This is a genomic window from Pseudothauera nasutitermitis, from assembly GCF_004801295.1.
In the GTDB taxonomy this organism is placed as follows: Bacteria; Pseudomonadota; Gammaproteobacteria; order Burkholderiales; family Rhodocyclaceae; genus Pseudothauera; species Pseudothauera nasutitermitis.
The window spans coordinates 341,079-398,749 of record NZ_SSOC01000003.1; the positions used below are offsets into that span (position 1 = coordinate 341,079).

The 57,671-nt window shown below is 64.5% G+C and carries 48 protein-coding genes (2 of these 48 cut by a window edge); 44 read left to right on the forward strand and 4 right to left on the reverse strand.

Annotation, left to right across the window (positions count from 1 at the left end; genetic code table 11):
• The 30 genes from E6C76_RS08920 to E6C76_RS09060 form a co-directional block, all read left to right on the forward strand.
• On the forward strand, positions 1 to 21 hold the 3' end of the coding sequence (locus tag E6C76_RS08920; protein ID WP_136347879.1) for a GGDEF domain-containing protein. Its footprint begins 1,458 nt before the window's first position; 21 of the gene's 1,479 nt are visible here — the last part of the coding sequence; the start codon falls outside the window, past its left edge; its stop codon occupies positions 19 to 21.
• A 14-nt stretch (positions 22 to 35) separates the two neighbouring features.
• The gene (locus E6C76_RS08925) at positions 36 to 1,838 is read left to right on the forward strand and encodes a GGDEF domain-containing protein (protein ID WP_136347880.1); all 1,803 of its coding nucleotides are present in this window, start codon (positions 36 to 38) and stop codon (positions 1,836 to 1,838) included.
• A 303-nt stretch (positions 1,839 to 2,141) separates the two neighbouring features.
• Positions 2,142 to 3,623 carry a flagellin N-terminal helical domain-containing protein gene (locus E6C76_RS08930; RefSeq protein ID WP_136347881.1) on the forward strand — a complete coding sequence of 494 codons (1,482 nt, stop codon included), beginning with the start codon at positions 2,142 to 2,144 and terminating at the stop codon, positions 3,621 to 3,623.
• Between the two features lie 156 nt (positions 3,624 to 3,779).
• A complete protein-coding gene (gene rfbF / locus E6C76_RS22250; RefSeq protein ID WP_211090169.1) occupies positions 3,780 to 4,550 on the forward strand; it encodes a glucose-1-phosphate cytidylyltransferase in 771 nt (256 codons plus the stop codon).
• The gene (gene rfbG / locus E6C76_RS22255; RefSeq protein WP_230976210.1) at positions 4,532 to 5,596 is read left to right on the forward strand and encodes a CDP-glucose 4,6-dehydratase; all 1,065 of its coding nucleotides are present in this window, start codon (positions 4,532 to 4,534) and stop codon (positions 5,594 to 5,596) included. Before rfbF ends, rfbG begins: the two co-directional genes overlap by 19 nt.
• Positions 5,593 to 6,918 carry a lipopolysaccharide biosynthesis protein RfbH gene (gene rfbH, locus E6C76_RS08940; RefSeq protein ID WP_136347882.1) on the forward strand — a complete coding sequence of 442 codons (1,326 nt, stop codon included), beginning with the start codon at positions 5,593 to 5,595 and terminating at the stop codon, positions 6,916 to 6,918. Before rfbG ends, rfbH begins: the two co-directional genes overlap by 4 nt.
• A 19-nt stretch (positions 6,919 to 6,937) precedes the next feature.
• On the forward strand, positions 6,938 to 8,443 hold the full coding sequence (locus tag E6C76_RS08945; RefSeq protein ID WP_136347883.1) for an N-acetylneuraminate synthase family protein: 1,506 nt from the start codon (positions 6,938 to 6,940) through the stop codon (positions 8,441 to 8,443).
• A 4-nt stretch (positions 8,444 to 8,447) separates the two neighbouring features.
• On the forward strand, positions 8,448 to 10,283 hold the full coding sequence (locus E6C76_RS08950) for a thiamine pyrophosphate-binding protein (RefSeq protein WP_136347884.1): 1,836 nt from the start codon (positions 8,448 to 8,450) through the stop codon (positions 10,281 to 10,283).
• A gap of 28 nt (positions 10,284 to 10,311) precedes the next feature.
• A complete protein-coding gene (locus E6C76_RS08955; protein WP_136347885.1) occupies positions 10,312 to 11,385 on the forward strand; it encodes a glycosyltransferase family 2 protein in 1,074 nt (357 codons plus the stop codon).
• Complete coding sequence (locus tag E6C76_RS08960; RefSeq protein WP_211090170.1) at positions 11,382 to 12,488, forward strand: SDR family oxidoreductase; 1,107 nt, start codon at positions 11,382 to 11,384, stop codon at positions 12,486 to 12,488. Before E6C76_RS08955 ends, E6C76_RS08960 begins: the two co-directional genes overlap by 4 nt.
• A gap of 25 nt (positions 12,489 to 12,513) precedes the next feature.
• Positions 12,514 to 14,001, forward strand: a complete 1,488-nt coding sequence (locus E6C76_RS08965) for a radical SAM protein (protein ID WP_168734295.1) — start codon at positions 12,514 to 12,516, stop codon at positions 13,999 to 14,001.
• Positions 13,998 to 15,296 (forward strand): FkbM family methyltransferase, encoded by a 1,299-nt coding sequence (locus tag E6C76_RS08970; protein ID WP_136347887.1) that lies wholly within the window; start codon positions 13,998 to 14,000, stop codon positions 15,294 to 15,296. Before E6C76_RS08965 ends, E6C76_RS08970 begins: the two co-directional genes overlap by 4 nt.
• A 10-nt stretch (positions 15,297 to 15,306) precedes the next feature.
• Positions 15,307 to 16,455: an FkbM family methyltransferase gene (locus tag E6C76_RS08975; RefSeq protein ID WP_168734296.1), complete on the forward strand. Its 1,149-nt coding sequence runs from the start codon at positions 15,307 to 15,309 to the stop codon at positions 16,453 to 16,455.
• A complete protein-coding gene (locus E6C76_RS08980; protein WP_168734297.1) occupies positions 16,445 to 17,722 on the forward strand; it encodes a class I SAM-dependent methyltransferase in 1,278 nt (425 codons plus the stop codon). The genes E6C76_RS08975 and E6C76_RS08980 overlap by 11 nt, the downstream gene beginning before the upstream one ends.
• 30 nt (positions 17,723 to 17,752) lie before the next feature.
• Entirely contained in the window at positions 17,753 to 18,733 is a 981-nt protein-coding gene (locus E6C76_RS08985) for a glycosyltransferase family 2 protein (RefSeq protein ID WP_136347890.1), read from the forward strand.
• A gap of 6 nt (positions 18,734 to 18,739) precedes the next feature.
• Positions 18,740 to 19,822, forward strand: coding sequence for a glycosyltransferase family 2 protein (locus E6C76_RS08990; RefSeq protein ID WP_136347891.1), 1,083 nt, complete (start codon positions 18,740 to 18,742; stop codon positions 19,820 to 19,822).
• A gap of 28 nt (positions 19,823 to 19,850) precedes the next feature.
• Positions 19,851 to 21,677 (forward strand): radical SAM protein, encoded by a 1,827-nt coding sequence (locus tag E6C76_RS08995; RefSeq protein ID WP_230976231.1) that lies wholly within the window; start codon positions 19,851 to 19,853, stop codon positions 21,675 to 21,677.
• A 56-nt stretch (positions 21,678 to 21,733) separates the two neighbouring features.
• Positions 21,734 to 23,176, forward strand: coding sequence for a polysaccharide pyruvyl transferase family protein (locus E6C76_RS09000; protein WP_136347893.1), 1,443 nt, complete (start codon positions 21,734 to 21,736; stop codon positions 23,174 to 23,176).
• Positions 23,177 to 23,207: 31 nt separating this feature from the next.
• The gene (locus E6C76_RS09005) at positions 23,208 to 24,290 is read left to right on the forward strand and encodes a glycosyltransferase family 2 protein (RefSeq protein WP_168734299.1); all 1,083 of its coding nucleotides are present in this window, start codon (positions 23,208 to 23,210) and stop codon (positions 24,288 to 24,290) included.
• A complete protein-coding gene (locus tag E6C76_RS09010; RefSeq protein WP_136347895.1) occupies positions 24,287 to 25,498 on the forward strand; it encodes an FkbM family methyltransferase in 1,212 nt (403 codons plus the stop codon). Before E6C76_RS09005 ends, E6C76_RS09010 begins: the two co-directional genes overlap by 4 nt.
• Before the next feature lie 48 nt (positions 25,499 to 25,546).
• A complete protein-coding gene (locus E6C76_RS09015) occupies positions 25,547 to 26,668 on the forward strand; it encodes a glycosyltransferase family 2 protein (protein WP_136347896.1) in 1,122 nt (373 codons plus the stop codon).
• On the forward strand, positions 26,665 to 27,870 hold the full coding sequence (locus E6C76_RS09020; RefSeq protein WP_136347897.1) for a radical SAM protein: 1,206 nt from the start codon (positions 26,665 to 26,667) through the stop codon (positions 27,868 to 27,870). Before E6C76_RS09015 ends, E6C76_RS09020 begins: the two co-directional genes overlap by 4 nt.
• A complete protein-coding gene (locus E6C76_RS09025) occupies positions 27,867 to 28,376 on the forward strand; it encodes an NUDIX domain-containing protein (protein ID WP_136347898.1) in 510 nt (169 codons plus the stop codon). Before E6C76_RS09020 ends, E6C76_RS09025 begins: the two co-directional genes overlap by 4 nt.
• Positions 28,373 to 29,422 carry a radical SAM protein gene (locus tag E6C76_RS09030; protein WP_211090171.1) on the forward strand — a complete coding sequence of 350 codons (1,050 nt, stop codon included), beginning with the start codon at positions 28,373 to 28,375 and terminating at the stop codon, positions 29,420 to 29,422. The genes E6C76_RS09025 and E6C76_RS09030 overlap by 4 nt, the downstream gene beginning before the upstream one ends.
• Before the next feature lie 109 nt (positions 29,423 to 29,531).
• Positions 29,532 to 30,644: a radical SAM/SPASM domain-containing protein gene (locus E6C76_RS09035; protein WP_230976211.1), complete on the forward strand. Its 1,113-nt coding sequence runs from the start codon at positions 29,532 to 29,534 to the stop codon at positions 30,642 to 30,644.
• A 25-nt stretch (positions 30,645 to 30,669) separates the two neighbouring features.
• The gene (locus E6C76_RS09040) at positions 30,670 to 31,464 is read left to right on the forward strand and encodes a hypothetical protein (RefSeq protein ID WP_136347900.1); all 795 of its coding nucleotides are present in this window, start codon (positions 30,670 to 30,672) and stop codon (positions 31,462 to 31,464) included.
• Positions 31,465 to 31,489: 25 nt separating this feature from the next.
• On the forward strand, positions 31,490 to 32,554 hold the full coding sequence (locus E6C76_RS09045) for an NAD-dependent epimerase/dehydratase family protein (RefSeq protein WP_168734301.1): 1,065 nt from the start codon (positions 31,490 to 31,492) through the stop codon (positions 32,552 to 32,554).
• A gap of 42 nt (positions 32,555 to 32,596) precedes the next feature.
• Positions 32,597 to 34,285, forward strand: a complete 1,689-nt coding sequence (locus E6C76_RS09050) for a tetratricopeptide repeat protein (protein WP_136347902.1) — start codon at positions 32,597 to 32,599, stop codon at positions 34,283 to 34,285.
• Complete coding sequence (locus E6C76_RS09055; RefSeq protein WP_136347903.1) at positions 34,282 to 36,936, forward strand: glycosyltransferase; 2,655 nt, start codon at positions 34,282 to 34,284, stop codon at positions 36,934 to 36,936. The genes E6C76_RS09050 and E6C76_RS09055 overlap by 4 nt, the downstream gene beginning before the upstream one ends.
• Positions 36,937 to 37,261: 325 nt before the next feature.
• Complete coding sequence (locus E6C76_RS09060; protein WP_136347904.1) at positions 37,262 to 38,149, forward strand: Rpn family recombination-promoting nuclease/putative transposase; 888 nt, start codon at positions 37,262 to 37,264, stop codon at positions 38,147 to 38,149.
• A gap of 21 nt (positions 38,150 to 38,170) precedes the next feature.
• Here the strand turns inward: E6C76_RS09060 and E6C76_RS09065 are convergent, their stop codons facing one another.
• Entirely contained in the window at positions 38,171 to 40,483 is a 2,313-nt protein-coding gene (locus E6C76_RS09065) for an O-linked N-acetylglucosamine transferase family protein (RefSeq protein ID WP_168734302.1), read from the reverse strand.
• Between the two features lie 282 nt (positions 40,484 to 40,765).
• Between E6C76_RS09065 and E6C76_RS09070 the strand changes: the two genes are divergently transcribed.
• From E6C76_RS09070 to E6C76_RS09105, 8 genes are all read left to right on the forward strand, one after another.
• Entirely contained in the window at positions 40,766 to 42,247 is a 1,482-nt protein-coding gene (locus tag E6C76_RS09070) for a flagellin N-terminal helical domain-containing protein (RefSeq protein ID WP_136347906.1), read from the forward strand.
• Between the two features lie 81 nt (positions 42,248 to 42,328).
• Positions 42,329 to 42,733: a flagellar protein FlaG gene (locus tag E6C76_RS09075; protein ID WP_136347907.1), complete on the forward strand. Its 405-nt coding sequence runs from the start codon at positions 42,329 to 42,331 to the stop codon at positions 42,731 to 42,733.
• A gap of 28 nt (positions 42,734 to 42,761) precedes the next feature.
• A complete protein-coding gene (gene fliD, locus E6C76_RS09080; protein WP_136347908.1) occupies positions 42,762 to 44,171 on the forward strand; it encodes a flagellar filament capping protein FliD in 1,410 nt (469 codons plus the stop codon).
• Positions 44,172 to 44,188: 17 nt separating this feature from the next.
• The gene (fliS, locus tag E6C76_RS09085) at positions 44,189 to 44,593 is read left to right on the forward strand and encodes a flagellar export chaperone FliS (RefSeq protein WP_136347909.1); all 405 of its coding nucleotides are present in this window, start codon (positions 44,189 to 44,191) and stop codon (positions 44,591 to 44,593) included.
• 18 nt (positions 44,594 to 44,611) lie between these two features.
• Positions 44,612 to 44,932: a flagellar protein FliT gene (locus E6C76_RS09090; protein ID WP_136347910.1), complete on the forward strand. Its 321-nt coding sequence runs from the start codon at positions 44,612 to 44,614 to the stop codon at positions 44,930 to 44,932.
• 298 nt (positions 44,933 to 45,230) lie between these two features.
• Positions 45,231 to 46,445 carry a flagellar hook-length control protein FliK gene (locus tag E6C76_RS09095; protein ID WP_136347911.1) on the forward strand — a complete coding sequence of 405 codons (1,215 nt, stop codon included), beginning with the start codon at positions 45,231 to 45,233 and terminating at the stop codon, positions 46,443 to 46,445.
• Entirely contained in the window at positions 46,429 to 46,788 is a 360-nt protein-coding gene (locus E6C76_RS09100) for an EscU/YscU/HrcU family type III secretion system export apparatus switch protein (RefSeq protein ID WP_230976212.1), read from the forward strand. Before E6C76_RS09095 ends, E6C76_RS09100 begins: the two co-directional genes overlap by 17 nt.
• A 108-nt stretch (positions 46,789 to 46,896) precedes the next feature.
• Positions 46,897 to 47,673: a flagellar brake protein gene (locus E6C76_RS09105; RefSeq protein ID WP_136347912.1), complete on the forward strand. Its 777-nt coding sequence runs from the start codon at positions 46,897 to 46,899 to the stop codon at positions 47,671 to 47,673.
• A gap of 78 nt (positions 47,674 to 47,751) precedes the next feature.
• Here the strand turns inward: E6C76_RS09105 and fliE are convergent, their stop codons facing one another.
• From fliE to E6C76_RS09120, 3 genes are all read right to left on the reverse strand, one after another.
• A complete protein-coding gene (gene fliE / locus E6C76_RS09110; RefSeq protein WP_136348176.1) occupies positions 47,752 to 48,075 on the reverse strand; it encodes a flagellar hook-basal body complex protein FliE in 324 nt (107 codons plus the stop codon).
• A gap of 170 nt (positions 48,076 to 48,245) precedes the next feature.
• The gene (locus E6C76_RS09115) at positions 48,246 to 49,688 is read right to left on the reverse strand and encodes a sigma-54-dependent transcriptional regulator (RefSeq protein ID WP_136347913.1); all 1,443 of its coding nucleotides are present in this window, start codon (positions 49,686 to 49,688) and stop codon (positions 48,246 to 48,248) included.
• The gene (locus E6C76_RS09120) at positions 49,685 to 50,863 is read right to left on the reverse strand and encodes a sensor histidine kinase (RefSeq protein ID WP_136347914.1); all 1,179 of its coding nucleotides are present in this window, start codon (positions 50,861 to 50,863) and stop codon (positions 49,685 to 49,687) included. The genes E6C76_RS09115 and E6C76_RS09120 overlap by 4 nt, the downstream gene beginning before the upstream one ends.
• A 160-nt stretch (positions 50,864 to 51,023) precedes the next feature.
• Between E6C76_RS09120 and fliF the strand changes: the two genes are divergently transcribed.
• From fliF to E6C76_RS09150, 6 genes are all read left to right on the forward strand, one after another.
• A complete protein-coding gene (gene fliF / locus E6C76_RS09125; RefSeq protein WP_136347915.1) occupies positions 51,024 to 52,706 on the forward strand; it encodes a flagellar basal-body MS-ring/collar protein FliF in 1,683 nt (560 codons plus the stop codon).
• A 2-nt stretch (positions 52,707 to 52,708) separates the two neighbouring features.
• Positions 52,709 to 53,707 carry a flagellar motor switch protein FliG gene (gene fliG / locus E6C76_RS09130; protein ID WP_136348177.1) on the forward strand — a complete coding sequence of 333 codons (999 nt, stop codon included), beginning with the start codon at positions 52,709 to 52,711 and terminating at the stop codon, positions 53,705 to 53,707.
• Positions 53,708 to 53,725: 18 nt separating this feature from the next.
• Positions 53,726 to 54,481, forward strand: coding sequence for a flagellar assembly protein FliH (locus E6C76_RS09135; RefSeq protein ID WP_136347916.1), 756 nt, complete (start codon positions 53,726 to 53,728; stop codon positions 54,479 to 54,481).
• Positions 54,478 to 55,884: a flagellar protein export ATPase FliI gene (gene fliI / locus E6C76_RS09140; RefSeq protein WP_136347917.1), complete on the forward strand. Its 1,407-nt coding sequence runs from the start codon at positions 54,478 to 54,480 to the stop codon at positions 55,882 to 55,884. Before E6C76_RS09135 ends, fliI begins: the two co-directional genes overlap by 4 nt.
• 90 nt (positions 55,885 to 55,974) lie before the next feature.
• Positions 55,975 to 56,418, forward strand: coding sequence for a flagellar export protein FliJ (gene fliJ, locus E6C76_RS09145; RefSeq protein ID WP_269140159.1), 444 nt, complete (start codon positions 55,975 to 55,977; stop codon positions 56,416 to 56,418).
• Between the two features lie 81 nt (positions 56,419 to 56,499).
• A protein-coding gene (locus tag E6C76_RS09150; RefSeq protein WP_136347918.1) for a flagellar hook-length control protein FliK crosses the window boundary here: on the forward strand, positions 56,500 to 57,671 show its 5' portion. The gene runs 100 nt beyond the window's last position; 1,172 of the gene's 1,272 nt are visible here — the first part of the coding sequence; it begins with the start codon at positions 56,500 to 56,502; the stop codon falls past the right edge of the window.

Here is a 57,671-nt window from a genome sequence, read left to right on the forward strand (position 1 = left end):
CGCGTGCTGGTCGCCGGCTGACCCCTCCCGACCCCATGTCCACGCTCAGCAATCCGCCCGAAATCGCCCGCGAGGCCCTGCGCCAGCTCGCCCTGCGCCGCGTGCCCCCGACGCCGGAACACTACCGCGCGCTGTACAACGAAATCGCCGGCCAGGCCGACGAGGACGAAACCGCGCCGGAGAAGTTCTATCGCGCCCTCGCCCAGCAACTGCCGCGCGACAGCGCGGAGCGACAGCGCCATGCGCGCATGCTCGACCAGGCCCTGGCCGCGCAGGATGCAGCCGGCTGCCGCGATGCGCTGTGGCAGTACCTGGGCAGCCTGGAGCCCGATGCCCCACCGGCGTGGAACGAATTGATCGGCCAGTTGCTGCGCCAGTGGGAAGCCCGCCAGGCGGGCTGGACCACCGCACGCAAGCGCGAATCGCTGGAACGCGTGCTCGGCGCCAACGACCCCAGGACGCTGTTCACCCGCCTGCAGGGACTGGTTCGTTCGTGGTCGCAGGCCCCTGCCGAACCCGGATCGGATCTGCCTGAAGCCTCGCATGGCGGAAATGCGCCGGCCGCGCCGGCCTCCGTTCCGGGCGCGCCGCCACCCGCGCCGCGTCTGGTGGCCCAGGGCGAAGCCGGGGAACTGGCGGAAACCCTGCGCGCACTGCTGCACCGCACCCTCAACGAAGTGGTGCCCGCCTCGCTTGCCGAACAGCCGGACCTGGTCCGCGAGGCCGCCGGCATCGCCGCGCGCATCCAGGGCGCTGCCAGCATCGACCAGTTGCGCCAGATGGGCGAACTGCTGCGGCGCTTCGCGCTGAAACTGGAAATGGCCGCCGGCGACGCCGCCGAAACGCGCGCCGGCCTGCTCAACCTGCTGCGCCTGCTGCTGCAGAACATCGACGAACTGGTGCTCGACGACCAATGGCTGCACGGCCAGGTGGAAGCCCTGCGCCGCGTGCTCGACAAACCCGCCGATCCGCGCAGCATCGACGACGCCGAACGCCGGCTGAAGGAAGTCATCTACAAGCAGAGCCAGCTCAAGCACAACCTCTCCGAAGCCCAGCAGACCATCAAGGCAATGATTGCCGGCTTCATCGACCAGCTTGCCGATTTTGCCGAAAGCACCGGTAGCTATCACGACACCATCGGCGCCTGTGCGCAGAAGATCGCCGCCGCGCGCGACATCACCCAGATCGGCGGCGTGCTCGACGAAGTCATGCGCGAAACGCGCGGCATCCAGCAACAGGCCGCACGCTCGCGCGCCGAACTGCTCGCTGCGCGCGAACGCGTGCAGGAAACGGAAGCGCGCATCGCCGCCCTGCAGCGGGAGCTGGACGAAGCCAGCCGCCTGGTCACCCAGGATCCGCTCACCGGCGCGCTGAACCGGCGCGGCCTGGAAGAGATGTTCACCAAGGAAGCCAGCCGTGCCGCCCGCCGGCGCAGCCCGCTGTGCGTGGCCCTGCTCGACCTCGACAACTTCAAGAAACTCAACGACACCTATGGCCACCAGAGCGGCGACGACGCCCTGACCCATCTGGTGCGCGTGGTACGCGAAAACCTGCGCCCGCAGGACAGCGTGGCGCGCTACGGCGGCGAGGAGTTCGTCCTGCTCTACCCGGACACCGAACTGAACGAGGCCGCCGCCGCCCTGACCCGCCTGCAGCGCGCGCTGACCACCGCCTTCTTCCTCGCCAACAACCAGAAGGTATTCATCACCTTCAGCGCCGGCGTGGCGGCATGGAATCCCGGCGAAGCGCTGGAAGCCGCGGCCCAGCGCGCCGACGCGGCCATGTACCGCGCCAAGCAGGGCGGCAAGAACCGGGTGGAGATCGCCCCTCCCGCATGATCGCCCCGTCGGCGAAGCATGCGGGCCACATGCTCCGCCGCAGCCCGTCTGCACACCGGCAGGGGACACCGGCAACAACCGGCAAAGCCGCGGAGAGCGGGGCGGCAAACAGGCAAGCTTTGCCGCCCACCCATCTAAGATGCGTGCAAACAAAAAACAAACTATTGTTTTCAAAGGAAATTAAAAATCTGGCACGCCTCTCGCTTAAGAGAGCGCGTACAGCTCGGCGCACAAACACAATGGGGTGTTGCCTTTCGAGACGTCCGAGCCATTGAACAAACCAGATTTCCAAGGAGATCGAAAATGGCACAGGTCATCAACACCAACATTGCGTCGCTCAACGCGCAACGCCATCTGAATACTTCTCAGGGTTCGCTGGCCACGTCTCTCCAACGTCTGTCCTCCGGCCTGCGCATCAACAGCGCCAAGGACGACGCCGCCGGTCTGGCGATCTCGGAACGCATGACGTCGCAGATCCGCGGCCAGGACCAGGCCCGCCGCAATGCCAACGACGGCATCTCGCTGGCGCAGACCGCCGAAGGCGCGCTGCAATCCGCCGGCGACGTGCTGCAGCGTATCCGCGAACTCGCGGTGCAGTCGTCCAACGCGACCAACTCGGCTTCCGACCGTCAAGCGCTCAATGCCGAAGTGAACCAGCTCACCGCCGAGCTGGACCGCATCGCCAAGACCACCGAATTCAACGGCCGCAAGCTGCTCGACGGCTCCTTCACCTCGGCCAACTTCCAGGTGGGCGCCAACGCCGGGCAGATGATCACCGCCACCACGGCCAACTTCAGCACCAGCCAATATGGCGGCTACCGCATCGGCGCGCTGGCGGCCACCACCACGGGCGGCAAGGGCGACCTGACCCCGGGCAGCACGGCTTTCGCGCAGCCCTCCTCGGCGGCCGCGACCAACCGCGTCGTCGGCGGCACCGTGACCATCAACGGCTCCACCGGCGCGGCCTCGATCACCATTCCCGCTGCTTCGTCCGCCAAGGCGGCCGCACAGCTGATCAACGGCGTGAGCGGCACCACGGGGGTGACCGCCACGGCGAAGACCGAGATCGACCTCGATTTCAGCACGCCGAACGCCAGCTACCGTTTCGACCTGTCGTCCGACAATGCCACGCCGATCACCGTGTCCTTCACCATCGGCGCGGCAGACGCGGACGGTCTGGCCGCCGCGGTCAACGCCTTCAACGACGTCTCGGCAAAGACCGGCGTCACCGCACGCATCAACGACTCCGGCGACGGCCTCACCCTGCTGAACTCTTTCGGCGAAAACATCACCCTCGCCAACGCGGCCTCCGGCTCCAACGACGCGACCATCGGCGGCACCGCCACGGCGGCCGGTGCGACGGCGATCGGCACCGGCCAACTGGTGGTCGATTCGGACCGCTCCTTCAGCATCGAGGCCGACAACGCCACCGACTTCTTCACCGCCACCTCCGCCACCTCGCAACTGCAGAAGGTCAGCGACCTGGATGTAAGCTCGGTGGATGCCGCGCAACGCACCATCGCCATGGCGGACGCCGCGCTGTCCGCGATCAACGGCCAGCGCGCCAAGTTCGGCGCCCTGCAGGCCCGCTTCGAGACCACCATCGCCAACCTGCAGATTTCCTCGGAAAACCTGTCGGCCTCGCGCTCCCGCATCCGCGACACCGACTTCGCCGCGGAAACCGCCAACATGACCCGCGCGCAGATCCTGCAGCAGGCCGGTACGGCGATGCTGGCCCAGGCCAACGCACTGCCGCAGCAGGTGCTGCAGTTGCTGCAAGGCTGAGGAAAGCCGCCACGCACCCTCCAAAGCCCGCTTCGGCGGGCTTCTTGCATTAAACTGGCGCGATTTCGTACAGACCGTCTTTCCAGACGCGGCATGACGGCCCGCTCCAGTGACTTCAAAAAATATCGTCCGGCATCCTTCCATCGGGTATCACCCATGAAATGCGTCATCCTCGCCGGCGGCTTCGGCACCCGGATCAGCGAAGAATCCCATCTCAAGCCCAAGCCCATGGTGGAGATCGGCGGGCGTCCGATCATCTGGCACATCATGAAAGTGCTATCCACCCAGGGCATCCACGAGTTCATCGTCTGCCTGGGGTACAAGGGCTATCTCCTCAAGGAATACTTCGCCAACTATTTCCTGCACATGTCGGACGTCACCTTCGACATGCGCAACAACCAGATGGTCGTGCACAACAAGCACGCCGAGCCCTGGCAGGTCACCCTGGTGGACACCGGCGAACACACCATGACCGGCGGCCGTCTGCGCCGCATCCGCGACTACGTCGGCACCGACACCTTCTGCTTCACCTACGGCGACGGGCTGGCCGACATCGATCTGGCGGCGCTGCTCGAACACCACCGCGTGCACGGCTGCCACGCCACCGTGACGGCCGTGCAGCCGCCCGGGCGCTACGGTGCCCTGACCCTGGAAGGCGAGCGGGTGAGCGGCTTCCAGGAAAAACCGCTGGGGGACGGCGGCTGGATCAATGGCGGTTTCTTCATGCTGGAACCCACGGTCTTCGATTACATCGACGGCGACCACATCATCTGGGAGCAGCAGCCCATGCAGCGCCTTGCCGTCGAACGGCAGCTCGCGGCCTACACCCACCGCGGCTTCTGGCAGGCCATGGATACGGTGCGCGACAAGGCTTACCTGGAACAACTCTGGCAGGACAAAAGGGCCCCGTGGCGCATCTGGGACTGAACGCCGGCTTCTGGCACGGCCGCCGGGTGCTGGTCACCGGCCATACCGGCTTCAAGGGCGGCTGGCTGAGCCTGTGGCTGCAAACCCTGGGCGCTGAAGTCCATGGCTTCGCGCTGCCGCCCGGCACGCAACCCTCCTTGTTCGAGGCGGCCGGCGTGGCCGGCGGCATGGCCCACCGCATCGGCGACCTGCGCGACGCCGGAGCGATACAGGCAGCCCTGTGCGACGCCCAGCCGGACATCGTGTTCCACCTCGCCGCCCAGCCGCTGGTGCGCGAGAGTTACCGCGACCCGGTCGGCACGCTGGCCACCAACGTCCTGGGCAGCGTGCACCTGTTCGAGGCCATCCGCCAGGCGCCGAGCGTGCGCGCGCTGCTCGTGGTCACCAGCGACAAGTGCTACCAGAACCAGGAATGGCCCTGGCCTTATCGTGAAAACGAGGCCCTCGGCGGCCGCGACCCCTACTCCGCCAGCAAGGCCTGCCAGGAAATCATCACCGCCGCCTGGCGTGATTCCTTCCTCGGCGAGCGCGTGGCCGTGGCCAGCGCGCGCGCCGGCAACGTCATCGGCGGCGGCGACGGGTCGGCGGACCGCCTGATCCCGGACGCCCTGCGCGCCTGGAGCGCCGGGCAGGCGCTGCAGCTGCGCTACCCGCAAGCCGTGCGCCCGTGGCAGTACCATCTGGATGCGCTGGCCGGCTACCTGATGCTGGGCGCGGAACTGCTCGCCGGCAGGGGCCACGGCGCATGGAATTTCGGCCCCGCCGACACCGACGCGCTCACCGTCGAAGCCGTGTTGCAAGCCCTCGCCCGTCACTGGGGCGACAACCCCGGATGGCGCTGCGAACCGTCCCCCCAACCCCACGAAGCCGGCATGCTGCGCCTGGACAGCAGCAAGGCCCGTCAAGAATTGGGCTGGCGCAGCCGTTATGGTGTGGACGACAGCCTGGCCGCCATCGCCGCCTGGCATCGCGCCTGGCAGGCCGGCACGGGCATGCGCGCCTTCAGCCTGCGGCAGATCGACGACTATCAGAATGCAGAGCAATGACCGCTGACAGGCACACAGACCCCGCGCGCGCGCAATTGCTGGAACAGGTCCGCCAGTACGCCGAGCACGGCGCCCGGGTGGCGCCCTTTCGCCCCGGCATCGATCCGGTCCCGGTGTCGGGCAAGGTCATCGGCGCGGACGAAATCGTCAACATGGTCGACGCCGGCCTGGAAGCCTGGCTCACCACCGGGCGCTTCAACGACCGTTTCGAGCAGGACCTGGCCCGCTACATCGGCATCGCCGGCGCACGCACGGTCAATTCCGGCTCGTCGGCCAATCTGGTGGCGCTGGCAACACTCTGTTCGCCCAGCCTCGGCGAACGCGCACTGCGCCCCGGCGACGAGATCATCACCGTCGCCGCCGGCTTCCCCACCACCGTCAATCCCGCGTTGCTGTACGGGCTGGTGCCGGTGTTCGTGGACATCAGCCTGCCCACCTACAACATCGACGTCGACCAGCTCGAAGCCGCGCTGTCGCCCCACACCCGCGCCATCATGCTGGCGCATACGCTGGGCAACCCTTTCGACCTCGACGCCGTCACCGCCTTTGCCCGCAAGCACGGCCTGTGGCTGGTCGAGGACTGCTGCGACGCGCTGGGCACCACCTGGCGCGGCCGCCATGTGGGCACCTTCGGCGACCTCGGCACGCTCAGCTTCTATCCGGCCCACCACATCACCATGGGCGAAGGCGGCGCCTTCTTCGCCAACGATGCCAGGCTGCTGCGCATCGCCGAATCCATCCGCGACTGGGGCCGCGACTGCTGGTGCCCGCCGGGGCGCGACAACACCTGCGGCCAACGCTACTGCTGGAAGCTGGGCGACCTGCCCGAGGGCTACGACCACAAGTACGTATATTCGCAGCTCGGCTACAACCTGAAGATCTCCGACATGCAGGCCGCCTGCGGCGTGGCGCAGCTCCAGCGCGTGCCCGAGTTCGTCGAGCAGCGCCGGCGCAATTTCGCCTACCTGCACGAGCGCCTGCGCGCGATCGAAGAGCACCTCATCCTGCCGGAAGCCACCCCGAACAGCGATCCCTCGTGGTTCGGCTTCCTGCTCACGCTGCGCAATCCGGGCGAGACGCGCCGCGCCGACCTGCTCGACTACCTGAACCAGCATAAAATCGGCACCCGCCTGCTGTTCGGCGGCAACCTGCTGCGCCAGCCCTATTTCCGCGACCGTCCGCACCGGGTCGCCGCGCCGCTGGACAACACCGAGCGCATCATGCACCACACCTTCTGGGTCGGCGTGTACCCCGGCCTGGACACCGATAGGCTGGATTACCTCGCCGACACGCTGTGCGGCTTCTTCGGCCACGGCTGGTAAGCACGTATCGAGGACCATCATGACCGCAGCCCCGCTTTTCATCTTCGAACTCGCCAACAACCACATGGGCAGCGTCGACCACGGCCTGCGCATCATCCGCGAGTTCGGCCAGGTCGCGCGTGAGTTCAGCCGCGACCACGCATTCCGCTTCGCCTTCAAGCTGCAGTACCGCGATCTGGACAGCTTCGTCCACCCGGACTACCGCACGCGCACCGACCTGAAGATGGTCAAGCGTTTCATGGAGACTCGCCTGAACGACGCGGACTTCCAGGCGCTGGTCGCGGAAATGCGCGCCAACGGCTTCACGCCGCTGTGCACGCCCTTCGACGAGCCTTCGGTGGCGACCATCGAGCGCCACGGCATCGACTGGATCAAGATCGCCAGTTGCTCTTTCACCGACTGGCCGCTGCTGGAGCGCATCGCCGCCTCCGGCAGACCGGTGATCGCCTCCACCGCCGGTGCCGACCTGGAAGACATCGACCGCGTGGTGAGTTTCTTCGAGCACCGCCAGTGCCCGCTCAGCCTGATGCACTGCGTGGGCGAGTATCCGACGCCCCACGCCCACTACCATCTGAACCAGATCGACGTGCTGCGCCGGCGCTACCCGCAGGTGCCCATCGGCTACTCCACCCATGAAGACCCGGACGACACCCTCGCCGTGCAACTGGCCGTCGCCAAGGGTGCGCGCCTGTTCGAGAAGCACGTCGGCGTGCCCACCGCCGAGTGGCCATTGAACGCCTACTCCGTCACCCCCGGACAGGTGCGCGCCTGGCTTGCCGCCGCGGCCAATGCCTTCGCCCTGTGCGGCCCGCAAGGCGGACGCCACACCGCCGGCACGGCCGAGCGCGACAGCCTCGACGGCCTGCGCCGCGGCGTGTTCGCCCGCCGCCCCCTGCCGGTCGGCACCACGCTGCGCGACGAGGACGTGTTTTTCGCCTTCCCGCCGCAGCCAGGGCAGTTGCTCGCCAACGACTGGTCCAAGTACGCCCGCCACGTGACCACGGCGGACGTGGCCGGGAACGGCGCGGTGCTGCGTACGCAACTCGCCACCACCCATCTGCGCGAAAAGGTGCAGGACGCGGTGCGCAAGACCAAGGCCCTGCTCGAAGCCGGCCATGTGGTGATCCCCGGCCAGTCCGACCTGGAAATCTCCCACCACTACGGCATGGACCGCTTCAACGAATTCGGTCTGGTGATGATTACGGTCATCAACCGCGAATACTGCAAGAAGCTGATCGTCATGCTGCCGGGGCAGACCCATCCCGAACAGCACCACCTCAAGAAGGAAGAAACCTTCCTGATCCTGCACGGCGAAATCCGCATCACCCTCGACGGCGAGGCGCGCACCTGCCGCGCCGGCGACGTGGTGGTGGTCGCGCGCGGCGTGCGCCACGAATTCCACACCGACACCGGCGTGGTCTTCGAGGAATTGTCGTCCACCCACTACCCGGACGACTCCTACTACACCGACCCCACGATCCAGCACAATCCGCAGCGCAAGACGCTGCTCACCTACTGGATGTAAGCCGATGAGCCAGACGATACGCGTCGCCGACTACCTGATGGCCGCCCTTGCCGAGCACGGCGCCGAACACGTCTTCCTGCTGCCGGGCGGCGGCGCCATGCACCTGAACGACGCGCTGGTCTGCGAAAAGCGGCTGGTGCCCGTACCCTGCCACCACGAGCAGGCCTGCGGCATCGCCGCCGAAGCCTGGGGCCGCGTGCGCGAAACCTTCGGCGTGTGCATGGTCACCACCGGCCCCGGCGCCACCAACGTCATCACCCCGGTCGCCGGTGCCTGGATCGAATCCGTGCCGATGATGGTGATCTCCGGCCAGGCCAAGCGCGCCGACCGCCTCGCCGGCCGACCGCTGCGCCAGGGCGGCGTGCAGGAAGTCGACATCGTGCCGATGGTGCGCTCGGTGACCAAGTACGCCGTCACCGTCGACGATCCGCAGCAGATCCGCTACCACTTCGAACGCGCGCTGCACGCGATGCGCAGCGGCCGCGCCGGCCCGGTCTGGCTCGACATCCCGCTCGATGTGCAGGCAGCGCCGATCGACCCCGACACGCTACCCGGTTTCCCCCTCCCGCCCCGGCCGGCGCCGGATCTGGCCGGGCCGTGCGCCCGCATCGCCGAACTGCTCGCCGATGCCGAACGCCCCCTGCTGCTCGCCGGGCACGGCGTCAGGCTGGCCGGCGCCGCGCGGGATTTCGCCCGGCTCGCCGAAGACCTGCAAATCCCGGTGACGACCACCTGGAACGCCCTCGACCTGCTGCCCTGGGAACACCCGCTCAACGTCGGGCGCCCCGGCGTCGTCGCCCTGCGCGCTGCCAATTTCGCCGTGCAGAACTGCGACCTGCTCATCAGCATCGGCTGCCGGCTGGACAACATCATCACCGCCTACAATCCGCGCGGCTTCGCCCGGGCCGCCAAAAAGGCCGTCATCGACATCGACCGCAACGAAATCGACAAGCTGGACATGGCCATCGACATCGGCCTGGAAGCGGACGCCCGCGACTTCATCGCGGCCCTGTCGGCGAACCGGCCGGCGGCCGGGCAGCGCGACCGCGCGGCGTGGATCGCCTGCTGTGCGGACTGGAAACGGCGCTACCCGGTCAACGACGGCGCCTCCTTCCCGAACGCCGGCCCGATCGACCACTACCACTTCGTCTCGGCGCTCTCCGACGCGGCGCCGCCCGACACCATGATCGCCACCGGCAGTTCCGGCCTGGCCGTCGAGGTGTTCTACACGGTTTTCCGCAACAAGCCGGGGCAGCGCGTCTTCCTGACTTCCGGCCTCGGCTCGATGGGCTACGGCCTGCCGGCGGCGATCGGCGCCTGCCTGGGCAACGGTGGCCGGCCGATGATCGCCGTCGAAAGCGACGGCAGCCTGCAACTGAATCTCCAGGAACTGGCCACCCTGGCCGCGCACCGGTTGCCGATCACGCTGATCGTCATGAACAACGGCGGTTACGCCTCGATCCGCAACACGCAGCGCAACTACTTCGCCGGGCGCCACGTCGGCACCGGCCCGGAAGCCGGCCTGCTGCTGCCGCCACTGGACAAGCTGGCGGCCACCTACGGGCTGCCCCACCTGCGGATCGCCGACGCCGGCGAACTGCCCCGCCTCGGCGAACGGCTCGACCGGCCCGGTCCGTGCCTGATCGAGATCGTCCTGACGCCCGAGGAAACGCTGCGCCCGAAAGTCGCGGCGCTCCCGCAGGCCGACGGCGGCATGCTGTCCATGCCGCTCGAAGATCTGTCGCCGCTGCTTCCGCTGCAAACGCTGGAAAACGAAATGCGGGTGCCGCTGCTGCCGGCATCCCGCCAGGCGCGCGCCGGCGGCGAACGCCAACCCTGATCACCCACCCACCACGACGAACACGGCAATGGCCCTCAACCCACGCTTCGGCAACCCGCGCAAGCCCCTGGTCAGCATCCTGATCTTCAACTACAACTATGGCCCCTATTTGCGCGAATGCTTCGACAGCGTGCTGGCACAGACCTACGACAACATCGAAATCTGCTTCTCGGACAACGCCTCGACCGACGAATCCTGGAACATCGCGCTCGAATACCAGGCCCGCCATCCGAACGTCATCTTCATCGCCAGAAATCGCCGGAACTTCGGCCCGGACGCCAATTTCTCGAACTGCTGGGGCAATGCCCGCGGCAAATATTTCGTCGAACTGTGCTCGGATGATGCACTGCTGCCCGATTTCGCCGAACGCTGCGTGCGGGTCATGGAAAGCGACCGGGAAATCGCTTTCACCCTCGTCCATCGCGCCATCCTGGACGAGCACGGCGAGCGGCACGAGGAACCGCCGTTCTACAACACCAGTTGCCGGATCGAAGGGCCGGAGCAGGCCGCTGTTTACATGATGGCCGCGGTCAACCCCGCCATATCGCAAATCATGTACCGGAAAGCCATAACTCACGGCAAGAGCGTGGTCGGCGGCCTGGCCGCGCGCTGGTACGGAACGCGCATCATGGATTTCAACATCTGCTGCGACTTTCCCATCGCCTACGTCAAGGAACCCTTGATGCTGCACCGCATGCACCTGGCCAACGATTCCTTCGGCGCAGCGAGCAACATGATGGAAGTCATCGGCCCCTACGTGCTCAACCACCAGTTCGCCGACACCGCCAACGCCTACGGGCACCAGAAGGTCGTCGATCGCCTGCCGGCCTCGATCGAGAAAGTCGCCGGGCTGGCGTTGCGCTACAGCGTGCGCGCCCTGCTGGCAGGCCACGAACGCAACGCGCGCCGCTACCTGGACATGGCGACCGCCTTCTGCCCGGAGATCCGGGACAACGAAACCTGCATCCGCCTGAGCCGCTACTGGACGCTCCAGAAACCGGAAGAACGTCGCGACATCCTCGACACGCTCGCCATCCAGGACAATCTCGTCACCCGCTCGGTTTCCTACGACCCGCCGCCCGGCAGCACACCCCTGCCATGAATCCCGCATCGATTTCCGGCCAGCCGGCCGGATGCCTCTGCTTCTTCGGCGTCGGCGCGCTGCTCGAAGCCTGCTTCGAGCAACTCGTCATGGCGGCGGGGCGTCCCCCGGACGTGCTTTGCGACAACTCGCCGGACAAATGGGGCCAGCGCTTCCGGGGCATCCCCTGTGTCGCGCCCGGCGACATCCCGGCCGCAGCGGAAGACACACTCGTCGTCCTGTGCCTGCGCAACTACGAGGCACCGCTCGCCCAGCTGCGCGCGCTGGGATACCGCCATGTCCGGCTGGCCTGTTTCGACCGGGGCTATCATCGCCTCTCGGCCCTGCGCGCCCTGGACGAAACACTGCCGGACACCCCGCCACCGCTCTCGCCCCGTGGCCGCCGGGCACTGGTCACGGGCGCGACGCGCGGCATCGGCCGGCAGATCGCCCAGGCCCTGGCGCAAGCCGGCACCCACCTGATCTGCCACGGCCGCACCGAAGCGGCGGCCATCCAGGCATGCCGGGCCGTGGCGTCATACGGCATCGAGGCGCTGCCCGTCGCCGCCGACCTGGCGGACGCGGCAGCGACCGACCGCCTGTGCCGATGGCTCGCCGACCTCGCCCCGCCCGTCGACATCCTCTACAACAACGCCGGCATTTCCCCCCCCTGCCCGGAAGGCTTCTGGAAACAGGACGGCAGAGAATTCGCCTCGTGTTACGCGGTCAATGCCATCGCACCGATCAGAATTTGCCAGACGCTGATTCCCGGCATGCGGGAAAGGGGCTTCGGGAGGATCGTCAATGTCTCCAGCAGCATCCAGAAACGACCGGACGAAATGGCCTACGCCTGCAGCAAGGCGGCGCTGGACAAGTTCGTCCATGATCTCGCCCCGACGCTGGCCGGCAGCGGCGTGATGATGAGCCTGCTCGACCCCGGCTGGCTGCGCACCGACATGGGTGGCGCCAACGCACCGCACGCCGTCGACAGCGTCCTGCCGGGCGCGCTGCTCGGCGCCGTCGTCGATGGCGACGTCAACGGCCGCTGGATCAGCGCCCAGGATTACCGGGGGCTGTCCCTGGAAGCGGCCATACACAAGGCATTTTTCATCAGAGCCTGCTAAGGGCCCCACAGAGAGCGACGACACCATGGCTGACAACGAAAAAAAACTGGTCAAATCCTGCCCGAAACTCGAAAGCGGCCTGCGGCTCGGGCAGGAAGGCATCCACGCCTGCCAGCTCGGCCCGTTCTCGTCGCCGATCTACTGGACGGCGGAAGAAGCCGCCAGCACGACCATCACCCGCGAAATGATCGCCGAAAAAAGGCGATGGATTTTCGACCTGCTCAACGACGATCACAGCGAAACGCCATGCAAGCACTGCCACATGGTCGTCCTGAAAGAACCCGAGGAGGTCCGTTTCGACCGGCTCGGCCACATCGACCTGGCGGCAACGACGACCTGTAACCTGCGCTGCACCTTCTGCGGCTACACCCAGCAAGACTCGTTCGCCGAGGCCCAGTACGACGCACTCACCGTACTTCGCCTGTTCGAACCCGAGGACGTCGTCTGGGACGCGGCCGTCGACTTCAACGGCGGCGAACCGACCCTGCTCAAGGATTTCGACGCCTACATCGACTACTTCGCCTCGCGCCGGATTCGGGTCTTTCTGTACACCAATGCCGTCATCTACAAGCAGTCGGTCTACGACGGTCTGGCCAAGGGCACCATCCGCTGGGTCTGCGCCTCGCTCGATGCCGGCACGCCGTCGACCTACAACGCGCTCAAGAAAAGCAAACGCTACACCGATGTCCTCGAAACAATCACCCGCTACGCCCAGGCCGGCAACCAGGGAGGCGGCCAGCTCTCCGTCAAGTACATATTCTGTCAGGATAATTGCGGCGACGACGACGTGGTCGGTTTCACCTACGCCATGCTGGCGATCCGGCCGCAGGAGGTTTGGCTGACCTTCGATTTCGACCCCCTGTGCAACCTGCCCGGCGATTGCGCCGACTTCGGCGGGCACGACTACACCCGGCATGTCGCCGCCTATGCAAAAACCTATCTCATGCTGGAAAAGCACGGGCTGAATGCCGTGCATTTCCCCGAAAAACACCTGGCCGTGGTCAGCCTGCAAGGCAAGATGCTTCTCGAATCGGCAAAGGCGGAAATCGCCCGTTCGAGGAAGGGCCCGCGTCACCCCACCATCAATCTCCGCCTGGAGAATTTCCGCGACGCCGATGGCGCGCGGGCAGCCGGCGAGGCCGCCGGATTCTCGGTGTCGCCATTGCGCATCCGTCCCCCCGGGCAGGATTGGCAAGCCATATCGCTGGCCGGGAAACGCCTGGCCCTGGCACCGGCATGCACATTGGCACGGCGGCTGCTCGCGCATCCGGAACTGGCCGGGGCCGAGATCGTCGGATTCTTCGATCGCGACACGGTGCTGCACGGCAAGCAGATCGACGGCGTGACGGTCTATCCCTACGCGCAACTCGCCGAACAGGCGCCCGACCTGGTCATCGTGGCAGTACCCGAACACCACCGCAAGGACATCGCCGCCACCGTGGCGAAACACCTGGATCGCGCCGCCGAAATCGCAGTTTTCGAAGAACATTGCGAGGAGCAGACGGGGTCATGAACGACATCCTGTCCCGGATCAGCGGAATCGTCGACGCGGCGGCGGGCACGCCGGGCTTCCTCGAAGCCGTGTTCGGTGAGCACCTCGGCGAGGCGCGGAGCGGCCGGATGCCGGTCGTCGTCTTTGGCGCCGGCGGACTGGGCCGGGAGATGAACGACACCCTGCGCAAGCACGGTATCGCCGCCGTCGCGTTCTGCGACAACGGCCCCGGCAAGGCCGGCACGCGGGTGGATGAGCTACCCGTGATTTCCTTCGCTGATCTCCGGGCCCATCACCGCGACAGCCTGGTCGTCATCGCCGCACTCCGGCATCGGGACTCGATCGCCCGGCAACTGCGCGAAGCGGGCTTTCCGGATGCCCACATCCGCTGCCAGGACGACACGGCAGACTTCATCTACATGTACGCCACGGTCGGTACTCAAGCCCTGTTCCAGATCCACGAAGCACAATGCAGGCCGCGGACCTGCCTGGAACGCTTCATCGACGACCAGGCGCTGATCGCCGATGCCCACGATCTGCTCGATGACGAAAAATCGAAGAAATTGCTGATCGCAAAACTCGCGCTCATGGCCTCGGCAGGCAACTTCTCGCTATTCAGCGATTTCATCCGCAACTTCAGCGAACCCTACCGGGATTTCGGCCTGACCGGCTACGAAGGCACACCCGAGGACCATTATTATTTCAACAGCGATGTCCTCGCACCGGAAAACGATGAAATTTACGTCGATGTCGGCGCCTACGACGGCGACACCATCGTCACCTTCGCGGAAGCCTGCCGCGCGCGCGGCATCACCTGGAGGAAGGTCATCGCCTTCGAGCCCGATACGGCCTGTCATGACCGCTTGCTGCGCACCGCGGCCGCCTATCCTGAAGTACATTGCCAGCCACTGGGCGTATGGTCGAACACTTGCAGGCTGCGTTTCCTGTCTTCCGGGACGGCGGTGCACGACCAGGCGGCAGCGATTGCCAGCAACGGCGACGTAGACATCGAAGTCACCAGCCTCGACGATTTCCTGGCCGGTGAACGGGTCACCCTCATCAAAGCGGACCCCGGTGGCAACATCATTCCCGAAGTACTTCTCGGTGCCCGGGAAACCATCCGACGGCATAAACCAAAACTGGTGATCGGCGCTTACCACGGCGTCGCCTCGATCTACGCACTACCCATCCAGATCAAGGCGCTATGGCCCGGATACCGCATTGCGCTGCGGCACAACACCTTGCACCTGTGCGACACAGACTTGTATGCCGTCCCCGAATGGGCGGGAGAAGAAGAAAGACATGAGCATACCTGACGATCCACGCTTGGCGCTCGTTGCCGCATTCGAATCGATCCCGTCGCCCGCCGGGCTCAACCTCGCCGACGGCGTCCTCGACAACCGGCCCATCGTTCTCTACGGCGCCGGCGAATGCAGCCACTGGTTCCACGAGATCGCCATGAAGCGCCACGGCTGCCGGCCAGTCGCCGTTCTCGACCGCCGTTTCGCCGGCGGCGGCGAATGGCAGGGCATTCCCGCCCATGCGCCGGAAAACTGCCCCCTAGACGCCGAAACGCGGCGGCAAGCGCGCGTCGTGATCTGCGTCGGCAATCGTGCCCTGCACGACGAAATCCGCGCGACGCTGGCGGCCATCGGACTGCACGACGCCGTATCGCTGCACGACATCTACGAGATCCACAACCCCTTCGACGAACCGCCCGAGGCCGGACTGCGCGGCCCTGCTTTCTTCCACGAGCAGCGGGCGGAGATTCTCGCGGCCTTCGACCTGCTCGGTGACGAGGAAAGCCGGCGGGTGTTCCTGAGCGTACTGCGGACCCACATGCACCGCAGGCCGGAGGCGATTCCCCTGCGTCCCAGGGAAGAGCAGTATTTTCCCCGCGACGTTCCGCTCGGCCGGGGGCACACGCGCTACGTCTGCTGCGGCGCCTACGATGGCGACACCGTCCGCCTGTTGCACGCGACGCACGGCAAGGTCGACACCATCGCCTGCTTCGAGCCGGAGCCCCATATCTACCACCGCCTGATCGACTATCTCGAAAGGGAAGGAGACGCCCTCGCCGACCAGATCCTGACCTGGCCCTGCGCGGTCTACGGCAGCGCCGGCCAGAAACCCTTCATGCCGGGCGATGGCCTGGGCTCCCGCCTTGCCGCGGCGGGCACGGCACAGGCCCAGTGCGTAACGCTAGACCAGGCCCTGCCGGGGATGAACCCGACCTTCATTTCGATGGACGTCGAAGGCGCCGAACCCGAGGTGCTCAAGGGGGCGGAAGGCTTGCTGCGGCGATGCACGCCCGACCTGGGCATCTGCGTTTACCACTCGGCGGCGCATCTCTGGGAGATTCCGCGCCAACTGCACGCCCTGGGGCTGGGCTACCGCTTCCACTTGAGGAACTATACGGGTTTCTGCATAGAAACCGTGCTGTATGCCAGCGCAGGGGAAAAGCATGAAGGATGAATCCGGGCAAAACCGTTTTGCCGGGGCGGAAGCACTGCTTCATGACGTTTCCGGGCTGCTTTGGCATGCCCCCAGAGAAGCCGTCGAGAAGCGCCTCCCGCCCACCGAGGGAGAACACGATTACACCATCGGCATGACGGTGGAAGAATCCGCCTTCATTTGCGGTCTGATTCGGGAAAGAAAACCGCAAAAGATTCTTGAGGCCGGCGTCAACAAGGGCGGTACCACCGCCGTCATTCTCCAGGCACTCGAAGAGATCGGCTCGAATTCCGCGCTGTACTGCGTGGACCTCAATCCCGAGATCGAAGTCCGGAACACGATGGCAATCTTCCCGGAATTTTCCGGACGGGCGCGCCTGATGCTGGGCAGGGATGTTTCCGCGTTCCTGGAAGAAATCGGTGGCGACATCGATTTCTGTATTCTGGACACGGCCCACTACCTCCCCGGAGAAATCCTCAATTTCCTGTGCATCCTGCCCTACCTGAAAGATGGCGCGACCGTCGTGATTCATGACCAGACGGTGTTTCTCGAGGCTGACCACCCATTTGTCCAGTACATCGGCCCGGCTTCGATCATTGCCTGCCGCGTTCTGTTCGACTGCATCATCGGGGAGAAACTGGTTCCCAATTTTGCACGGGGCGAAAACATCTCCATCCCCAACATCGCCTCGCTGATCATCACCCGCGAAACCAGGAAATACATCGGCAACCTGCTTTCATCCCTGATGCTTCCGTGGCGCTTCCTGCCCGATAGGAAGATGATCGACGATGTCTCGACATGCCTGAGAAAAAACTACCCGAAGCATTATGTCGATTATTTTTTCGAGGTCGTCCAAAGACAGCTCGACTACCACCTGAGGACCGGAAAACCCAACCAGCATTACTGGGAAACAACGCTGAAGAATCTGCAAACCCGCTTCCGCCCCGAACAGATCGCCTTCTACGGTGCCGGGGATTACTGCCGCAAACTCCTTGCATCGGTCATTCCCGCCAACCTGCATCCGGGCAGGATATTCGACAGATCCCCGGGGACCGATACCCTGGCCGGAATCCCCGTCCTGTCCGCCATGGACCTGCGTTCAGGAAACCGGCAAGGTGAAACATCAGCGATCGTCATCACCAGCAATGCGCACCACGCGGAAATTTACGCCGAACTGCTCGACGCGGAACTCGGCATTGAAATCATCGACCCATTCAACCCCTACAGGGATCCGGAGCGTCTGTCCTTGCCAAGCCATGGCGTGCAATGCACGAATCCAGAATGGTGAAACCCGGCCATCCGGAGCAGATTGAACCTCATGACGAAACATCCCTCCCCTTCCGCGACCAGCGTAGCGCACGCCTCCGCAGCGCCACGGGTCTCGATCATCCTGCACTGCAGGAACCACGGGAAAACGCTTGCCCGCTGCCTTGACAGCCTTCTTGCGCAGAGCCACCCGAACATCGAAATCATCGCGTACGACTTTGCCTCGACGGACGACACCTGGCAAATCGTCACGGACTACCAGGACAGGCATCCAGGCATCATCACCGTGCTGCGCATCCGCAAGGATTACTTTCCGGATGCCCTGGTCGAGCATCTGCAGAACGCCCGCGGGAAATACGTCATGAGATTTCATGGCAACGCCGTGCTGCATTCCGACCTGATCGAAACATGCCTCCGGCAGATCGAGGCGGAAGCGGACGTCGCGCTGGTGAGGGTGCGCACCATGCGGCTCGATGAACAGGGCGGACAGATCCCCGAAATGCCTTTGTACGATCAGTCCGGTACCGTATCCGGGGACGAGCATCTCGTACGATTATTGATGGAAGCCCCCTCCCCGTTCTCGAACGTCTGCCTTTTCAATACCGACATCCTCAAGCTGCACGGCGGCCATTCGAATCACTACACGGAACTGCTGCTGGCACTGAAATACAGGGCCGGATACCTGCTCGATCCGTGGCTTCTCTTCATCAGGCCGGAAGCGGACGAGGAAGGCGACGAAAGCATCATCGATCACTACATCCGGCTCTATCTCGACAAACGCCGGATCGCCACCCACATCGCACAATGCGGCACGGGCTGCCCGGAAGATGCCTGCGCGGCATCGATCATCCAGCTCGGACGGCACCTCCTGCACGAAAGCGGGGCCGCCCGCGCCAGGGGGCAGGACGCCCTGTCCGGAAGGCTGGCGCATCTCGCCGCAACGATTGCGCCAGCCGTCGGAGCGGAGGCATGCTTTGAGGCCGCCACATCTCCGGCGGACCATTCATTCACGCCTCGCCCAAAGGCGGATTGAGCCGGAATGATGAACCGTAGCCGAACCTCCCGGAGCCGTACCGCCGACCCTCTCGTCAGCATCCTGGTCTTCAACTACAACTACGGGCGATACCTGCGAGCGTGTTTCGACAGCATTCTCGAGCAGCGCTACCGGAATATCGAGGTCTGCTTTTCCGACAATGCTTCTTCGGACGATTCCTGGGAGATCGCCACGGCCTATCGCCGGAAATATCCGGACATTTTCAACATTGCGCGCAACCGCCTGAATTTCGGTCCGCACGCGAATCTGGCCAACTGCGCCTTCTCGAAACGAGGGAAATATCACCTGCAGCTTTGTTCCGACGACATGCTCGAAGCGGACTACATCGCCCGTTGCGTCGACGTCCTCGAAGCCCACCCGGCATGCGCCTTCGCCATGGTCAACCGCTCGATCATCGACGACCGGGGCCACCTGACTCCGGAAGCCCCGTTCTACGACCGTTCGTGCATCATTCCCGGAGCGGGCCAGGCCGAGGTTTACATGATGGCGGCGGTCAATCCCAGCGTTTCGCAAATCATGTACGTTTCGGGCAAATCCGCCGTCCACGGCAAGGACGTCTCCCGGGAACTGGCCGGGCGCTGGTACGGAACCCGGCTGCTCGACTTCCACCTGTGCTGCAACTACCCCATCGCCTACATCAAGGACGCGCTTCTTCGACACCGGCTGCACGCCGAAAACGATTCGCTGAAAGCCGCCGGAAGCCTGCTCGAAATTCTCGGCCCGTATGTGCTGAACCAGCAATTCGCCGAAACAGCAGGCACCTATGGACTGCAAGGGGTTCGCAACCGGCTGCCGGACTCGACGGAGAAACTGGGCAAGCTGTGCCTGAGATATTGCGGCAAATTCCTGGTCGCCGGCGATGAAACGACGGGGGCACGCTATTTTCATCTTGCGGCGGCCCTCTCTCCGGGCATCAAGTCCGAGCCCATCCATGCCCTGATTTCCGGCTACTGGGACGGCTCGGCAACGGACAGGAAGAAAATACTGAATGAATTGAAATCCGAGCTGAATTTCATCAGCCGGCAAATATCGTATGCCCCGCCGGAAGGCAGCATTACCTTGCCATGAACCTCATGCGGATACCGATTCAGTGTCGATGAAATTGACAAAAAACTGCATGGCCCCCTGGCGAGCCGTGGAATTTCTCGCCGACGGCAAGATATCGCCGTGCTGCGGGCCGATCAGAGGGGATTTCGGCAATCTGCAGCAAGACTTGCCGACCCTGGGCGCCGAACGGGGGCTGTTCAGGAACGCCGACTACCGGAAACTGAGGAATGCCCTGTTGACCGGCGACCTGCCGGATGCCTGCAAGCAATGCAGGGCGGTCCACGAGCCGGACATTCCCGCCGAAGCGCTCGCCGCCAAGGTTGCCGCCTATCTGGAGGCGCGGGGCGTACCGACGGCCGGCGAAGATCTCGCCGGTCTGTACGCCTTCGACGAATGCGGTGGAAACATCACGAACCGGTGCAATTTTTCCTGCATCTACTGCTCGCACTCCGGCCCCGACGGGCACCGGGGCACGCTGGCGCAGGTGATGGACCAAGACTTCTTCATGGCGGTCCTGGACGAACTCGTCGCGCGGGGGCTGCAAATCTTCAACTTCTGCGGCTTGGGCGAACTGACCACCTATCGCCACTGGCAGCGCCTATGCCAGGAAATATTCGCCCGCCACCCCCGCCTCAGGCTGCGGCTGATAACGAATTTCGGCCGCAAGCTCGATGCCGACGAATTGCGGCTGCTGACCCGCTTCGAAATCGTCCAGATCAGTTGCGACACATTCGACGAGGAACGCTTCGCCTGGCTGCGCACCCATGGCAAGCTGCCCGTTTTGCGGCAGAACCTCGAAAACCTGCTGGCGGCCACCCGGGAACATGGACGGTCGCCGAGGATCGTTTTCAACGTCACGGTATCCAATGCCAACGTGGACGACATGGTCGAGGTATTTCGGTACGCAGCCGGCAACGACATCCATATCCACCTGAGCGCGCTCTTCGACATGGAGGGCTCGATCACCCAGGGAAAGGCCATCCTGGGGAAAATATGGGAAGTCTCCGACGCGGCACTGCTGCATAACCGCGAGGTCTTCATCGATCTGCCGAGAAGGGCGCTAGCCGCGAACCCCTCGATTACCTGTTGGGAATACCGGCACCTCCACGATCAAATCATGTCCCGGGCGGACCGCATCACTTTCGACCAGTTCGTCCCCGCAGAGCAGGAAATTTTCTACTCGGCATTTTTCTCCGCCCGCCTGTCGAACCAACAAACCTACCTGCGCAAGATCTGGCTGGGATTCGACGATTCGATTCGGGGAATCTGGATCGCGCCCGGAAATCGCTTCGTGATTCCCCTGCCCGCTCCGTCCGCCAGGCTGAGCTATCGCTGCCATACCGTTCGAACGCGCGTCGACGGCACACTCATCCTTGCCCAAGGCGAATCCCGCAGCGCGCATGTCGGCAAGCTGCTGACCGTCTCCGCACCGCGCGGCGGGGACGTCGACCATTTTCTCGAAATCACCGGCTACACCCCCGAGGAATCACTTCCGCCGCTTGACGAAATCGTTCTGGAAAACGGGGCATCCGTCCCCGCCGGATACCATGCGGTGCGGGAATCGGCGGACAGTTCGGGCGTCGAACGGATCGCCGCGCATTTCGCCGCAAGCCAGGAACCGCTGATCATCTGGTGCGCGGGCCTGAAAACCTTGCAGGCGCTATCCGACACACGCCTCGCCGAGGCGAACATCTCGATGATCGTCGACAGCGATGCGCACAAGCATGGCCAATCGATTTGCGGGCATGTCGTCCAATCAACGGAGCGCGTCCTGGAATGCGATCATCCGATCCTGATTCTCCATGCCTCCGAACCCCGAAGAATCGAGCAGCAAATACGGACAATGGGCATCGAAAACGAACTATTGATTCCATGAAGAAGCGATCCCTCACCGCCGGCTTCGGCCATCGTTCCCTGGCGGATGTGTAGCCGATGAACTATTTCGTCATCGCCCACCGATACACCGCCGGAACGAACTGCAACCTGGGCGACAGCATTCAAAGCATCGCGGTCGAACACCTGCTGCAAGACTGCGGGGTCCAGAAAACTGCCATCGGCCGACTGATCTGGGAAGAACTGGGCCTGCCCTCCGGACACCGTGGGATCTTGATCGTCCAGGGATGGTTCGGCTGCCGGCCCGGCACGTTTCCGCTGCCGATCTGCGACGAGGGAATTCTTCCCCTGTTCCATGGTTTCCACCTGAACGAGGGAAGCTGGGAATATCTGGCGGACAACCGGGCCTTCCTGGAATCGATGCAGAAACATGCCCCGATAGGCTGCCGGGATCTCGGAACGCGGGATTACCTGCGGAGCCTGGGGATCGAAGCCTATTACTCCGGCTGCCTCACCCTCGCCTTGCCGCGTCGGCAAGCACCCGGAAATCCCGAAGGGATTTACCTGATCGACCCACTGGGTGACATCGAACCCCATCTGCCCGCGGCCCTGCGCGATAGAGTCGTTCGCCTGGAACAGGAAGGGCCGCTGCCTTCCGGGAAATTCCCGATGTCGGACGAAGACATCGCCACCGTCCAGTCAATGGCTCACCAGCGCCTCGCTGAAATCCGCGACCGGGCAGCGCTGGTGGTAACCCGCCGCATCCACATTGCCCTGCCCTGCCTGGCAATGGGCATTCCCGTCGTCTTCACCTTCGGCCAGCCGGAAAATCCACGTGTGTCGATGCTCCGGCAATACCTGCCGATCCATACCCCCAACGACTACCCGACAATCGACTGGAACCCGCCCCCCCCGGATGTTGAATCGGAAAAGGCACGGATGGTGCTCATGTTCCGTCACAGATTACAAACCGTCGAGCGCAGCGCCGGCTACCCGACGAAGCGGTTGACCGAGGAAGAAGAACGGCAGGCCGCCGCTTGGCTGGACGCCGCCTGCCGGCAAGGGATGGCGTCGCCGGCCTTCACCGCCACCACTTTTTCACCTGCCCGTTTTTCACGTGCCCGCTTTTCACGTGCCCATTTCATCGAAACGGCCTTTACCCCCGAACAGCTCGGGCGGCTGGCGGCCGGCGCCCCGCTCATCCTGTTCGGCGCCGGAGCCGCCGGCATCCAGCTCAAGAGAGTCCTGGAATTCTTCGGCTTTGCCGTTGATCGATATTGCGACAACGGCGTGGCGGACGAAGATTCCCGTACCTGCGATGGCTTGCCGGTAATCGGCTTCGAGCGCTTGCTCGCCATGCCGGCTGAAAGCATCGTCTTCATATCGACACTCGCAGGATTCGCCGCAATCAACGCCCAGCTCGTTACCGCCGGCTTCCCGGCCGCACGCATGGCGGGGAGCCCACGGCTGATCGACGACTTTTCCCATTTCGTGGTCCCGTCGAAGACCCCTCTCGGATCGCCAGGCCATGCGACAAGATAAAAGCGGGCGGGAATGCCCACCGTGCGAAGGCTTGCCGCCGCTGGTCAGCGTCCGCATCCACAACTACAACTACGGCCGTTTCCTGCGCCAGTGTTTCGAGTCCGTCCTGGCCCAGACCTATCCCAATTTCGAGATCAGCTTTTCCGACAACGCCTCGGAAGACGAATCCTGGAAGATCGCACTCGAATACCAGCGGCGCCATCCCGACCGGGTCAGCATCGCCCGCAACCGGCAGAACTTCGGGCCGGACGCCAACATCGTCAACTGCGTCTTCCAATCGAGCGGCAAATACACGGTGCAGATGTGCTCGGACGACGTCATGGCACCGGATTTCATCGAGACGTGCGTTCGTACGCTTGAGGCGCATCCCGACTGCGCATTCGCCATGGTGCATCGCGGCATCATCGACGGCGACGGCGAGCCGCGCACGGAACCCCCTTTCTACGATCGCTCCTGCATCATCCCCGGGCATGAACAGGCGGCCGTCTACATGATGGCCGCCATCAACCCGAGCATCTCTCAAGTCATGTACGTATCGGCCCGCGAGGCAGCCCATCGCGTCGATTTCTCCAAGGTACTCGCGGGCCGCTGGTACGGCGCGAGGATCATGGATTTCAACCTGTGCTGCGATTACGACGTCGCCTACATCGACAGGCCCCTGCTGTACCACCGCCTGCACGGCGCCAATGACTCCCACGCAGCGGCCAGCAACCTGATGGAGGTGATCGGCCCCTACCTGCTGCATCTCCAGTTCGCGGAAATTGCCCGTACCAGGGGCATGCACGGAGTGCTCGAAAATCTGGACAGATCAACGGAAAAACTCGGCCAGCTCTGCCTGCGCTACAGCACGCGCGCTCTGGTGGAAGGTTTTTCCGAGGTTGCCGAACGCTACTTCCATCTGGCCCAGGCGCTCTCCCCGCGCGTCGCGGAAGAACCGGCATTCGCGGCGCTCGGGAAATTCTGGCACGCGGACGAAGATGAACGCCAGGGCATTCTCGACGCGCTGAAAAACAGCGAAAACCTGGTCGAACGGGCCATTTCCTATCCGCCCCCGGCCGGCAGCAGAAGCATTGGCGCGCAGGCGCTCTCCCGAAATCCAGGAGCCGAAGCATGAACATCATCGATCTCGTCACCGCCGCCTCTCCGGCGAAAGATCATGCGGATTTCATCGAGAACACGCTTGGCAGCCGCTTCGCCGAGGTTCGTGACGGAAAAATACCCTTCATCGTCCACGGCGCCGGCTCCGCCGGAGCGCGCATGGTTCCCGTGTTCCGCGCCCTTGATCTCGAACCCGTCGCCGTCACCGACAACGCCCCCGAAAAAATCGGATCGTCGATCCAGGGGCTTCCCGTCCTCGATCCGGAAACGGCCCACGCGCGACATCCATCGGCCATCGTCACGCTCGCCGCCGGCAAGTACCAGCAGGAAATCGCGGAACGCCTCCGCTCCGCCGGATTCGGGGAAGACCAGATCGTCCGGACCTCCCCGGACGCCCTGCGCTTCTATACGCACATCGAACAATGGCGATGGACGACCGCCGATCTGGCGCGTCACGCACCGGATCTGGAAAAGACCTACGCCCTGCTCTCCGACGACGAGTCGCGGCGCATTTTCGTGCAACGCCTCGCCCTGCTCCACAACCCCGCGGACTACCGGAGCTGGCAGCGACACCTCGCGGAAAATTCCTTCGTCAGGCGCTACCCGCCACCGCAGGACAAGGGCGCACCGGAAAGCCACTACTATTTCAACAACGACATCCTCCGGCTCGGCACCGGGGAAATACTCGTCGACTGCGGCGCTTTCGACGGCGACACCCTATATCACTTCCTGAAAAGGAAGCCGGCCGGCGGCAAGTACGTCGCCCACTGCCTCGAACCGGATTCCCACAGCTTTGCCAAGCTGCACGAGGTTGCACATGCCGACCCCGACGTTTTTCTTTACCGGATCGGCGCCTGGTCGGAAAAGGCAACCCTCTATTTCGAAAACCTGGGCACCACGGATTCCAGAATCAGCCGGGCGCCAACGCCCACCCGGATCGAGGTCGACCGGCTCGACGACCTCCTGCTCGGCCGGCCGGTCTCCATCATCAAAATGGATATCGAAGGTGCCGAAAGACAGGCTCTGCGCGGTGCCCGCGCGTTGATTCGCGAGAATCGACCGGCGCTGCTCATCAGCGTTTATCACCGGCGCGACGACCTGTTCGAGATTCCCGGGCTGATCGACGAAATCGTCCCGGGATACCGCTATTACTTGCGATTGTTCAGCGACGATTTCACGGAGCTGGTCCTGCTGGCCGTGCCGGAACGAGACCAAGACGAATGATGAACCGCGTGCCAAACCTCCACACCCCCTTTCACCTTCCGTCTCGCTATGTCGCCTTCCCCACCCCGTACGCCGCCCGGGCAAACACCGGAGATCAGCATCGTCGTTCCCGTGTTCAACGCGAGCGCCTTTCTCTCTTCTGCCGTCGACAGCGTGCTCGGACAAACTTTCGGTGGCTGGGAACTGATCCTCGTCGATGACGGCTCGGTCGACGACAGCCTCGCCCAGTGCACCACGTACGCCGCCCGCGACGCCCGGATTCGCGTCGTCGCGCAGGCGAACGGCGGCCCTTCGGCGGCCAGGAACCGGGGGGTGCGGGAAGCGCGCGGTACTTTCGTTTTCTTCCTCGACGCGGACGATCGCCTGCCCGCCGATGCCCTGGCCCACCTGAGGGAAGCCGCCGCCAGGGAAGGCGGCGACCTGATCCTGGGCAACTTTCTCAAGCAGGAAAATGATGCACCGCCCAAGGCGCAACCCGTCGTCTTCGCCGTCGACGCGCCGCCCTTCACGGGCGAAACCCGGATACTGGCCGGCCAGGCATTGCTCGATTACGTCCGGCACTTTCTGAATCATCCCAGCAATCATCTTGTCAGTTACTGCTGGGCCCGGCTGTACCGGCGTGCCGTAATCCTGGCGCACGGCATCGCAGCCGACGAGTCGATGCGTCTGTTCGAGGATTTCGCCTTCAATCTGGCTTTCCTCTGCCAGACGCGCAAACTGGTTTTCGTCAATCACCCGGTTTATGTTTACACACTGCGCAGCCAACACGCTTCCGCCAGCATGAGCATCCTGCACGCAGACAGCCTGACACGCGACATGACCGCCTTCAGGACGATGGTTGGGCGCTTTGCCGACGCCCTGTCACTCGCCGGCACGCCACGCCAGCGCTTGCATCAGGAAGCAGGGCACACCCTGATCCATTACGCGGTTATTTTCATCATTCGCACCTGCCGGCAGATCGCGCCCGACAACCACACGAAGATTCTGGGAGAAGTGCAACGCTTGGTGACGGCACCGGTGATCCGCGAGGCTTTGCCGTGTTACCGGCCCCGGCCTGGCACCAGCCGGCTGATCCCTTTTTTGATGCAGCTCAAGTTCACCCGGCTTCTTGCCGTAGTAGCCAGGGTAAAGGGCAATCGACGCTACGGGAAAATAGAACGGAAACCATGAGAACAGCCATTCTTGAACGCCTGCGCACGGCCCGCAAGCCCATCGTCCTGAGCGGCGCGGGCATCGTCGGCGAACAACTGATCGGCCTGTGCCGCGATCTCGGCATTCCCATCGCCGGGGTCTGCGACGGCAGCGTCAGGGTGATCGGCACCGACTTCTTCGGCCACACCGTCATCCCGACGGCCGAAGTAGCACGGCATTTCCCCGACCCGCTCGTACTGATCAGCGTGGCGGCCATCCGCGACGTAGTCGACCTGCTGGCCGCGCAGGGCATCGACGACTGGGTTGCGGCCGGCCCATTGCTCGAAGGCATCGACCTCGCGCAGGAAGACACCGAAATCGACTTCGTCAAGTTCTCCATCGAGAGCTGTATCACCATACATCGGGCCTTCCTCGACCCGGCGCAGCTTTTCCTGCGCAGTGTCGATCTCATCATCACCGAACGCTGCTCCCTCAAGTGCAAGGACTGCTCAAACCTGATGCAGTATTACGAGCAGCCACGCAACATGACGGTCGAGGAAATCCTCCACTCCATCCAGACCCTGTGCGCCCTGGCCGACGAGATCATGGAAGTACGGATCATCGGCGGCGACGCGTTCATGCACAAACAGTGGCCCGAAGTAGTCGGCCAACTGGTGGGCGAGGCAAAAATAAAGCGGATCGCCATCTACACCAATGGCGCCATCGTCCCTAAGGACGAGCAGGCCGCTCTGCTCCAGCATCCGAAGGTACTGCTCGTCGTCACCGATTACGGCCAGCTGTCACGCAACATGGGGCCTCTGCGGGCCTGGCTGGCACAACATGACGTGGCCCACCGGATTCTGACCGTGGATAGCTGGCTCGATTGTGCGAGCATCGAAAAACACAACCGCCCACGCGCGGACAATGTCGCCGTCTACCAGGAATGCTGTGCCAAGAACATGCTGACGCTCTCCTCCGGCAAACTGTTCCGCTGCCCATTCGCTGCCAACGCAGACCGCCTGGAAGCGGTACCCGATCTGCCCGGCGACTATGTCAACATCCTCGACGCCGACCTCTCCTCGCGCGATGAAATGCGTCGCCGCATCGGCCATTACACAACCGATCTGGAGTTCCTCGAAATCTGCGACTACTGTGCTGGCCGGCCCCTTGCCGGCAAAGAAGTCCCACCGGCGGTGCAAACCAGCAAGCCGCTGCATTACATCAAATACCCCCGCACATGAACGATCAGATCACCCAAGCCGTGGAGACACTCGTCGCGGCCGTTCCCGATCCCGCCCGGGGGCTGCCGGACGACATCTTCTATTACATCAGCCGCACCACGCCTTTCATCAATGTCGATCTGCTGATCCAGGACGAACGGGGACGCACGCTGCTCGCCTGGCGAGATGACATCCATTCAGGAACCGGCTGGCACATCCCCGGCGGAATCATCCGCTTCAAGGAAACCATTGCATCGCGTATCCAGCAGGTGGCGCTCTCCGAAATCGGCACACCGGTCGAATACGACCCGGAGCCGCTCGCACTCAACGAAATGATTCACCACGACCGCGATCTGCGGGGGCATTTCATCTCACTGCTATATCGCTGCCGCCTGGATAGCGCATTCATCCCGAAGAACGCCGGCCTGACACCGATGGATGCCGGCTATCTGAAATGGCATGAAGCATGCCCCGCCAACATGATCGCCTATCATGACGTCTACCGGGCGTACATCCGACAGCCATGACCGAAACCAAAATACAAGGAAAGGACATCAGCGGCCACGCGCCGGGCGGCCAGCGGCAACGGCTGGCTGACGCCCTGCCGCTGGATACGCCCTTCGTGGTCCAGATCTTTCCGGTCTACGCCTGTAATTTCAAATGCGGCTACTGCATTTTTTCCGTCGAGAAAGAAAGCCGCGGTTTCATCTCGGACAAGAACCTGATGGACTTCACGCTCTACCGCAAGTGCGTGGACGAGATGGCCCAATTTCCCCGGCAGATCAAGGTGCTGCGCTTCGTCGGAATCGGCGAACCCTTGCTGCACAAGAAGATCATCGACATGGTGGGCTATGCGACCGAACGGAATATCGCAGCGACGACCGAAATAGTCACCAACGGCCTGCTGCTGGATCAGCGCATGGTCGACGGCCTGGTTGCTGCCGGGCTCAAGCGCCTGGTCATTTCGATACAAGGGACCAGTGCAGAAAAATACGGTGAAGTCGCCGGCGCCAAGGTCGATTTCTCCCGCCTGCTCGACAATCTCGCCTATCTCCATCGTAATCGTGGGGAAACCCACGTCTACATCAAGATCATCGACACCGCGCTCGATGGCGAGGCCGACAGGGAGAAATTCCATTCTCTTTTTGGCGAGTATTGCGACACGATTGCAGTGGAGCAGACGGTCCCCATTCACAAGGCCATCGATTTCTCCCTCATACTCAAAGACAAATCCAACGCCCTGACCCAGTTTGGCCTCCCACTCGGGCAAGTCTCCGTTTGCCCGCAGCCTTTCTTCCACATGCAGATCAACCCGGATGGCAAGGTGGTCCCATGCTATTCCTGGGACTACCCGGCCATCCTCGGCGATTGCAACACGGAAAATGTCCGTGAGATCTGGAACGGAGAAAAATTCCGCCATTTCCGGCGCGCAATGCTGGATGGCGTTCAGCATGCGTCGCAAACCTGTATCGGCTGCAATATCATCCGCTACCGCTGGTTCCCGGAAGACGACCTCTCAAACGATACAGACCGGCTCAAACCGGCCTTCGATTGCCCCTCTTCCAAGTGTTGAGGGAGAACAACACCCGCGCACCATCCAGCCAGCGGATAAAAATGATTATTAAAAACACACCCCAATGCCACAATCGGCGCTTTTCAATTCGTACATAAAGGACTTGATCGTGAATCCAATTGAAGATCCGGCCGACCAATTACTGAGCGACGCCGAAAAGGAGCGCAGAAACGGCCTCCGCGCCCGCAAGCCTTACGTCGCGGCCAAGCTGGCGGCAATTGCAGACATGGAAGAGCGGGGCGAAATCAGCCCGATCATCCGTCTTGAGAAAAGCTATCTCTGCAACTTTCACTGCACCCACTGCTCCGCCGAGTTCTACATGGACAGGCATCTGGAGAAAGTATTCAAGATCACGGATACACGGCAGCAGATGAATCTCGATGACGTACGCGCGCTATCGAAACAGGCCGACGAACTGGGTCTGGCCAGGTTCGTGATTACCGGCGGGGAACCGCTCGTAATGAAAGATTTCGATGCCGTAGTGGAAGCCATTGACCCAGACAAGCATTACGTCATCACGGATACGAACGGCTGGTTCCTCGACCAGAAAAAAGCGCAGCACCTGAAGAAAATCGGCGTTGAAAAGGTTCAGATTTCCATCGACAGTTTTGTCGAGGACGAACACGATTCATTCAGGAACAAACCCGGATCCTATAAGCGCGCGATGAGAGCAATCGACGCAGCGCAGGAGGCAGGGCTGAACCTCATCATCCAGACCGTATTGGTAAAGGGTCGCGCGCGAACCAAGGAATTCCGCGATTTCTGTGAGTTCTCAACGAAACGCGGCATCGGCCTCTATGTATCCTATGCAAAGCCCACCGGCGCCTGCAAGGAACACCCGGACTTTGTCATCGACAAGGAAGAGGCGGACATCGTCCGGGAACTCGAAAAAGAATTCAACGTATTCACGCACATGACTCCATCGTATGGATCATACAAAGGATGCATTACCGTGAAAGGCATCATCACGGTAACCTCCTCCATGGAAGTCACTCCATGTCCGTATATTGATTTTTCGCTCGGAAACCTTCGTCAAACCTCCTTGAAGGAAATTCTCGCACGCGGCATGCGCAACCCCTGGTTAGGCCCCTATCGTCCAGACTGCCTGATCGGAGAGGATTTGAAATTCATGCAAATTCATGCCGAAAAAACCAACGGCGTCACCCTGCTGCCGGTACCTTGGGGAAAAGGATTCTCCGATGAAGACAGCGTAACCGGATGACCCACGAATCAAGATCCAGCCTTCAATGAAAAATTCCGCATACAGCACAAGCTCTCCGTTCGACATCCATGGCCGGTTGATTCCATCGGCACTCACCCACCCCGCCAACCTGGAGTCGCGGCGTTATTTCAGGATAGAGCAACCCGGGATCGACTACCCTGCGATCTTCAATCGCATAAAAAAACACCTGGGCCCGCCACTTGCACTGACCCATGAACAGTTCGAGCAGCGGGCGCAAAGCATCCTGACACGCCTGCAAGAAACCCCATGGGCGGAAAACATTACCCGTGGCACTCACGTACCCTTCTTCCTGCCGCGCTCCGAACGAATCGGCGACATTGGCGATTCGCTGGAAAAGACCTATCTGCCGGCAGTTGAATCATCCTTCTCGGAAAGCTTTCCTCAATACCAGTTCTCCAATCACCACCAGACCGGCCTGAGCGGAAAACTCTCCGTTCATCCCGACTCCCGCCACCAGAGTCTGCTCGATGCCATGCACGAACAGGATGTGGTCGGGTATTATTTCCCATGTCTGACGGAATATGCCGTACCTGCAGCCCAGGAACAGATCTCGGCACTGCCGGACATGTTCCACCTTGCAGGCGGCCATGACACCTGCGCGGCGCTTGTCGGCTCTCCAGGTCTGCTGCAACGCCACAAAGGCTATTCCAACATGCTCTGGCTGGCTGCCCTGCAAGCCGAGAAGGAAACTGCTGGCTACTATTTCGAACCCTACGGATTGAACCTGACGTTCAACAGAAGAGTGCATTTCGGAACAGCGTCGGAATACTGGGCAAGCGCGCTCGTTGTTCTGGGATAAGCCACACCACCGGAGAACCATTACATTGGCCCAGCAGGAAAGATCCAGCCTTGCCGGCGATCTCGAAGAAATCGTTTCAAGGCTGGCTCCCAAACTCAAGGAATTGAGAGGAGAACGCCTGTTCATCACCGGGGGAACCGGTTTTTTCGGCAAATGGCTGCTGGAAACCCTGGCATGGGTTAACAAGCGGTTGGCAGCGGATATCTCCGCCACCGTGCTGACACGGAACAGTGGGCGCTTTCTCGAGAAAATGCCGCAACTCGCCGGCAACGGCGCCATCGGCTTCGTACACGGGGATGTCCGGAATTTCTCCTTTCCTCCTGGCCACTTCTCCCATCTCATCCACATGGCGACAACCTCGGCCGAAGCCACCTTCGCCAACGAACCGCCCCTGGAAAAATTCACCACCACGGTTCTGGGCACGCAGCGCATGCTTGAATTCGCCGCACGCTGCGGTGCCGGCAAAATTCTTCTTACCAGTTCCGGAAATGCCTATGGACCGGTCACGGATTACCCGCTTCCGATAAGCGAAGAGTATCCGGGAGCCCCCGACATTACCCGGCCGGTCGCATCCGCGCTTGGCGAGGCCAAACGGGCAGCCGAACTCCTGGCCCGCATCCATGCCGGCATGAACGCCTACGAAGTCAAGATCTGTCGCTGCTTCACGTTCATCGGCCCCTATCTCCAAACTGACATCCACTATGCAGCGGGGAATTTCATTCGAGACGCGATCAACGGCGGCCCCATTCGTGTCCGAGGCAGTGGAACCCCTGTTCGATCCTTCCTGTATCCAACCGATCTGCTGGTATGGCTATTGACCGTCCTGTTTGATGCACCCTCGGGCCGGCTGTACAACGTGGGGTCGAGCGAACCGGTTTCAATCGGCGAACTCGCCGGGAAGATCGCCGGACAGGCCGGATGCACCGCGATTATCGAAAATAATTCAGATGAAAAAGAAACCTCATCACCGGACAATTACCTTCCAGAGACGACCCGGATAAGAAAAGAACTCAATGTCGAACAAACCGTCGACCTCGACACCGCGATAGCCAGAACGCTGAACTACTATCGCACATCCGGATTCCAGTAAAAACCGTAACGAGAAAATCCACCCTCGGAGTGAATGCGGGCCATGGCAAGAAAACAAATAAAACATTGCTTCCAGGCGGAAAACAACCCCTATTACATATTCGCGCCCGGCTACACTCACAGGGCCGCTGGCGTCCGCTGTTTGCACTATCTGTGCCATATCCTGAATGAACTCGGGTACGAAGCCTACGTACCCCACGGCACAAGGATCAGCCCTCATCTCAGAACGCCACGCCTGGATCCGGAAACCATCAAGAACCACTTCCTTAGCGGGAAAACTCCCATCTCCGTATATCCGGAAGTCGCTTATGAATACTCCTTCCAGACGCCCTCGAAGGCCCTCTGGCTCCTGAACACCCCCGGCACCGTCGGCGGCCCCAAGATCCTGCCGGCAGATGCCCTGATTTTTCACTTCGCCGAATGGATCACCCCCCAGGAGCGGGAATCGGCCCGGCTCACCACGCCTCTGGTGGACCTGAGAATATTCAACAATGACAACAACGAGCATGACCAGTCGAGAACCCTGACATGCTATTACGCACACAAGTATCTCATCGCCGGCTTTCAGGTACCTGATGCCATAAAAGACGGCTCCATCAGTCTTTGCCAGGACATACCGCGCTCCCCGGAAGAGATTGCAGCCATCCTCAGGCGATCGAAGGTCCTGTATTGCTACGAACAATCCTCCATCACCAATGAAGCCCTCCTGTGCGGCTGCCCGGTACTTCGGGTGCCATCCGACTATTTGACAAAAGAGGGATGGAACCCTCCCGGAACCGGCTGGGCGGACGAGCCGGGAATTCTTGAAAAGCTGACACGCGAAGTCAATGACTACAGGGCTCTCTATGAAAATAGCAATTCGTACATGCTGGACTCAATCCTGGATTTTGCATCTTCGACCCAGCAACGCCTGCCCCTGCACCAAGCACGGGAGCGCCCGTCCAAAATAGAAGCACTCTGGCTGCTGGCTCCGGAGCAGCGGGCGAAACACGTGAATCAATTCCTCGAAGCCCTGTCCAGGGAAGAGTTCTTCGCCCATCACGCATCGGCGACGGATCCCGCGTTGGTATTTTCCGCATGGATCGACCAGTCCGTTGCGAAAATCATCCCCAGCTCCGGGCCGGCGACCACAACGGCCCCTCCCCCCAAGACATCGAATGTGGAAACCATTTCCGTTTCCGACGAAAACAGACTCATTCAGAAGCTGGACAAACTCATCCGCCAGGGAGCGGATGAAGAAGCCATCCAGTTGATGGAACTTCTTATCGAACGCCAAACGACCCGATGGGAAATCCATGACATGCTCGGAGGCATTTACATCGAGCGAGGCCTCATGGACAAGGCCATTTCCATCCTGCCGCAAGGCGCGTCACTGGAGTTCTCCTCGACGAATTGTCTGCGCAAGCTTGCCGCTGCATTTACCCTGCAAAACCGGCTATGGCAGGCACTCGCCACCTGCGCGCAAATCCTGAAGCGCGAACCGGATGACGGAGAGCTTCATATTTTTGTCCGGGACATTCTCGTCTCCACGAACCCTCGCATCGACAACATTTCGTGGATTGAACCAGAATGGAACGTCTTGCAGGAAGAGTTGGCGCATTCCAGACATTGCGCAGATCAGGCTCATGCCTTCCTGACGACCCTTCAGGAAAAGGCCCGCAGAATGCTCGAAACGCAAAACCCATTTGAAACCCTCAAGGAAACGCGGCAGCACACCCCATTCACGCCATGACACCATCCGACACCTACCAGGACTGGATCGCCACCCACCGCTTCCACGCAAGCGACGCCAGGGCCTACGAACAGCGTATCCAGACCTGGGACACGCCGCCGCGCTTCCACCTCGCCGTACTCGACGAAGGCGGCGACACGCAGGCATTGGCCCGCACCCTGCGATCCCTGGCGGGGCAGTATTACTCCGGCGTGTTCGTCAGCGTCGCCAGTCCGCAGCCCGCCCCCGAAGGCTTGAACGGTGACCGCCTGGCATGGCACGCCGGGGAAGCGGTAGGGGAAAACGCCGCCCGGGCATTGGCCGACGCGCCGGAAACCCGCTGGGTCGGCATCGTGCGCGCCGGCGATCTGCTCGCGCCGCATGCCCTGCTGGTGCTGGCCGAATACCTGCACTCGAACCCGCAATTGCATGCGGTCTATACCGACGAAGACATCGTCGAGGCGGATGGCGCCCGCCATTCCCCGCGCTTCAAACCGGATTTCGATCTCGAATGGCTGCGCGGCAGCGCCTACATCGGTGGCCTGTTGCTGGCCCGGCAGACCATCTGGCAGGCCGCGGGCGGCTGGCAGCTTCTGCCCGACCGGCAAGGCGAATTCGATCTTGCCCTGCAGCTGGCGGAGCACCTGCCGGCGGCCGCCTTCGGCCATCTGGCGGACGTGCTGTATCACCGCAGCGCGGCGCATCCGGCCCTTCACCCCTTGCCGGAGGGCAGTTACCCGCAACTGCCCTGCCTGCAACGCCACCTGGCCCGCCAGGCGCCGCAAGCCCAGGCCCATCCCGGCCTGGCCGCCGGCACCGCCCGCATCCTCTATCCGCTGCAAGCGGCGCCACGGGTTTCCATCCTCATTGCCGCCGACGACCGGCTCACTCACCTGCAACGCTGCATCGAGAACCTTTTCGAGCAGACCGACTATCCCGATTTCGAAGTCGTCCTGATCGGGCATCAAGCGCTTGACACTGACACTCAGGCTTACCTGCAAGCCTTGCGGCAACTGGGCGACGACCGGCTCACCGTACACACCGATGCGCCGGCCACTTCTCCCTCTGCGCGCATCCATTTCGGCGCGCAGGCAGCCAGTGGCGCGCTGCTGCTGATGCTGGCCCCGAGCACGGCCGCCCTGCACCGCGACTGGCTGGGCGAGATGGTTGCGCTGTCGCAGCAGCCGGAAGTCGTGGCGGTCGGCGCCCGCCTGCTGCGCAGCGACGGCAGCCTGCAACATGGCGGCTATCTGCTCGGACTCGACGGCGCGGCAGCCACGCCATTCGCCGGCAAGCCGGCCGACGAGGCGGATGTGCTGGCGCGCAACCAGGTCAGCCACCAAGTTTCCGCCGTCAGCGGCGCCTGCCTGCTGGTGGCGCGGGAGGCTTACCTGTCCGCCGGTGGCTTCGACCACGAGGTTTTTCCGGACGCCTGGGCCGATGTGGACTTCTGCCTGCGGCTTTCCGCCGACGGCAAGCGCATCCTGTGGACACCCTTTGCCACCTTGCTGCACTCCGACGCCGAGACGCCGGCCCCGGCGCAGCACGATACCAGCCTGGCACTTCAGCAACGCTGGCTGAGCCGCCTGGCCCGCGATCCGGCCTCCAATCCCAACCTCAGCCTGCGCGGAACGGCGCTCCAGCCGGAGCCGGAAGCGGTCCTGTCGTGGAACCCCACCCCCTGGAATCCCCTGCCGCGCATCCTGGTCCATCCCATCAACCGCGCGGGCAGCGGCGAATACCGCATGCTCGTTCCCGCGCGCGCCCTGCAGGACGCCGGCCTCACCCGCAACTATGCCAGCCAGCGTTTTCTCATCCCGGTCGAAACCGCCAAGGCCGACCTATCGACCATCGTGGTGCAACAGCCGACCAGCGAACGCCATCTGTGCGCGCTGGAAATCTATCAGGCGCACAGCCGCGCGCTGCGTATCGTCGAGGTAGACGACCTGGTCACCCAGGTTTCGCCGGAAAATCCGGCGGCCAGGCATTTCGGCGATAACGCCCTGCGTTGCTTCGAAGCCTCGCTGCGGCGATGCGACCGCCTGGTCGTTCCCACTGCCCCGCTGGCGGAAGCCTATGGTCCGCTGGTGCCGGAAGTGCGCATCGCGCCCAACTATCTTCCTGGAGCGGTGTGGGGGGCGGTCGCCCCTCCACGCAAGCAGCGCAAGAAGCCCCGTGTCGGCTGGTCGGGCAGCGATTCCCACCTCGGCGACCTGCAATTGCTGTCGCAGATCGTTCCGCTGCTGTCACGCGAGGTGGACTGGGTGTTCTTCGGCATCGTCCGGCCGGAACTACGCCCCTACATCAAGCAGATCCATGGTGCCGTACCATTCGATGCCTATCCCGCGCAACTGGCCGCCATGGATCTCGACCTGGCGCTCGCCCCCATCGGCGCAAGCGCCTTCAACGAGGCCAAGAGCCCGCTCAAGCTGCTCGAATACGGCATTCTCGGCTACCCCGTGGTGTGCTCGGACGTCGGTCCCTACCAGCAGCCGGACTTCCCGGTGAAACGCGTCGCCAACACCGCGCAGGCCTGGATCGCCGCCATCCGCGAGCGTATTCACGATCTCGACGCAACCCGCGCCGAAGGCCAGGCACTGCAGGCCCACGTCCGCCGACACTGGATGCTGGAAGACCATCTGGACGAATGGCGTGCCGCCTGGACGCGCTAGCAGGCCGGGCCGCAGGAGCGGCCTTATTCACCCGGCAATGAAACACGCCCTCAGCTTGTCGAGGGATGTTGGCCACTCGTCAGTCCAGCACAGCAGGCGGTCAGCCATCCGCCAACTCGCACGGCACGGCCGGCGCGGTACCGACCCAAACCGGACCTCATACAACACCTGATACCAGGGTAATCGCAGGAAATCCTTTACAGGCGTTTGCCCTGCCATGGCAGGAGCGGGCTGCCGCCAGCCGCGCATCGCTCCGGGCGGGCAAATGATGTTAATGGCATTATTGATATAGAATTCCCGCCATTTCCCCGCCCCGGCCACCGCCATGTCCCGCCCCCTGCTCGATCCGCGCAACGATTTCGTCTTCAAGCGCCTGTTCTCCGCCGCCCCGGACCTGCTCGCCGACCTCATCAACGCCGTGCGCGCCGACGCGCCCCCGGTGGAGGTGGTCGACATCCTCAACCCGAGCATCGAACCGGCCGAACTCACCGGCAAGTTCATCGTGCTCGACGTACTCGCCCGCGACGCCGCCGGGCGCCTCTACAACGTCGAGATGCAGGTCCGCCGCCATGCCGGCTGGAACGCCCGCAGCGCCTACTATCTGGCCCGCCTGCTGGCCGGACAGTTGAATGGCGGCGAGGACTACACCCGGCTCAAGCCGGTGATCGGCATCCACCTGCTCGATTTCACCCTGTTCGACGAGCCCGCCCAGGCACACTGGTGCTTCGAACTGCGCGACCGCCGCCAGCCGCGCATCCTGCTGGGAGAGGAACTACAATTGAACGTGCTCGAACTGCCCAAGGCCGACCGCCTGCTGGCGCACAGCCATGGCGTGCTGGCAGACTGGGTGACTTGGTTCGAGCACTGGCAGGAGGACGACCGCATGCGCCACATCACCCACGAACCGGTCCTGCAAGCGCAGGACTACCTCGACGCCCTGTCGGCCAACGACGAAGCCCGCCGCCTGGCCTTCGTGCGCGAACGCGCGCTGCGCGATGAGAAGACCGAACTAAAGGTGGCGCGGGAGGAAGGGCTGGCGAAAGGTCGCATGGAAGGCCAGTCCGCCGTGCTTCTGCGCCTGCTCGAACGCCGCTTCGGCCCATTGCCGGACACCCTGCGCGAACGCGTCGCCCAGGCCGGCGAGGCCGAGCTGCTGGAATGGACCGACCGCGTGCTGCTTGCCGGCAGCCTGGAAGACATACTCGGCGCTTGAATCCGCAGCACCGTCACTGCTTCAGACGGAAACCATGGCCGGCACATCGATATGCGCCGCCGGCAACCCCTGCCGGTGGCGTGCCCAGGCCATTTCCAGGCCCGCGCCGAAATGGCGCGCGAAGGCCCGCGCGTCGAACAGCGCGACCCGGTCGCGGGTTTCGCGCAACTGCGTACGCAAGGCGGCGCGCTGCGCACCGTCGCACACCAGCCTGAACACCAGTGCCTCATAATCGGCCGGATCGTGCGCCACCAGCTGCGGCAGGCCCGCCGCGCACACGATACTGGCCGATACGCGCGACACGAAGGTCTCGCCGCAAAGCGCCACCTGCGGCACGCCGGCCCACAAGGCGTCGCTGGCCGTGGTGTGCGCATTCACCGGGAAGGTATCGAGGGCGATGTCCGCCTGCGCCAGACGCCCCAGATGTTCGGCCACCGGCAGGCGCGGCGCCCACACCAGCCGCGCGGGATCGATCCCGGCCGCCTGCGCCTCGCGGACGAGAACCGCCTTTGCGCTGTCCGGTCCGTCGAGCAGCCACAGCACCGCCTGCGGACAACGCGCGAGCACGCGCAGCCACAGCGCGAACAGCTCGCGAGTGATCTTGTAATACTGATGGAAGGCCGCCAACACCACCGCGTCCTCCGGCAGTCCCAGGGCCGCGCGGGAAGGCATGGCGCCAATGACGCGGTGGCGATCGTTGGGCTGGTAGCAGCCCGGCAGGCGCAGCACCTGCTCGCTGTAGCCGGCCTCTGCTCCATGCGGAATCACTACCGCATCGGCAATGATGTAGTCCAGCCAGGGCGCGCCCATGGTGCCCGGGAAGCCCAGCCACTGCATCTGCACCGGCGCGGGACGGTAGGCCAGCACCTCGGTCCGCGCGCCTTGCGTCCAGCCCTTGAGATCGATCGCGATCCCGACGCCGTCCGCCCGCATGCGTTGCGCGGCTTCCAGGCCAGCCATCGACGCGATCGGCACCCAGTCCGGAATGGCCTCGCGCAAACGGCGGCGGTAGGCGTCGCCTTCCCCGGCCGGCGGACCATAATCGTAGGCGATCAGGTGGAAGCGGCCGGGGTCCAGCGCCTCCAGCATGCCGGTCATCAAGTGCGCGGTGGCGTGATCGCGGAAATCCGCGGACAACAGCCCGACCCGCAGACGCTCCTGATCGTCCGTCCCCACCGGCGGCGAAGCCGGGGCAAGCGCGGGCAGTTCCGCGAACCGATCGGCATAATTGCGCGCCACCTGCAACTGGGCTGCGGCATCCGTCCCCGGGGTGGTCAGAAAGGCAAACGGTGACGGACGGCATTCATCCGCCGCGCGCAGATTACCCGCGCTCAATTGCCGCCCCAGTTCGCCTTCCATCAACTGCGCCGCATCCCAGTCAGCGACCTGGCGGCAGGCATGGGCGGCCTGCAACAGCCAGGCGGGGTGCTGAAAGCGTGTAACAGCCTCGACAAACGCCGCACGCGCATCGTCATGCTCCCCCAGGTCCACGCAGACACAGCCGAGGTTGTACCAGGCATCGGCGCATTCTCCATCATGCGCCAAGGCCTGCATGAACTGCTGCTTCGCCTCTTCCCAGGCACCCGCGTCGCGCAAGGCAGTACCCAGGTTGTTGAATCCCGGCGCCCATTGCGGGGCCAGGGCCACCGCTCTCCTGCCGGCCTTGATCGCCTCTTCCAGCCGGGTCTGGCTGCGCAGCAGCACGCACAGGTTCGACCAGATCACCGCATTGTCCGGCGTCTCGTTCAACGCCGCGGCAAGCAATTGCTCAGCCTCTTTCTGTTCCTCCGGAGAACCGTCTACCAGCAAGGCCCCCAGCACCCCCAATGCCCCGGCGTCTTGCGGCAAATGCTGCAGGTTCAGGCGGCAAAACCTGCGCTGCAGGTCCGCATCGCCCACTTCGAGGACCAGTTCCCGGCACAAGCGCGCCAATTCCTCGTCTTGCGGAGAACGCTCGTAGGCCAGCCAGAATTGCTCCAGCGCTTCGATACGCTTGCCCTGCTGCAGCAATGCACAGCCCAGGTTGTGACGGGGGGTGGCGGCATCCGGCAACAGCTCCACCGCCCGGCGGTGCGCGGCAATCGCTCCTTCCGCATCACCCAGCGCGTCCAGGGCGTTGCCGAGATTGCTCCAGGTCTGCCCGTCTCCCGGCAGGAGTTCAACCGCAAGGCGTAGCACCCGCACCGCCTCGTCGTGTTCACCAAGCAGATGCAATGCACTACCGAGCAACTTGTGCGCAGGGCCGAAGCGCGCATGCCGCGCACACAGTGCACGGGCCAGCTCAGCCGCCTGTGCAGGACGGCCGGAGACGAAATGCGTCGCGGCCTCGCTCAAGAAAGCCTGGTCCCGTGCCGAAAGAGAACTGTGTCCGGTCATAAAGCGCGGCACCCATGTCAGTTCGGAGAGTGCCGCATCTTACCGTGCCGCGCGGACCATCCCCGCGCACAAGATTGCCGGCCACCGGCAAAGCCGGCAAAAAATTCCTAAAGTTCGCACCCCAGGGGTCGTTAATGGACCCAAGAGCACAGGAATCGGATTTGCAGACTGGCTCGTAGCAGGTTCCCCGGCAAACGCCGGCCCTTATTGGTACTTCTTCTCTACGTCGGGAGAAAAATCATGGCACAAGTCATCAACACCAACGTTCAGTCGCTCAACGCTCAGCGCCACCTGAACAACTCCGCCAGCTCGCTGTCCACCTCGCTGCAGCGCCTGTCGTCCGGCCTTCGTATCAACAGCGCCAAGGACGACGCCGCCGGCCTCGCCATTTCCGAGCGCTTCAGCGCGCAGATCCGCGGTCTGGATCAAGCCCGCCGCAATGCCAACGACGGCATCTCGCTGGCGCAGACCGCCGAAGGCGCGCTCGAATCCGCCGGCAACATCCTGCAGCGTATCCGCGAACTGGCCGTGCAATCGTCCAACGCGTCCAACTCGGCTTCCGACCGTCAGGCGCTGAACGCCGAAGTGAACGAGCTCACCGCCGAACTCGACCGCATCGCCAAGACCACCGAGTTCAACGGCCAGAAGCTGCTGGACGGCTCTTTCACCTCCGCCACCTTCCAGGTCGGCGCCAACGCCGGCCAGAGCATCACCGCCACCTCGGCCAACTTCAGCACCAGCCAGTACGGCAACTACCGTATCGGCTCCAAGGTGGCCACGGATGCGGGCGCCAAGGGCGACCTGACCGCCGGCAGCACCGCTGCGGCGATTGCCTCGAACGCCGCGGCTACCAGCCGGGTCGTGGGCGGCACCATCACCATCAACGGCGCGGCAGGCCAGGCCACTGTCGCCATCGCTGCCGGCGCTTCCGCCAAGAAGGCTGCCGAACAGATCAACGCGGAAACCGGCAAGACCGGCGTGAAGGCTTCCGCCAAGACCGAAATCGACGTGACCGCGATGACGGCGAACACGTCCTACAAGTTCGATGTGAAGTCGGACAACGACACCGCGGTGACGATCTCCTTCACCATCGGTAGCGCGGTCGATCAGGACGGTCTGGCAGCCGCGGTCAATGCCTTCAACGACGTGTCCGCCAAGACCGGCGTGACCGCCCGGGTCAACGACGCCGGCGACGGCATCACCCTGCTCAACGCCAATGGCGAGAACATCACCATCGAGAACGCGGCGAGCGGCTCTGCCTCGGCGACGATCGGCGGCACCGCCACCGCCACCGGCGCCACCGCTGTCGCCACCGGCCAACTGGTGCTCGACTCCGAGAAGTCCTTCAGCCTCGACGCCGCGAACACCACCGACTTCTTCAGCGCGGCAGCGGCATCCGGCCAGCTGCAGAAGGTCGCGGACCTGGACGTGAGCTCGGTGGATTCCTCGCAGCGCACCCTGGCGATGGTCGACTCCGCCCTGGCCGCGGTGAATAGCCAGCGTGCCAAGTACGGCGCCCTGCAGTCCCGCTTCGAAACCACGATCGCCAACCTGCAGACCACGTCGGAAAACATGTCGGCCTCCCGCAGCCGCATCCGCGACACCGACTTCGCCGCGGAAACGGCCAACCTGACCCGCGCGCAGATCCTGCAGCAAGCCGGCACCGCGATGCTCTCGCAAGCCAACGCCCTGCCGCAGAACGTGCTTTCGCTGCTCGGCTAAACAGAGTAGGCTGATGCACAATGCACGGCGCGGGGCTCGCAAGAGCCTCGCGCCGTTCCCCCATAGAGGAGGAAAACGATCATGAGTACTCCTGCCCTGGGCGGCCTGCCGGCCGCCGATCTCCGGCAACTTCCGCCTCTGGCTCCCCTGCCCTCCGCCGCGCAGCAGGCCGGTGCAGCACTTGCCGGGCAAAAGACCACCGAAACGTCGAAGGCCGAACAAACCAAAGACGTCGCCGAATCCGCCGCCAAGACGCCGGCCACGGTATCCGACATCCAGAAGGCACTGGATGAAGTGCGCGAAACCATTCAGCCCGTGGCACGAAATCTGCTTTTCTCGCTTGACGAAGATACCGGAAAGACCGTGGTCAAGGTGATCGACACCAGCACGGACGAAGTCATCCGGCAGATTCCATCCGAGGAAATCATTTCCATCGCCAAGGCGTTGGACAAGCTGCAAGGGCTGTTGCTGCGCCAGGAAGCCTGAGCGGCCCATAGAGAAGGAGAAGCACATCATGGCTGCGATTACCACCGGCGGTTCCGTCATCGACATCAACACCATTGTTTCTGGGTTGATGACGGTCGAACAGCAACCGCTTGCCCGGCTCGCCACCAAGGAGGCCGCCCAGCAGGCCAAGCTTTCCGCCTTCGGCCAGATCAAGAGCTCGCTGGCTTCCCTGCAGACCGCCACCGATGCGCTGAAAAAGCTGGACACTTTCACCGCCACCAAGACCACGGTGAGCAGCGATGCTGGCTTTACCGCCACATCGAAGGCGGGCGCGGCCAGTGGCAGCCATACCGTGGAAGTGCTCAACCTTGCGCGCGAGCAGCGCATCGCCACGGCGGCGGACAGCACCTTCACCCCTGCCGCCGGCAAGCTGACCGTCCAGTTCGGCACGATCACCGATGGCGCCTTCGTCGCCGACGGCGAGCGCATGGCCTCGCTGGAGTTCGAAGGCAGCACCCTGGAAGAATTGCGCGATGCCATCAATGGCGATGCCTCCCTGGGCATCAAGGCCAGCATCATCAACAACGGTACGCACAACCAGCTCGTCCTGACCGGCAGCGCCACCGGCGAGAACATGGCCTTCCGGCTGACCGGCGAAGATGGTCTGGCGGATCTCAGCTATGACCCCGCCGCAACCCCGGCCACTGGAGACAAGCTGTATTCCGTGCAGGCTGCCGAAAGCGCCCGCCTCAAGGTCGACGGCATCGAAATCACCCGCAGCAAGAACACCATCGACGACGTGATCGACGGCGTCACCCTGACCCTGACCAAGGAGCCCACGGGCACCGCCACCAGCGTCAAGGGCACACTGAGCATCACAGAAGATACCAGCGCGGCCAAGAGCGCCATCGAAGCCTTCGTGAAGGCCTACAACGAGGCGTACAGCACCATCCGCTCGCTGACCTCCTATGATGCGGAAAACGAGCAGGCCTCCACGCTCACTGGCGACTCCACCGCGCGCAACATCCAAAACCAGCTGCGCAACGCCCTCAATGCCACGTACGCCAACGACGGCCTCACCTCGCTGTCGCAGCTCGGCATCTCCTTCGACAAGACCGACCGCACCACGCTGGTCATCGACGACACCAAACTCGAGGCCGCACTCAAGGATCCGAGCAAGAATGTCGGCAATTTCTTTGCCGGCGAGGCAGGCTTCGCCACCTCCCTCAGCGCCCGGCTGGAAAGCTTCCTGGACTCCAAGGAAGGGGTCATCGCCGGACGTACCGACGGCATCAACACCACGATCAAGGCGCTGACCAAGCAGTACGATGCGCTGGAGGCAAAACTGGTCACGGTGGAAGAGAACTACCGCTTGCAGTACTCCAAGCTCGACACCCTGCTCGCCAGCCTGACCCAGACCAGCACCTATCTGACCCAGCAACTGGCCAGCCTGCCGAAGATCGGTTCATCCAGTTAAAAACCGGGAATCAAGCCATGTTCGGTACCCGCTCCTATGCAAACCGCGCTTCGGCCTACACCCGGGTCGGCACGGAAACCGGTGTCGAGGCGGCCTCTCCGCATCAGTTGATCCTGATGCTCTACGACGGTGCGCTGCTGGCATTGCGCACCGCCGAGAGCGCGATGGAGCACGACGACATCCCCCGCCGGGGCGCCGCCATCTCCAAGGCCATCGACATCATCACCAATGGCCTCAAGGTCAGCCTGGATCTGAACAGCGGCGGCGAACTCGCCGTCCGGCTGGATGCGCTGTACGAATACATGGCGGACCGCCTGCTGTATGCCAACCTGCACAACAGCCAGGCCGCGCTGGACGAAGTTTCCGGCCTGCTGGCGGGCTTGCGTGAAGCCTGGCAGGGCATTGCCGACCAGGTCGGCTGAAGAAAAGGAGGTTCCCGCATGCTGACCAGCACGGAAGCCAACCGCCTGCTGTCCCTGTATGAAGCCATGCTCGGCGTGGCGCGCGACAATGACTGGGACCGTCTGGCCGAGCTGCAGCAGCAGGCCGCCGATCTGCGCGATCAAAGCCAGGCCCGCGCGCCCCTCGAACTGACGCATGCCGATCAGGAAGCCGTGACGGCGACGTTGCAGCGCATCCTCGAACTCGATCGGGAAATCCGTACTCATGCGGAGCCCGCCCTGGAAAGCACCCGCAAGCTGCTCTCCGGCTCGGTTCTGGATCGCAACGTCCGTAACGCCTATGGGAAGTTCGGAGGTTAGGGTCTGTTGTCATAGGTTTCATGGGTCGCGTTGTGTCCAAACGCGCTCGCTACAAGGCGCGCGACGCAGTCGATGGTGGTTCCCTCGACAAGGAGCGCAACGCCGTAGCGGGGGCGTTTGGACACAACCCGAAGGGCTCGGCCGAGTGGGCTTCCATTGCCGCGTTGCGGCTCCTCGATTGGGAACCACCCAATCCACGTCGCCGCGCCTTGCACTGGAAGCCCACTCGGCCGAGCGCGACCCATGAAACATATGACAACAGACCCTAGAGCCGGATTCTGAACGGATAACCACCGCCATGATTCCCGCCGACCTCGCCGCCCGCCTGCGCCTGCTCACCGAAGCAAGCTTCTTCGAGACCGAACCGCCGGTCCCCGGGCTGCAACGCGCGCGGGCGATCCAGGCCCAGTTGCCGGACCTGCTGCCCGGCCAGCGTTTCACCGCCGCACTCCAGCGCACCCTGCCGGACGGCACCTTCCAGGCCATCGTCGCCGGGCGGCAGATCACCCTGGCCCTGCCCCACTCCGCCAAGGCCGGGGACACCCTGGAACTGGTCGTCACCCATTCCACGCCCCGCGCGGTCTTCGCCCAGTTGGCGGACGCCGGCGCCACGGGCGCCGCGCGGCCGGAACTCAGCCCCACCGGACGGCTGATCAGCTTCCTGCTCACCGGACAGCCCGCCGCCGAACCGGCACGCCTGGCCGAAGGCCGGCCCTTGCTCAACACACCACCCGCCAACGGCGCGGTGTTCGCCCCGGTCCTGCGCCAGGCGCTCGCGCAGAGCGGGCTGTTCTACGAAGCCCAGCAGGCGCGCTGGCTCGCCGGCAAGGTGGATACCGCAGCCCTGCTTTCCCAACCGCAGGGCCAACTGGGCATGGCTGGCCGGCCACTGCCCGGCGGCATGCTTCCCCAGGGCGGCCTGCCCGGCCAGCCAGCGACTGCCGGCACGGCTGCCGGCACTCCGCAAGGCCCGGCATCCGCAGCCTCCACGGCCGGCACCTCACAGACCCAGGGGGCGGCGAGCCTCACCCAGGCCCGCGCCGCCGGTGCCGTGCCGGCGGTCAACGGCCCCGAACGCTCGTCGGCTCAGACCGCCAGCCAGATCGACAATACCCAGCCTGCGCGCCTGGCACCGATTCCGGAACGCGTGCTGCCCGTCGTGCATCAGCAACTCGACGCGCTGGCCACCCAGCAATACGTCTGGCACGGCCAGGCCTGGCCGGGCCAGCACATGGAACTCAGCATCGAGGACCCCAGCGAGGGTGAAGGCGATGGCAGCGGCGACGGCCGTGAATGGCACACCACCTTGCGCCTGTCGCTGCCCCGCCTGGGCGGGGTGGATGCCCATCTGTACCTCGGTGCGGCCGGACTGGCGCTGCGCCTGCAGGCCGACGACGCGGATGCCGCCCAGGCCCTGCTGGATGGCCGCGCAGCCCTGGAAGAGGCCCTGGAAGCCGCCGGCATCGCCTTGACCGGCATGGCCGTGGAGCTGCGCGATGTGTCCGCCGGATGAACCCTTCTCCGGCACCGGCCGTGGCGAGGCGGTCGCACTGACCTACTCCGCCGGCGACGCGGCACCGCGTGTGGTGGCCAAGGGCCGGGGCCTGATCGCCCAGGAAATCATTGAGCGCGCCCGCGAAGCCGGGGTCTATGTCCATGAATCGCCCGAGATGGTCGCCCTGCTGATGCAGGTGGATCTCGACGAACGCATTCCTCCCCAGCTCTACGTCGCCGTGGCCGAACTGCTGGCCTGGCTGTATCGCGTCGAACAGGGCGACATGAGCGCCCCGCCGCCCGACCATTCGCGCCTGCCCGGCCTGCCCGCCACGCCGGAAAAACCGGACCGGGACACCTGATCCACCGAATACCGCCGGGAATCCACCGATATCCGTACGAATGCGGACGGACCCTTGCGCTAGAATTCCTCCCTGCCCCAAGCGCCGCACCGATTGCCGGACCCCAGCATGACCACCGAACACAGCACCCGCGTCGAATTGCTCCGATCCGACGACTTCGCCCAGTACCTGCTGCATGATCCCAAGCAGATCAAGCAGATCGTACGCACGCTGGTCGAAAGCCGCGCCTTGATCACCACCTATCTGCCGTCCGGCAACCAGTCCTTCCTGACCGCCTTGCTGGCGGTGATCAACAACGAAGAGCAGGTGGTGTTCGACGCCAGCCCGGATGAGGCGGTGAACCGCCGCGTCGCGGAAACCGAGGAGCTGATCTGCGCCACGCAGATCGAAGGCATCAAGATCCAGTTTCCGCTCGGTGGCATCCAGGAAGTCACCTACGAAGGCCGCGACGCCTTCCTCGCCGGCCGCCCGGAACGCCTGCTGCGCCTTCAGCGCCGCGAGTTCTACCGCCTGATCACACCGGTCACCCACGCGCTCACCTGCATCATTCCCCTGCTCCCGGGGCCGGACGGCGAGCCACGCTCCATCGAGGCCCGCGTGCTGGACATTTCCGGCGGCGGACTGGCGGTCGTGGTACCGCCCGACGACGTGGAGTTCACCCCGGGCATGGAATTCGACGACTGCCGCATCACCCTGCCCGATTTCGGGCCGGTAGCGGTGCGCATGCGGGTACGCAACCTGTTCCGCCTGACCAACCGCAGCGGCACCGAGGTCCTGCGCGCCGGCTGCGAATTCGTCGACCTGCCCAACAGTGCCAACAACCTCATCCAGCGCTACATCTTCAAGGTGGAGCGCGACCGCAGCGCGCGCGAGCGCGGCATGTGACGGTTTCCCCGAATCGGCCGTAAACGACAACGCCGCCCGAATGGGCGGCGTTGTCGTTCGATGCTGCGGTCCGGACGCTCAGACCGGCATGTTCATGATGTCCTGGTAGGCGGTCACCAGGCGGTTGCGCACCTGCACCATCTGCTGGAAGGACAGGCTGGCCTTCTGCAGGTCCACCATCACTTCCTGCAGATTCACGTTGGGGTCGCCTGCGGTGAAGCTTTCCGCCATGGCGCGCGCCTCTTTCTGCGCGCTGCTCACATCCACCAGGGCGTTCTGCAGCACCTGGGCGAAATCCACGCCCTCGGCGGCCGGCTGCGCTCCGCCCGCCGGCTTGCCTGTGGCCGCCTGCGATACCGAGCGCAACTCGTTGAGCATCTGGTCAATTCCGCGGGTATCCATCATTTCCCCCGGTTCCGGGTTTCCTTGTCTTTCAGTCTAGCAGAGCAATCGCCATGCCACCAGCCACGTGCGTGCGTACCCGCACCCACGCCGCAACGCCCCGGTCGATCCCTGGGCGCACGCGTTTTCAGTGAATAGATAGCAAGAGACGGGCCAGACCCCCCCGGCGCTCAGACGTCGTATCCTTCGTCGCGGTACTGCTGCAGCTTGTAGCGCAGCGTGCGTTCGGAAATCCCAAGCTTTTCAACGGTCTTCTTGCGTGAGCCGCCGAATTCGCGCAGCGTGGAAAGGATGTGCTCGCGCTCCAGATCCTTCATGTTCGCCGGACGCGCGGCCGCCGTCGGCTGCCAGGCGGCGGCAAGATTTGCCGGTTCATTTGCCGGTGCCGGCCACGGGGCGCTCGCCAGTGCCGGCGATGCCGGCATGGGCGGCGGCACCACGAACGCCGGCTGCGCCGGCACGGCAGGCGCGGACGCTTCGCCGTTCCAGTGCGGCAGGCACAGGCGCACGGTTTCCGGCACCACGCTGTCGCCGGCGGTGAGGATCAGCACGCGGTGCATGGTGTTTTCCAGTTCGCGCACGTTGCCCGGCCAGTGGTAGGCCTGCAGCAGGGCTTCGGCCTCGGGGGAGATGCGTGCCTGGCGCTTGAGGCGCTCGCCGTGGCGGGCGAGGAAGTAGCGCGCCAGCGGCAGCACGTCGCCCTGCCGTTCGCGCAGGGAGGGGATGGCCAGCGGGAAGACGTTGAGGCGGTAGTACAAGTCCTCGCGGAAGCGCCCGGCGGCGATCTCGCGCAGCATGTCGCGGTTGCTGGTGGCCAGCACGCGGATGTCCAGTTCCACCGGCTTCTTGCCGCCCACGCGCTCCACCTCGCGTTCCTGCAGCACGCGCAGCAGCTTGGCCTGCAGGCCGAGCGGCATCTCGGAGATTTCGTCGAGCAGGATGGTGCCGGCCTGGGCCTGTTCGAACTTGCCGGGCTGCGCCGTCTGCGCCCCGGTGAAGGCACCCTTCTCGTAGCCGAACAGCGTGGCTTCGAGCAGGTTCTCCGGAATCGCCGCGCAGTTGATCGCCACGAAGGGGCCGCGGGCGCGCGGGGAATGGTGGTGGATGTAGCGCGCGAAGACTTCCTTGCCGGTGCCGGATTCGCCGGTGAGCAGTACAGTGGCGTCGGTTTCCGCCACGCGCGCGGCCAGCGCCAGCAGATTGCGGGTGTGCGGATCCTCGGCCACGGTGTCGTCGGTGGAGGGCGGCACGGCGGCATAGCGGCGCACGTGTTCGAGCAGGACTTCGGGCTCGAAGGGTTTCATCAGGAAGTCGCAGGCGCCGCCGCGCATCGCCGCCACGGCCTTGTCCACGTCGCCGTAGGCGGTCATCAGCAACACCGGCAGCTGCGGGTGGCGGGAACGTACTTCGGCGAGCACTTGCAGGCCGTCCATGGGCTGCATGCGCAGGTCGGTGATCACCAGATTGAAGCTCTGGCGCTCCAGTTCGACCAGCGCCGCGGGTCCGCCGTCGACGCCGGTGACGCCGTGGCCGGCCATTTCCAGGGTCAGGCACACCGCGTCGCGCAGCGCGTCGTCGTCTTCCACGACCAGGATGTTGAGTTGTTCGATCATGCTGAGGCCTTGTCGGCGGTTTCCGCATCCGCACGCGGCAGCGGAAGGGTCAAGGTGAAGGTGGAGCCCTGCCCGGGCGTGGATTCGAGGGCGATCTCGCCGCCGTGCGCGCGTGCCACGCCCCGGGCGATGGCCAGCCCCAGGCCGGTGCCTTCGGCACGGGTGGTGAAGAAGGGGTCGAACAGGCGCTCCTGCACGGCGGGGTCGATGCCACGGCCGTTGTCGGCGACGGTGAACACGACTTCCTCGCCGCGCTGGGCGACATGGCAGCGCACTGCGCCGCCCGGTTCGGTGGCCTGGATGGCGTTTTCCAGCAGGTTGGTGATGGCACCGCCCAGGGCCTTGCGGTCGCCGAACAGGGTGAGTTCGCCGCATTCGCAGGCGCTGGAGAATTCGATGCGCCGCGCACGCGCCACCGGCTCCAGGGTGTGCGTGAGTTCGGCAGCCAGCTCGCACACGCCGAAATGCTGGCGGCCCACGCAGTCGCCGCGCGCGAAGGCGAGCATGTCGCGGATCAGGCGCTCCAGGTAGCGCAGGCGCTCGATGGCGCGGTCGGCCACCTTGGTGCGTTCGGCCGGGCCGAGTTCGGGCTGGCGCAGGTTGCCGGTATACAACAGCGCGGCGGACAGCGGCGTGCGCAGCTGGTGGGCCAGGCCGGCGACCATTTCGCCCATCGCCGCCAGCCGTTCGTTGCGCTCGGCGGCGATGCGCATGCGGTAGGTTTCGGTGATGTCGTGCAGCAGCAGGATGCGCTCGTCGCCGGACTCCAGCGGAGTTTCCGACACCGACAGGCGGCGCGTGCCGTCGGCCAGTTCGATGCGCTGCTCGCCCGGCGTTTCGGTGGCTTCCAGGGCGCTGCCCACTTCCCGCCAGTTGCGCCCGGTGATGCCGGCGCCGAGCAGATTCTCGGCGGCGCGATTGACCTGCACCAGATTGCCCGCGCGGTCGAGCACCACCACGCCGGCGGGCAGCGCGCCCATCAGCACGGTGAGACGTTCGGTGAGTTGCTCCACGCGCCCCTGCAGGCCGTTGTAGGCCTGCGAAAGTTCTTCCGAGGCGCGGCTGAAGGCCTGGAAGGCTTCGGCCAGTTGGGCCGCGTCCAGACGTGCCGCGCCCGCCACGGCGGCATTGCGCGCGTCTGCGTCCGTTGCGGTGGCGGCGGTCTGTGGCGACATGGGCTCGGGCTCCAGTAACACGGCTGGCAGTCTAGCCTTGCGGAAGTGTATGGTAACCGGCAAATAGGCGGCAAAAAATGCCGCTATTTCGATGAACGGACTTGCCGCCGGCGACGGACAATGCCGCCATCCGTAAAAGGGACCGCAACAGGAATCCAGCATGGCCACCGCAGAGACCGCTACCGAAGCCGACGTCGCCACGCCGCCGCCGACCCCGCAGTCGCCGCTGCGTCAGGCGCTCGACAACATCAGGGCGCTCGATCAGCGCCAGAAGCTCGCCGCCGGGGCGTTGGTCGCCATGCTGGTCGCACTGGTGATCGGCACGCTGCTGTGGCAGCGCGCGCCCGACTACGCCGTGCTGTTCTCCAATTACGACGAGCGCGACGGCGGCGAGATCATCGCCGCGCTGCAGCAGCAGAACGTGCCCTACCGCCTGTCGCCCAGCGGCACCGCGATCATGGTGCCGTCCGCGCAGGTACACGACGTGCGCCTGCGCCTGGCCGCCGCCGGGCTGCCCAAGGGCGGGCTGGTGGGCTTCGAGGTCATGGAAACCCAGAAGCTGGGGGTTTCGCAGTTCCACGAGCAGGTGAACTACCAGCGTGCGCTGGAGGGCGAGCTGTCGCGCACCATCCAGTCCATCGCCTCGGTGGCCAGCGCGCGCGTGCATCTGGCCATGCCCAAGCAGACCGCCTTCCTGCGCAACGACCAGGCGCCCACCGCCTCGGTGATGGTGAACATGCGCCCGGGCCGCTTCCTGGATGCCGCGCAGGTGGCCGGCATCGTCCATCTGGTGTCGTCGAGCGTGCCGCGCATGACCGAGTCCGGCGTCAACATCGTCGACCAGAACGGCAACCTGCTCACCAAGAAGCCCGATCCGCAGGAGCGTCCGGGCCTCGACCCGAACCAGCTGCGCTACATCGAGGAGGTCGAGGCGGCCTACATCCGCCGCATCGAAACCATCCTGACGCCGATGGTGGGCGCCGGCAACTTCGGCGCCCAGGTCACCGCCGACATCGATTTCAACCAGGTCGAGCAGACCGCCGAGACCTACAAGCCCAACCCCACGCCCGACCAGGCCATCCGCAGCCAGCAGATCAGCGAATCCAGCGAGCGCGACCGCGGCCCGCAGGGCGTGCCGGGCGCGCTCACCAACCAGCCGCCGGTGCCCGCCACCGCGCCGGTCACCGCGCCGCCGGTCGATCCCAACGGCGGCAACGGCAACCCGCTGCTGAACCATAGCCGCAACGCAACGATCAACTACGAACTGGACCGCACCATCCAGCACATGCGCCAGTCGCTCGGCCAGATCCGCCGCCTGTCGGTGGCCGTGGTGGTCAACCACCGCAGCGAGGTGAATGCCAACGGCCAGGTGGTGAACGTGCCGCTGACCGAGGAGGAGATCGCCCGCATCACCAATCTCGTGCGCGAGGCGGTGGGCTACAACGCCACGCGCGGCGACAGCCTGAACGTGGCGGCGAGCCCCTTCGTGGCGACAGGTGGCGGCCCCGTCGGTCCGCTGTGGAAGGATCCGCAGGTGATCGGCATGGGCATGGAAGCCGGCAAGTATCTGCTGATCGCGCTGGCCGTGCTGCTCGCCTACCTGGCCGTGATCCGCCCGCTGCTGCGCGTGGTGGTGCCGCCGAGGGAAGAGGCGGAGGAAGAGGAAGAAGACGAGGACGCCTACGAGGACGACGCCGAGGTCACCCTGTCCGAGGAAGCGCTCGCCGGCGAAACCTTCGAACAACGCGTGGAACGCGCGCGCGAACTGGCGCGCGACAATCCGAAGCTGATCGCCGAGCTCATCAGAACATGGATGGGCGTGAATGAGGAGGGCCGCAAGTGAGCATCACTCCCGAAGAAGGCCTGGAAAAATCCGCCCTCCTCCTGCTGACCCTCGGCCCCGACGGGGCCGCCGAGGTGCTCAAGCACCTGGGCCCGCGCGAGGTGCAAAAGCTGGGCATGAAGATGGCCACCATGGCGCCGCAGCCGCGCAGCAAGGTCGAACAACTGCTCGACGAACTGGACGAACATGCCGGCAAGGGCGGCGCCATCCATGCGGACGAGGAAGCCATCCGCGAGATGCTCACCAAGGCGCTCGGCGACGAACGCGCCGCCCATCTGCTCTCGCGCGTGCTGCAGGGCTCGGACACCGCCGGCATCGAAAGCCTGAAGTGGATGGACGCGCCCACCGCCGCCGACCTGATCAAGAACGAACACCCGCAGATCATCGCCACCATCCTGGTGCACCTGGAGTTCGACCAGGCCGGCGAGATCCTCAAGTACTTCCCCGAGCGCCTGCGCAACGACGTGGTGCTGCGCATCGCCACGCTCGACGGCGTGCAGCCGCAGGCCCTCAAGGAACTCAACGACGCGCTCACCCGCATGCTGTCCGGCGCCTCCTCGGTGAAGAAGGCGGCCATGGGCGGCGTGCGCCACGCGGCGGAGATCCTCAACTTCGTCGGCTCGGCGGCGGAAACCGCGGTCATCGACAACGTGCGCGAGTACGACCCCGATCTGGCCCAGCGCATCCTCGACGAGATGTTCGTGTTCGAGAACCTCATGGACATCGACGACCGCGGCATCCAGACCATCCTGCGCGAGGTACAGTCCGATTCGCTCATCGTCGCCCTCAAGGGCGCCGCGCCGGACCTGCGCGAGAAGATCTTCAAGAACATGTCCAGCCGCGCCGCCGAAATGCTGCGCGAGGACCTGGAGGCCAAGGGCCCGGTGCGCCTGTCCGAGGTCGAGGCCGAGCAGAAGGAAATCCTCAAGATCGTCCGCCGTCTGGCCGAGGAAGGCCAGATCATGCTGGGCGGCAAGGGAGGCGACGATGCCTTCGTGTAAGCCCATTGGCAGCCCCCGATGAGCATCACCCGCCACCAGGCGGTGGGCGCCTACCGGCGCTGGGATCCGCCCACCTTCAACGAACGCGGCGAAGTGGTGCCCCCGGCCGAGCCCGAACGCCCCGCCCCGCCACCCGAGCCGGCTGCCGAAACGCCGGCCGAACCGTTGTTTCCGCCGGATTTCCAGCTGCCCACCGCCGAGGAAATCGAGCGCATGCAGGAGGCCGCGCGCGAGGAAGCGCGTGCCGAGGGCCATGCCGAAGGACTGGCTGCCGGCCAGGAAGAAGGCCGCCGCCAGGGCCACGAGGAAGGCCTGCTGCGCGGCTATGAAGAAGGCCGCCAGCATGCGCAGGAGGAAGCCGAACGCTTCGGCGCGCTGGTCGGCGACCTGGACAGGGCGCTCACCGAACTCGACCACGGCGTGGCCGAGGAACTGATGGCGCTCGCCCTTGCGCTGACCCGCAAGATGGTGCGCCAGACCTACGAATTGCATCCCGAAGCGGTTCTCGAGATGGTCCGCGCCGCGCTGCACGAACTGCCGCAGAACGGCGCGCGCATCCGCCTGCATCCGGACGACGCCGCGCTGGCGCGCGAATACCTTGGCGAGCAGCTCGAACACGGCGAGCACCGCCTGGTCGAGGACGACACCCTGACCCGCGGCGGCTGCGTGGTGCAGGCCGGCGACACGCAGATCGACGCCAGCATCGAAACCCGCTGGCGGCGCGTGGTGGAAAGCCTGGGGCGCAGCGAAACCGACTGGGACGAGCCCGCATGAATCCCGCGCTGGCCGATTCCTGGCGCGAGTATCTCTCCGGCAACCGCGCCATGGGCGAGGATGCACAGCCCTTCGAACGCTCCGGCCGGCTGATCCGCATCAACGGCCTGGTCATGGAAGCCGCCGGCCTGAAACTGCCGCTGGGCTCCGGCTGCCGGGTGATGGTGCCCGGCGGCGGCTCGGTGGAAGCCGAGGTGGTCGGCTTCAACGACGAAAAGCTCTACATGATGCCCACCGAGGACGTTTTCGGCCTCGCCCCGGGCGCCCAGGTACTCCCGCTGGAGAGCCCGCCCAACCGCCTGCTGCCCGGCCAGGGCGCGCCGCGCAACCGCCGCGCCGCCGACCGCGCCAAGCACCTGCCAGTGGGCGAAGGCCTGCTTGGCCGCGTGGTCGATGGCGGCGGCCGCCCACTCGACGATCTCGGCCCACTCGATACCGAACTCACCCGCTCGCTGCAAAGCCGGCCGTTCAACCCGCTCACCCGCGCACCGATCTCCGCGCCGCTGGACGTGGGCATCCGCGCCATCAACAGCCTGCTCACCGTGGGACGCGGCCAGCGCCTCGGCCTGTTCGCCGGCTCGGGCGTGGGCAAATCGGTGCTCATCGGCATGATGGCGCGCTACACCTCGGCCGACGTGATCGTCGTCGGCCTGATCGGCGAGCGCGGCCGCGAGGTCAAGGAATTCATCGAGCACAGCCTGGGGCCGGAGGGCCTGAAGCGCTCCGTGGTGGTCGCCGCGCCGGCCGACACCAGCCCGCTGATGCGCCTGCAGGGCGCGGCCTACGCCACCACCATCGCCGAGCATTTCCGCGATCAGGGCAAGCAGGTGCTGCTGATCATGGACTCGCTCACCCGCTACGCCATGGCCCAGCGCGAAATCGCCCTGGCCATCGGCGAGCCGCCGGTCACCCGCGGCTACCCGCCCAGCGTGTTCGCCCGCCTGCCGGCGCTGGTGGAGCGCGCCGGCAACGGGCAGGAAGGCGGCGGCTCGATCACCGCGTTCTACACCGTGCTCGCCGAGGGCGACGACCAGCAGGATCCCATCGCCGACTCGGCGCGCGCCATCCTCGACGGCCACTTCGTGCTCTCCCGGGCACTGGCCGACCAGGGCCACTACCCGGCCATCGACATCGAACAGTCGATCTCGCGTGCCATGCACAACCTGGTGGGGGACGCGCACTTCGATCTGGTACGCCGCTTCAAGCAGTTGTTCTCGCGCTACCAGCGCTCGCGCGACCTGATCGCCGTGGGTGCCTACCAGCCCGGCTCCGATCCGATGCTGGACACGGCCGTCGCGCTTTATCCTAGAATTGAAGCCTTCCTGCAGCAGCGCATCGACGAGCGCGAGGATTACGCTGGCGCGGTCGCCAAGCTGACGCAGTTGTTCCCCGCACCGGGCTGACCGGCACCGGCCGGGCAGAACCTGATCAAGCACCAATAAAAAAGGGTTCGCCATGGATCATCACCGACCCCGCTCTCAACGGAGTCCGCGTTGAGCGCCTTTCCCCTGCAACCCCTGCTCGACCTCGCGCAGACGCGCATGGACGATGCCGCGCGCCGCCTGGGCGAGCTGATCGCCATGGAAACCGAAGGCCAGCGCAAGCTGGAGATGCTGCAGGCCTACCGCGACGAGTACCACCAGCGCTTCGTGCAGGCGGTCAGCAACGGCATTGGCCCGGATGCCTGGCGCAACTACAGCGCCTTCCTCGCCCGCATCGACGACGCCATCGCCGCGCAGCGCAGCGCCGTCGAACAATCGCGCCAGCGCACCGCGCAAGGCCAGCAAGTCTGGCTGGCCCAGCGCAACAAGGTCAAGGCCATCGACACCCTCTCGCAGCGCCACAAGGCCGCCGACCAGCGCCTCGAGAACAAGCGCGAGCAGCGTCTGCTCGACGAACATTCGGCCCGGCTGTTCTCCAGAAAACACGGGGAATAGCGCCTTTCCACCCACCAGCGGAAAAACTGGCACGTCGCTTGCTGATTGACCGGCGAACAAACGCCAATGAGGTAAGCGAGCATGTCATCGATGATCCTGCAACAGTCCCAGGCGGGCACCGGCCCCCAGAACAGCCTGCTGTCGTTCATGGCCACGCGGACCACCCAGGGCAACGGTGAGCCCGATCCCTTCTCGCGCACCCTGAGCAACCGCCTCGAGGGTCCGCGTGAACGCACCCCCGAGCGCCAGACCGAACCCACCCGCGAAACCCAGCCCGCGCGCCCGGACGAGGCGCCGCGCAAGGCCGAACACACCCGTGGCGGCGAGCGCAGGACGACCGCTTCGAACACCGACCGCTCCGCTGACGGCACGGCTGCCGCGCAGGATGCTGCGGGCACGGATACCGCCGTCCCGCCTCCCGCCACCACCTCCCAGCAAAGCGGCGAGGCCCCGGCGGAAGATGCACAGACCGGCGCCGACGATCCGGCAAACCCGGCCGATGCGGTTGCCGCATTGCCGGCAGCCCTTGCCGCGCTGCTCGGCAAAACCTCCATGGATACGCCCGAAGATGTTTCCGGCGCCGAAGAACCCGCGCTGGGCGACGTGCTGACCGGTAAGGGCGGCCGCAAGAACGCCGCCAGCGGAGATGACATCAAGGGGAAATGGCTGCAGAATCTGCGCGGCGACAAGACGGCGCCCGGCGCGGACGCGACGGCCAATGTGAATGCGGGCGGCAATGCTGCCAAGATCGCCAGCCTGGTGGCCCAATTGCAGCCGAAGACCGAGGCATCGGTCGGCACGCTGACCGCCGAATCCGGCACCAAGGCCATTGGCGGGGATACTTCGACCGCGCTGCACGGCCTGCTGTCGCCGCGTACGTCCAACCCGCTGCAGCCGGGGCCGCAGTTGCAGGTCGCCACGCCGCTGGGCCAGCGCGGCTGGGCGGAGGAAGTCGGCAACAAGCTGATCTGGCTGACCAACCGGGGCGAGTCCAAGGCTGAACTGGTGATCACCCCGCCGAATCTGGGCAAGGTGGAAGTGTCCATCAACATGAACGGGGACCAGGCCACCGCGCACTTCGTCGCCGCGACACGGGAAGCCAAGGAGGCGCTGGAAGAGGCCCTGCCCCGCCTGCGCGAGCTGATGCAGCAGTCCGGGGTGAATCTGGGCCAGACCAGCGTCAGCACCTCGGGCGGGCAGCACGCCCATGCCGGCAGCGACAACCCGTCCGGGCAGGGGCATGGACGCGGTAA

Excerpts from the sequence above, each read along its gene's own strand:
- rfbF (WP_211090169.1), top strand. The coding sequence starts at position 3,780 with ATGAAATGCGTCATCCTCGCCGGCGGCTTCGGCACCCGGATCAGCGAA.
- E6C76_RS09050 (WP_136347902.1), top strand. The coding sequence starts at position 32,597 with ATGGCAAGAAAACAAATAAAACATTGCTTCCAGGCGGAAAACAACCCC.
- E6C76_RS09120 (WP_136347914.1), bottom strand. The coding sequence starts at position 50,863 with ATGTCGCCACAGACCGCCGCCACCGCAACGGACGCAGACGCGCGCAAT.
- fliS (WP_136347909.1), top strand. The coding sequence starts at position 44,189 with ATGTTCGGTACCCGCTCCTATGCAAACCGCGCTTCGGCCTACACCCGG.
- E6C76_RS08985 (WP_136347890.1), top strand. The coding sequence starts at position 17,753 with ATGACGAAACATCCCTCCCCTTCCGCGACCAGCGTAGCGCACGCCTCC.
- E6C76_RS09040 (WP_136347900.1), top strand. The coding sequence starts at position 30,670 with ATGAAAAATTCCGCATACAGCACAAGCTCTCCGTTCGACATCCATGGC.
- fliE (WP_136348176.1), bottom strand. The coding sequence starts at position 48,075 with ATGGATACCCGCGGAATTGACCAGATGCTCAACGAGTTGCGCTCGGTA.
- E6C76_RS09090 (WP_136347910.1), top strand. The coding sequence starts at position 44,612 with ATGCTGACCAGCACGGAAGCCAACCGCCTGCTGTCCCTGTATGAAGCC.
- E6C76_RS08995 (WP_230976231.1), top strand. The coding sequence starts at position 19,851 with ATGAAATTGACAAAAAACTGCATGGCCCCCTGGCGAGCCGTGGAATTT.
- E6C76_RS08945 (WP_136347883.1), top strand. The coding sequence starts at position 6,938 with ATGACCGCAGCCCCGCTTTTCATCTTCGAACTCGCCAACAACCACATG.
- fliF (WP_136347915.1), top strand. The coding sequence starts at position 51,024 with ATGGCCACCGCAGAGACCGCTACCGAAGCCGACGTCGCCACGCCGCCG.
- E6C76_RS09030 (WP_211090171.1), top strand. The coding sequence starts at position 28,373 with ATGACCGAAACCAAAATACAAGGAAAGGACATCAGCGGCCACGCGCCG.
- E6C76_RS09000 (WP_136347893.1), top strand. The coding sequence starts at position 21,734 with ATGAACTATTTCGTCATCGCCCACCGATACACCGCCGGAACGAACTGC.
- E6C76_RS08955 (WP_136347885.1), top strand. The coding sequence starts at position 10,312 with ATGGCCCTCAACCCACGCTTCGGCAACCCGCGCAAGCCCCTGGTCAGC.
- E6C76_RS09115 (WP_136347913.1), bottom strand. The coding sequence starts at position 49,688 with ATGATCGAACAACTCAACATCCTGGTCGTGGAAGACGACGACGCGCTG.
- E6C76_RS09070 (WP_136347906.1), top strand. The coding sequence starts at position 40,766 with ATGGCACAAGTCATCAACACCAACGTTCAGTCGCTCAACGCTCAGCGC.
- E6C76_RS09095 (WP_136347911.1), top strand. The coding sequence starts at position 45,231 with ATGATTCCCGCCGACCTCGCCGCCCGCCTGCGCCTGCTCACCGAAGCA.
- E6C76_RS09025 (WP_136347898.1), top strand. The coding sequence starts at position 27,867 with ATGAACGATCAGATCACCCAAGCCGTGGAGACACTCGTCGCGGCCGTT.
- E6C76_RS08950 (WP_136347884.1), top strand. The coding sequence starts at position 8,448 with ATGAGCCAGACGATACGCGTCGCCGACTACCTGATGGCCGCCCTTGCC.
- E6C76_RS09010 (WP_136347895.1), top strand. The coding sequence starts at position 24,287 with ATGAACATCATCGATCTCGTCACCGCCGCCTCTCCGGCGAAAGATCAT.
- E6C76_RS08965 (WP_168734295.1), top strand. The coding sequence starts at position 12,514 with ATGGCTGACAACGAAAAAAAACTGGTCAAATCCTGCCCGAAACTCGAA.
- E6C76_RS09020 (WP_136347897.1), top strand. The coding sequence starts at position 26,665 with ATGAGAACAGCCATTCTTGAACGCCTGCGCACGGCCCGCAAGCCCATC.
- E6C76_RS09060 (WP_136347904.1), top strand. The coding sequence starts at position 37,262 with ATGTCCCGCCCCCTGCTCGATCCGCGCAACGATTTCGTCTTCAAGCGC.
- E6C76_RS09055 (WP_136347903.1), top strand. The coding sequence starts at position 34,282 with ATGACACCATCCGACACCTACCAGGACTGGATCGCCACCCACCGCTTC.
- E6C76_RS09075 (WP_136347907.1), top strand. The coding sequence starts at position 42,329 with ATGAGTACTCCTGCCCTGGGCGGCCTGCCGGCCGCCGATCTCCGGCAA.
- fliI (WP_136347917.1), top strand. The coding sequence starts at position 54,478 with ATGAATCCCGCGCTGGCCGATTCCTGGCGCGAGTATCTCTCCGGCAAC.
- E6C76_RS09105 (WP_136347912.1), top strand. The coding sequence starts at position 46,897 with ATGACCACCGAACACAGCACCCGCGTCGAATTGCTCCGATCCGACGAC.
- E6C76_RS08930 (WP_136347881.1), top strand. The coding sequence starts at position 2,142 with ATGGCACAGGTCATCAACACCAACATTGCGTCGCTCAACGCGCAACGC.
- E6C76_RS09100 (WP_230976212.1), top strand. The coding sequence starts at position 46,429 with ATGTGTCCGCCGGATGAACCCTTCTCCGGCACCGGCCGTGGCGAGGCG.
- E6C76_RS08970 (WP_136347887.1), top strand. The coding sequence starts at position 13,998 with ATGAACGACATCCTGTCCCGGATCAGCGGAATCGTCGACGCGGCGGCG.
- rfbH (WP_136347882.1), top strand. The coding sequence starts at position 5,593 with ATGACCGCTGACAGGCACACAGACCCCGCGCGCGCGCAATTGCTGGAA.
- E6C76_RS08990 (WP_136347891.1), top strand. The coding sequence starts at position 18,740 with ATGATGAACCGTAGCCGAACCTCCCGGAGCCGTACCGCCGACCCTCTC.
- E6C76_RS09135 (WP_136347916.1), top strand. The coding sequence starts at position 53,726 with ATGAGCATCACCCGCCACCAGGCGGTGGGCGCCTACCGGCGCTGGGAT.
- E6C76_RS08980 (WP_168734297.1), top strand. The coding sequence starts at position 16,445 with ATGAAGGATGAATCCGGGCAAAACCGTTTTGCCGGGGCGGAAGCACTG.
- E6C76_RS08960 (WP_211090170.1), top strand. The coding sequence starts at position 11,382 with ATGAATCCCGCATCGATTTCCGGCCAGCCGGCCGGATGCCTCTGCTTC.
- fliD (WP_136347908.1), top strand. The coding sequence starts at position 42,762 with ATGGCTGCGATTACCACCGGCGGTTCCGTCATCGACATCAACACCATT.
- E6C76_RS09015 (WP_136347896.1), top strand. The coding sequence starts at position 25,547 with ATGTCGCCTTCCCCACCCCGTACGCCGCCCGGGCAAACACCGGAGATC.
- E6C76_RS08925 (WP_136347880.1), top strand. The coding sequence starts at position 36 with ATGTCCACGCTCAGCAATCCGCCCGAAATCGCCCGCGAGGCCCTGCGC.